The organism is Nocardioides plantarum, assembly GCF_006346395.1.
Lineage (GTDB): Bacteria > Actinomycetota > Actinomycetes > Propionibacteriales > Nocardioidaceae > Nocardioides > Nocardioides plantarum.
Genome location: NZ_VDMS01000003.1, coordinates 1 through 56212, shown reverse-complemented (window position 1 = coordinate 56212; position 56212 = coordinate 1). Strand labels below are relative to the sequence as shown.

General features: G+C 73.0%; 54 protein-coding genes, 1 tRNA gene and 1 rRNA gene (1 of these 56 cut by a window edge). 10 read left to right on the top strand and 46 right to left on the bottom strand.

Translation table 11 applies throughout. The features are described 5' to 3' along the window. The 4 genes from FJQ56_RS15660 to FJQ56_RS15645 form a co-directional block, all read right to left on the bottom strand. Window positions 1-1073, bottom strand: the 5' portion of a protein-coding gene (locus tag FJQ56_RS15660; RefSeq protein ID WP_140010529.1) for an ABC transporter substrate-binding protein. 31 nt of this gene lie to the left of the window's left edge; the window shows 1073 of its 1104 coding nt (coding positions 1-1073); it begins with the start codon at window positions 1071-1073; the stop codon falls past the left edge of the window. 248 nt (window positions 1074-1321) lie between these two features. Beyond that, window positions 1322-1714, bottom strand: coding sequence for a hypothetical protein (locus FJQ56_RS15655; RefSeq protein ID WP_140010528.1), 393 nt, complete (start codon window positions 1712-1714; stop codon window positions 1322-1324). A 124-nt stretch (window positions 1715-1838) separates the two neighbouring features. Further along, window positions 1839-2252: a DUF1801 domain-containing protein gene (locus FJQ56_RS15650; RefSeq protein ID WP_140010527.1), complete on the bottom strand. Its 414-nt coding sequence runs from the start codon at window positions 2250-2252 to the stop codon at window positions 1839-1841. A gap of 148 nt (window positions 2253-2400) precedes the next feature. Beyond that, a complete protein-coding gene (locus FJQ56_RS15645; RefSeq protein WP_140010526.1) occupies window positions 2401-2916 on the bottom strand; it encodes a GNAT family N-acetyltransferase in 516 nt (171 codons plus the stop codon). Between the two features lie 337 nt (window positions 2917-3253). Between FJQ56_RS15645 and FJQ56_RS15640 the strand changes: the two genes are divergently transcribed. Then, the gene (locus FJQ56_RS15640; RefSeq protein WP_170215429.1) at window positions 3254-4540 is read left to right on the top strand and encodes an HNH endonuclease signature motif containing protein; all 1287 of its coding nucleotides are present in this window, start codon (window positions 3254-3256) and stop codon (window positions 4538-4540) included. Between the two features lie 48 nt (window positions 4541-4588). Here the strand turns inward: FJQ56_RS15640 and FJQ56_RS15635 are convergent, their stop codons facing one another. From FJQ56_RS15635 to FJQ56_RS15580, 12 genes are all read right to left on the bottom strand, one after another. After that, a complete protein-coding gene (locus FJQ56_RS15635; protein ID WP_140010524.1) occupies window positions 4589-4975 on the bottom strand; it encodes a hypothetical protein in 387 nt (128 codons plus the stop codon). Between the two features lie 63 nt (window positions 4976-5038). Continuing rightward, window positions 5039-5509 carry a nucleoside deaminase gene (locus FJQ56_RS15630; protein ID WP_140010523.1) on the bottom strand — a complete coding sequence of 157 codons (471 nt, stop codon included), beginning with the start codon at window positions 5507-5509 and terminating at the stop codon, window positions 5039-5041. Continuing rightward, window positions 5499-8201, bottom strand: coding sequence for a molybdopterin-dependent oxidoreductase (locus tag FJQ56_RS15625; RefSeq protein WP_140010522.1), 2703 nt, complete (start codon window positions 8199-8201; stop codon window positions 5499-5501). Before FJQ56_RS15625 ends, FJQ56_RS15630 begins: the two co-directional genes overlap by 11 nt. Next, window positions 8198-9034 (bottom strand): FAD binding domain-containing protein, encoded by an 837-nt coding sequence (locus tag FJQ56_RS15620; protein WP_140010521.1) that lies wholly within the window; start codon window positions 9032-9034, stop codon window positions 8198-8200. The genes FJQ56_RS15625 and FJQ56_RS15620 overlap by 4 nt, the downstream gene beginning before the upstream one ends. Before the next feature lie 2 nt (window positions 9035-9036). Then, window positions 9037-9900 (bottom strand): MurR/RpiR family transcriptional regulator, encoded by an 864-nt coding sequence (locus tag FJQ56_RS15615; protein ID WP_140010520.1) that lies wholly within the window; start codon window positions 9898-9900, stop codon window positions 9037-9039. Further along, the gene (locus tag FJQ56_RS15610; RefSeq protein ID WP_140010519.1) at window positions 9897-11177 is read right to left on the bottom strand and encodes an allantoate amidohydrolase; all 1281 of its coding nucleotides are present in this window, start codon (window positions 11175-11177) and stop codon (window positions 9897-9899) included. Before FJQ56_RS15610 ends, FJQ56_RS15615 begins: the two co-directional genes overlap by 4 nt. After that, window positions 11174-12397, bottom strand: coding sequence for a pyridoxal-phosphate-dependent aminotransferase family protein (locus FJQ56_RS15605; RefSeq protein ID WP_211351097.1), 1224 nt, complete (start codon window positions 12395-12397; stop codon window positions 11174-11176). Before FJQ56_RS15605 ends, FJQ56_RS15610 begins: the two co-directional genes overlap by 4 nt. A 58-nt stretch (window positions 12398-12455) precedes the next feature. After that, window positions 12456-13388 (bottom strand): factor-independent urate hydroxylase, encoded by a 933-nt coding sequence (gene pucL / locus FJQ56_RS15600; protein ID WP_140010518.1) that lies wholly within the window; start codon window positions 13386-13388, stop codon window positions 12456-12458. A gap of 8 nt (window positions 13389-13396) precedes the next feature. Further along, on the bottom strand, window positions 13397-13798 hold the full coding sequence (gene uraH, locus FJQ56_RS15595; RefSeq protein WP_140010517.1) for a hydroxyisourate hydrolase: 402 nt from the start codon (window positions 13796-13798) through the stop codon (window positions 13397-13399). Then, window positions 13795-14292, bottom strand: a complete 498-nt coding sequence (gene uraD, locus FJQ56_RS15590) for a 2-oxo-4-hydroxy-4-carboxy-5-ureidoimidazoline decarboxylase (RefSeq protein WP_140010516.1) — start codon at window positions 14290-14292, stop codon at window positions 13795-13797. Before uraD ends, uraH begins: the two co-directional genes overlap by 4 nt. After that, window positions 14289-15779: an AtzH-like domain-containing protein gene (locus tag FJQ56_RS15585; RefSeq protein WP_246084192.1), complete on the bottom strand. Its 1491-nt coding sequence runs from the start codon at window positions 15777-15779 to the stop codon at window positions 14289-14291. The genes uraD and FJQ56_RS15585 overlap by 4 nt, the downstream gene beginning before the upstream one ends. Continuing rightward, window positions 15776-16837: an acetamidase/formamidase family protein gene (locus tag FJQ56_RS15580; RefSeq protein ID WP_211351095.1), complete on the bottom strand. Its 1062-nt coding sequence runs from the start codon at window positions 16835-16837 to the stop codon at window positions 15776-15778. The genes FJQ56_RS15585 and FJQ56_RS15580 overlap by 4 nt, the downstream gene beginning before the upstream one ends. A 175-nt stretch (window positions 16838-17012) precedes the next feature. Here FJQ56_RS15580 and FJQ56_RS15575 point away from each other — a divergent pair, with 175 nt between their 5' ends. From FJQ56_RS15575 to FJQ56_RS15560, 3 genes are all read left to right on the top strand, one after another. Then, window positions 17013-17525, top strand: coding sequence for a hypothetical protein (locus tag FJQ56_RS15575; protein WP_140010515.1), 513 nt, complete (start codon window positions 17013-17015; stop codon window positions 17523-17525). A gap of 29 nt (window positions 17526-17554) precedes the next feature. After that, a complete protein-coding gene (locus FJQ56_RS15570; protein WP_140010514.1) occupies window positions 17555-18304 on the top strand; it encodes a hypothetical protein in 750 nt (249 codons plus the stop codon). Between the two features lie 125 nt (window positions 18305-18429). Next, complete coding sequence (locus FJQ56_RS15560) at window positions 18430-18930, top strand: pyridoxamine 5'-phosphate oxidase family protein (RefSeq protein ID WP_140010512.1); 501 nt, start codon at window positions 18430-18432, stop codon at window positions 18928-18930. 22 nt (window positions 18931-18952) lie between these two features. On the opposite strand, the gene FJQ56_RS15555 is transcribed toward FJQ56_RS15560, so the two are convergent. Continuing rightward, window positions 18953-21364, bottom strand: coding sequence for a phosphoketolase family protein (locus FJQ56_RS15555; RefSeq protein WP_140010511.1), 2412 nt, complete (start codon window positions 21362-21364; stop codon window positions 18953-18955). Window positions 21365-21518: 154 nt separating this feature from the next. Between FJQ56_RS15555 and FJQ56_RS15550 the strand changes: the two genes are divergently transcribed. Then, window positions 21519-22427: a universal stress protein gene (locus FJQ56_RS15550; protein WP_170215428.1), complete on the top strand. Its 909-nt coding sequence runs from the start codon at window positions 21519-21521 to the stop codon at window positions 22425-22427. Window positions 22428-22467: 40 nt separating this feature from the next. Here FJQ56_RS15550 and FJQ56_RS15545 read toward each other — a convergent pair whose 3' ends face one another. Next, complete coding sequence (locus tag FJQ56_RS15545) at window positions 22468-24099, bottom strand: sensor histidine kinase (protein WP_140010509.1); 1632 nt, start codon at window positions 24097-24099, stop codon at window positions 22468-22470. 209 nt (window positions 24100-24308) lie between these two features. Here FJQ56_RS15545 and FJQ56_RS15540 point away from each other — a divergent pair, with 209 nt between their 5' ends. The 3 genes from FJQ56_RS15540 to FJQ56_RS15530 all read left to right on the top strand — a co-directional run bounded on the left by FJQ56_RS15540 (window position 24309) and on the right by FJQ56_RS15530 (window position 25615). Further along, window positions 24309-24902 carry a hypothetical protein gene (locus FJQ56_RS15540; RefSeq protein WP_140010508.1) on the top strand — a complete coding sequence of 198 codons (594 nt, stop codon included), beginning with the start codon at window positions 24309-24311 and terminating at the stop codon, window positions 24900-24902. A gap of 1 nt (window position 24903) precedes the next feature. Continuing rightward, window positions 24904-25323 carry a DUF1003 domain-containing protein gene (locus FJQ56_RS15535; RefSeq protein WP_140010507.1) on the top strand — a complete coding sequence of 140 codons (420 nt, stop codon included), beginning with the start codon at window positions 24904-24906 and terminating at the stop codon, window positions 25321-25323. 88 nt (window positions 25324-25411) lie between these two features. Continuing rightward, a complete protein-coding gene (locus FJQ56_RS15530; protein ID WP_140010506.1) occupies window positions 25412-25615 on the top strand; it encodes a hypothetical protein in 204 nt (67 codons plus the stop codon). Window positions 25616-25691: 76 nt separating this feature from the next. Here FJQ56_RS15530 and FJQ56_RS15525 read toward each other — a convergent pair. The 15 genes from FJQ56_RS15525 to FJQ56_RS15455 form a co-directional block, all read right to left on the bottom strand. Beyond that, window positions 25692-25765: transfer RNA gene (locus FJQ56_RS15525), tRNA-Pro, on the bottom strand. 92 nt (window positions 25766-25857) lie between these two features. Further along, complete coding sequence (locus tag FJQ56_RS15520; protein ID WP_140010505.1) at window positions 25858-29253, bottom strand: error-prone DNA polymerase; 3396 nt, start codon at window positions 29251-29253, stop codon at window positions 25858-25860. A gap of 190 nt (window positions 29254-29443) precedes the next feature. Continuing rightward, window positions 29444-31003 (bottom strand): Y-family DNA polymerase, encoded by a 1560-nt coding sequence (locus FJQ56_RS15515; protein ID WP_140010619.1) that lies wholly within the window; start codon window positions 31001-31003, stop codon window positions 29444-29446. Between the two features lie 40 nt (window positions 31004-31043). After that, window positions 31044-31709, bottom strand: coding sequence for a hypothetical protein (locus FJQ56_RS15510; protein ID WP_140010504.1), 666 nt, complete (start codon window positions 31707-31709; stop codon window positions 31044-31046). Window positions 31710-31790: 81 nt separating this feature from the next. Continuing rightward, window positions 31791-33170: a ribosome biogenesis GTPase Der gene (gene der, locus FJQ56_RS15505; RefSeq protein WP_140010503.1), complete on the bottom strand. Its 1380-nt coding sequence runs from the start codon at window positions 33168-33170 to the stop codon at window positions 31791-31793. Continuing rightward, window positions 33167-33970 carry a lysophospholipid acyltransferase family protein gene (locus tag FJQ56_RS15500; protein ID WP_140010502.1) on the bottom strand — a complete coding sequence of 268 codons (804 nt, stop codon included), beginning with the start codon at window positions 33968-33970 and terminating at the stop codon, window positions 33167-33169. Before FJQ56_RS15500 ends, der begins: the two co-directional genes overlap by 4 nt. Beyond that, complete coding sequence (gene cmk, locus FJQ56_RS15495) at window positions 33967-34656, bottom strand: (d)CMP kinase (RefSeq protein ID WP_140010618.1); 690 nt, start codon at window positions 34654-34656, stop codon at window positions 33967-33969. Before cmk ends, FJQ56_RS15500 begins: the two co-directional genes overlap by 4 nt. 14 nt (window positions 34657-34670) lie before the next feature. After that, window positions 34671-35054, bottom strand: coding sequence for a chorismate mutase (gene aroH, locus FJQ56_RS15490; RefSeq protein ID WP_140010501.1), 384 nt, complete (start codon window positions 35052-35054; stop codon window positions 34671-34673). Between the two features lie 116 nt (window positions 35055-35170). Continuing rightward, window positions 35171-35560 carry a VOC family protein gene (locus FJQ56_RS15485; protein WP_211351094.1) on the bottom strand — a complete coding sequence of 130 codons (390 nt, stop codon included), beginning with the start codon at window positions 35558-35560 and terminating at the stop codon, window positions 35171-35173. A 4-nt stretch (window positions 35561-35564) separates the two neighbouring features. Beyond that, window positions 35565-36353: a helix-turn-helix domain-containing protein gene (locus tag FJQ56_RS15480; protein WP_140010500.1), complete on the bottom strand. Its 789-nt coding sequence runs from the start codon at window positions 36351-36353 to the stop codon at window positions 35565-35567. Between the two features lie 24 nt (window positions 36354-36377). Continuing rightward, the gene (locus FJQ56_RS15475) at window positions 36378-37127 is read right to left on the bottom strand and encodes a pseudouridine synthase (protein ID WP_140010499.1); all 750 of its coding nucleotides are present in this window, start codon (window positions 37125-37127) and stop codon (window positions 36378-36380) included. Continuing rightward, window positions 37124-37765, bottom strand: a complete 642-nt coding sequence (gene scpB, locus FJQ56_RS15470) for an SMC-Scp complex subunit ScpB (protein WP_140010498.1) — start codon at window positions 37763-37765, stop codon at window positions 37124-37126. The genes FJQ56_RS15475 and scpB overlap by 4 nt, the downstream gene beginning before the upstream one ends. Beyond that, window positions 37762-38637 carry a segregation and condensation protein A gene (locus FJQ56_RS15465; RefSeq protein WP_140010497.1) on the bottom strand — a complete coding sequence of 292 codons (876 nt, stop codon included), beginning with the start codon at window positions 38635-38637 and terminating at the stop codon, window positions 37762-37764. The genes scpB and FJQ56_RS15465 overlap by 4 nt, the downstream gene beginning before the upstream one ends. 7 nt (window positions 38638-38644) lie before the next feature. Next, on the bottom strand, window positions 38645-39064 hold the full coding sequence (locus FJQ56_RS15460; protein ID WP_140010496.1) for a hypothetical protein: 420 nt from the start codon (window positions 39062-39064) through the stop codon (window positions 38645-38647). Continuing rightward, window positions 39049-40056: a ParA family protein gene (locus FJQ56_RS15455; protein ID WP_140010495.1), complete on the bottom strand. Its 1008-nt coding sequence runs from the start codon at window positions 40054-40056 to the stop codon at window positions 39049-39051. Before FJQ56_RS15455 ends, FJQ56_RS15460 begins: the two co-directional genes overlap by 16 nt. A 231-nt stretch (window positions 40057-40287) precedes the next feature. Between FJQ56_RS15455 and FJQ56_RS15450 the strand changes: the two genes are divergently transcribed. After that, the gene (locus FJQ56_RS15450; protein ID WP_140010494.1) at window positions 40288-41550 is read left to right on the top strand and encodes a glycosyl hydrolase; all 1263 of its coding nucleotides are present in this window, start codon (window positions 40288-40290) and stop codon (window positions 41548-41550) included. Between the two features lie 32 nt (window positions 41551-41582). Here FJQ56_RS15450 and FJQ56_RS15445 read toward each other — a convergent pair whose 3' ends face one another. From FJQ56_RS15445 to FJQ56_RS15395, 11 genes are all read right to left on the bottom strand, one after another. Next, complete coding sequence (locus tag FJQ56_RS15445; protein ID WP_170215426.1) at window positions 41583-44216, bottom strand: DEAD/DEAH box helicase; 2634 nt, start codon at window positions 44214-44216, stop codon at window positions 41583-41585. Window positions 44217-44235: 19 nt separating this feature from the next. After that, entirely contained in the window at window positions 44236-44853 is a 618-nt protein-coding gene (locus FJQ56_RS15440) for a hypothetical protein (protein WP_140010493.1), read from the bottom strand. 66 nt (window positions 44854-44919) lie between these two features. Beyond that, entirely contained in the window at window positions 44920-45867 is a 948-nt protein-coding gene (gene xerD, locus FJQ56_RS15435; protein WP_211351092.1) for a site-specific tyrosine recombinase XerD, read from the bottom strand. Between the two features lie 13 nt (window positions 45868-45880). Further along, a complete protein-coding gene (gene ald / locus FJQ56_RS15430; RefSeq protein ID WP_140010491.1) occupies window positions 45881-47008 on the bottom strand; it encodes an alanine dehydrogenase in 1128 nt (375 codons plus the stop codon). Between the two features lie 81 nt (window positions 47009-47089). Further along, the gene (locus tag FJQ56_RS15425) at window positions 47090-47665 is read right to left on the bottom strand and encodes an NUDIX domain-containing protein (RefSeq protein WP_140010490.1); all 576 of its coding nucleotides are present in this window, start codon (window positions 47663-47665) and stop codon (window positions 47090-47092) included. Between the two features lie 67 nt (window positions 47666-47732). After that, window positions 47733-49412, bottom strand: a complete 1680-nt coding sequence (locus tag FJQ56_RS15420; RefSeq protein WP_140010615.1) for a CTP synthase — start codon at window positions 49410-49412, stop codon at window positions 47733-47735. A 39-nt stretch (window positions 49413-49451) separates the two neighbouring features. Beyond that, window positions 49452-51176, bottom strand: coding sequence for a DNA repair protein RecN (gene recN / locus FJQ56_RS15415; protein ID WP_140010489.1), 1725 nt, complete (start codon window positions 51174-51176; stop codon window positions 49452-49454). Further along, on the bottom strand, window positions 51173-52129 hold the full coding sequence (locus tag FJQ56_RS15410) for an NAD kinase (RefSeq protein WP_140010488.1): 957 nt from the start codon (window positions 52127-52129) through the stop codon (window positions 51173-51175). Before FJQ56_RS15410 ends, recN begins: the two co-directional genes overlap by 4 nt. Next, window positions 52126-52965 (bottom strand): TlyA family RNA methyltransferase, encoded by an 840-nt coding sequence (locus FJQ56_RS15405; RefSeq protein WP_140010487.1) that lies wholly within the window; start codon window positions 52963-52965, stop codon window positions 52126-52128. The genes FJQ56_RS15410 and FJQ56_RS15405 overlap by 4 nt, the downstream gene beginning before the upstream one ends. Before the next feature lie 2 nt (window positions 52966-52967). Then, window positions 52968-53150: a hypothetical protein gene (locus FJQ56_RS15400; RefSeq protein ID WP_140010486.1), complete on the bottom strand. Its 183-nt coding sequence runs from the start codon at window positions 53148-53150 to the stop codon at window positions 52968-52970. A gap of 9 nt (window positions 53151-53159) precedes the next feature. Then, on the bottom strand, window positions 53160-54119 hold the full coding sequence (locus tag FJQ56_RS15395) for an HAD-IIA family hydrolase (RefSeq protein ID WP_246084191.1): 960 nt from the start codon (window positions 54117-54119) through the stop codon (window positions 53160-53162). Between the two features lie 111 nt (window positions 54120-54230). Between FJQ56_RS15395 and FJQ56_RS15390 the strand changes: the two genes are divergently transcribed. Beyond that, window positions 54231-55406 carry a DUF1015 family protein gene (locus FJQ56_RS15390; RefSeq protein ID WP_140010484.1) on the top strand — a complete coding sequence of 392 codons (1176 nt, stop codon included), beginning with the start codon at window positions 54231-54233 and terminating at the stop codon, window positions 55404-55406. On the opposite strand, the gene FJQ56_RS15385 is transcribed toward FJQ56_RS15390, so the two are convergent. Both FJQ56_RS15385 and rrf read right to left on the bottom strand, forming a co-directional pair. Then, entirely contained in the window at window positions 55324-55704 is a 381-nt protein-coding gene (locus tag FJQ56_RS15385) for a single-stranded DNA-binding protein (RefSeq protein ID WP_140010483.1), read from the bottom strand. The genes FJQ56_RS15390 and FJQ56_RS15385 overlap by 83 nt on opposite strands. Before the next feature lie 205 nt (window positions 55705-55909). Continuing rightward, window positions 55910-56026: ribosomal RNA gene (gene rrf / locus FJQ56_RS15380) — 5S ribosomal RNA — on the bottom strand. Window positions 56027-56212 lie beyond the last annotated feature (186 nt).

Here is a 56212-nt window from a genome sequence, read left to right as displayed (position 1 = left end):
ACCTCGCCGAGCAGGTCGAGGTCGAAGATGTCGTCGGCCTTCAGGTCGATCTTGGCCGCCTTGAGGGAGGCGAGGTTGTCCTGGACCAGGTCGTCGCTGATGGTGAACAGTCCGTTGGCCGCGGTCTCGTCGGTGTTGACCAGCAGGTCGCACTGCTGCTCGGCCTGGGCGACCTCCTTCTCGAGCTCGAGCGGCGGGTCGATGTCGACGCCGTACTTGTCGACGGCGAGCTTGGCCCCGGCCTCGGGGTCGGCGCACGCGTCGTTCCAGCCCTGGATCTCGGCCTTGAGGAACGCCTTGACCATGTCGGGCTTGTTCTTGATCGTGTCCTCGGTCGCGATCACGCTCTCGGCCACGAAGGGCAGGCCGTTGTCGGCGAAGGGCAGGTCGACGGTGTCGAACCCGTCGCCCTTGACCAGCAGCGACTCGTTGGTCACGTAGGCGACCAGGCCGTCGATCTGGCCGTCCTCGAGCGGGGCGATGTCGAAGCCGTTGGGCACGATCTCGACGTCGTCGGGGTCGATGTCGTTGGCCGCGAGGAGCGCGTTGAACAGGCTCAGGTTGGGGTCCTGGACGCCGATCTTCTTGCCGACCAGGTCCTGCGGGGTCTTGATGTTGCCCTTGTCGGAGATCGACAGGATCGAGAACGGGTTCTTCTGGTACGTCGTGCCGACGATCTTGAGCGGGAAATCGGAGTTGGCGATCGAGGCACCCGTCGAGATCGCGTTGCTCAGCCCGAAGTCGGCCTTGCCCGTGGCGACGAGCTCCTCGGTCGAGACCGGCCCGGGCAGCAGGTTGACCTTGTCGAAGCCGGCGTCCTTGAAGTAGCCCTTGTCGTCGGCCATGAACTCGCCGGCGAACTCGGCGTTCTTGATCCACGACAGCTGCACCGAGACCGTCCCGAACCCGTTGCCGTCGCTGCCGTCACCCGCGCCGCTCGCCTCGCTGTCGCCGCCGTCGTCGCCGCACGCGGCGAGCAGGACGGTGGCTGCGGTGAGCGCGATGGCGGCCTGCCAGCGGCGGGTACGACGAGCCGGGCTGGTGCGGAGCAGCCGGTGGGTGGTCGAGGTCATGCGGTGCCTCCTGGGCGCGGGGTGCAGACGGATCGCCGAGCTCGATCACGCGGTCGCCGCGACGCTAGGAGGCCCGCGTTCCCGGGGCGTGATCCACGCGTTTCAGGAGGGTTACGTTCGTTTCATGGCCTGGTCGCCGTCCCGACGCACCGATGCCCGCGGCCGGGTGACCGCGGGCATCGACGTGTCCAGCGCCGCGGGGCCTCGGCGCCTCAGCGGACGGACGTCAGCAGTCCGTCAGCAGTCCGTCAGCAGTAGAGCGTGATCGCGAAGGTGCTGGCGTCGGCGATCTTCCACCAGCCGGGCGTGTAGGCGATGCTCCCGCCGTAGGTCGGGCTGCCGACGCAGCCGGAGGGGATGTACATGCCGTCGATGTCGTAGCCCGAGCCACGGCCGCCCTTGGTCTGCCCCTTCGCGACGTAGCCGTCGATGGTGGGGTTCGAGCTGGTCCGCCACTGCAGCGTGTAGCCGATGCTGCGCGCGGAGTTGGAGGCGTTGCTCAGGCCGCCGCACCATTCGCCGGTGCACGACCCGGCGCTGGCCGGCGCGGCGCCGCCGGCCACGGCACCGAGGCCGGCGACCACGACAGCGGCGGCGGCGCCCGCGATCCGACGACGGTTGGGAGTGGTGTGAGTGCTCATGGAGAACGTCCTTCCGAGAGGTGTCCGACGCCGCGTGCGCGGCGCCTGCGTCCCCCAGTCAAGGCGCTCACCGAGCTCGGCGTAACCAACGAAATCGCAGTTCTGGCCGGGCTTCGCGGATCGGTCACCCGGTGCCGGTGGCGGCCCGACGGACCAGGTCCGTGATCCGGGCCGCGACGGCGTCGTCGACCTCGGTGACGGCGTACGCCGTGGGCCAGAGCCCGCCGTCGTCGAGCCGGGCCTGGCTCGAGAAGCCGAGCGAGAGGTAGCGCTCCCCGTCGACGTCGGCGCCGCGGAAGAAGCAGACGACCTTGCCCTTCGGACCGCCTGCGGCGTACGCCGGCTGCTTGTACCAGAGCCGGGGACTCAGGTCCGGGGCCGCGGCGGTGATCACCTGGTGCAGCCTCTCGGCGACCGCGCGGTCCCGATCGGTCATCGCGGCGATCGTCTCCAGCACCTCGGCGGTGGGGTCATTCTTCGTGGCCATCGCGGGCCCTTCCTTGTTGGCGGTGGTCTCGCGGTCCTGACGCGGCAGCATCACGAAGTGTGACCGGACCTGGGCGAGGTGGGGTCGTGATGTCTCCGGACGCGGTGTCAGACCTGTCCCACGACATGGGTGCCGGTTGCCCCGGTGAGCGGTGGGTTCTCTCGAGCCAGGGTCGTCTGCGGGCTTCGCCCCTGCCGCGCTATGTCGCGACGGGTAGGCGGAAGATCAGGGTCGGAAGCCCCGAGGGCGTGGTGTCGTCGCGGTCGAAGACGAACCCCAGTCTCTTCGCCAACCCGATTGATGCCTGGTTCTCGGGATGGATGTTGGCGATCAGGTGATCGATATGTGCTTCGGACTTTGCCCAGTCGATCCAGGCCCTCGCTCCTTCCGCCGCCAGACCCTTGCCCTGCGCCGATCCGGCAAGGATGTACCCCAGCTCGATCTCGTTCCAGTCTGGCCAGAAGTGCAGTCCGATTCGACCGACGAAAGCGCCGGTCTGTCGCTCGATCACTGCACTTTGGCCGTAGCCGCGTTCGTCCCATTCGTCAGCGAAAGCAGCCACCTGGAGAGGAATGACCTCCGCTGTCAGCCTGTCGCCGCCGATGTAGCGAGCGACGTCGGGGTCGCTGTGGATCTCCGCCAGCGCAGCCGTGTGTTCACTTGTCAGCGGCGGCAGGTCGCGACGTTCTGTCGTCAGCCCTCTGAAGCCTGTCATGTGTCCATCGTGGTCCCTGGCTCCCCAGCGGACGGCAAGCCGGCCACCGAGCCACTCCAGCTTGTTGCCCGACGAACCGACACGCACTTACCGGTGTCTTGCGTCGTAATACGCGAGATGCGCAGGTTGACAGAGAATCGAATATGTGTTCTAATCAATTAGCACGTTGAGAAACCTCTTTGCCACAGATGCAGGAGACCTCCGGGTGTGCTCCGGGGCTCGTCAACTGATGACGCACTGCATCGAGGTCCTACCAAGTCCTGGCGGGTGAGTCCCCAGGCAACGCTCGTCCCGATCGGCAGTCCCGATGTTGCATCCCTGCACCCCCAGTCCGTCGATGGTCCTCGAGGCCGTCGGCGCGGAGGTCGCTGCGCTCCGGCAGCGACTGTGGGCGACGGTCTCCGACGAGGAGCTGGTCGACGGCGCCGAGGCCCTCGAGAGGGTGATGGGGCAGCTGTCGGCGGTGCGCGTCCAGCTCCTCACCGAGGTCGACCAGCGCGAGATCCCTCGCAGGTCGCTGTCCTGGGGCTCCACCCACGAGTGGTTCGCCCATCTCGCCGGCATCACCGTCGGAGAGGCCCACCGGGCCGTGCGCCACGCCCGCGCCCTCACCAGCGATCGGGCCGTGACCTTCGAGGCCCTCGCAGCCGGCGCGGTCTCGGCGTCTCAGGCGGGCATCGTGTGCGACGCGGTCGACGACCTGCCGCCCGGGCCGATGTTGCGGCGCCAGGGCGAGCGGGTGCTGCTGGACGAAGCAGGTCGGCTCAACGCGACCGAGCTGCGCAAGGCGGCTCGCCGTCTGGTGGAGGTCGTCGACCCCGACCGGTCCGAGCGCAGGGCCGAGGCCGACCTCGATCGCGAGGAACGGGCCGCTCACCTCGAGCGCTTCCTGTCCGTCGTCGAGGACGGTGCCGGCGGTGTGCGCCTGCGTGGCCGCGGGTCGGTCGAGGACGGCGCGATCCTCCGGGCTGCGCTGATCCCGCTCACCAAGCCGTCGCCTGCCGTCGATCCCGACGACCCCGACCGGGTCGCCGAGACGGACCCCCGTGACCACGGAGCCCGACTGTGGGACGCCCTCCTCGACGTCGCCCAGCACTCCCTCGACACCGACCGGCAGCCCGCCAGCCACGGCACGCGGCCGCGGGTCGGCGTACTCATCGACCTCGACGACCTGCGCACCGGGGTCGGTCCCGCGGCGGTCACCGACGACGGTCTGGCCCTCTCGATCGCCGCGGTGCGCCGGCTGGCCTGCGACGCCGACGTGATCCCGATCTGTCTCGGACGGGAGGGGCACGTCCTCGACGTCGGCCGCACGCACCGGCTGGTCACCATGGCGCTCTGGCTCGCGCTCATCGCACGGGACCGACACTGCGCGTTCCCGGGCTGTACCCGACCGCCGGTCATGTGCCACGGCCACCACGTCCGGCACTGGGCCGACGGTGGTGCGACCGCGCTCGACAACCTGGTGATGCTCTGCGGAGCGCACCACCGGGTGATCCACCACAGCCCGTGGGAGGTCCGCCTGTCACCGGTCGACGGACGACCGGAGTTCCGACCACCACCCCGACGGCGCGCCGACCCACCACCCGCCACGTGGATCCGACATCGGCCGCGACGCGAGTAGCCGTGGAGTCCGCGCGACGCTCGCGCACGGTCGAGCGCGCCCTCCTCATCAGCGCACGCGATCACCCGGCGGACTGGTGCCACCTCGAGCGGCGACGTCGTCCCGCCCGACCGCGTGCACCAGCAACCACCCGGTGGCGAACCACACCCCGAACAGGAGTGAGCCGAACACGAGCCCCAGGAGGACGGCACCGACGCCGCTCGGGATGGCCGCCAGCGCCACGAGCACCACCGCGACCGCCCACAGGAGCGTCGCCGTCCTCGCCGTCCGTCCTGCGGTCGACGCGAGCGCTGCACTGCCCAGGAGCACGTACGCCGCCGCGGGCACCACCAGCAGCCACGAGACTCCGACACCCAGCGACGCCCCGACGAGCCACAGCGCCCCGGCCGACTTGAAGGCGACGAACCGGGTTCTCGGCGAGCGGGAGACGATCACGGGCCGAACCTAGTTGAACGCGTTCAACGATGGATCTCGGCCGTCGATCCTCGATGCTCGCGGCTAGTAGTGCGTGCGATCCGCTCGCGAGAGCCACGCGTCGAACGGCGCCGTCGCGGACTCCAGGTCGGCGGTCACCACCGGCATCGGCCAGGTGCTGCGGTCGCGCCCCAGCAGCTCGTAGAAGACGAGGTCGTCGAAGCCGCCGCGGGCCGCGTCGTGACGGTCGGCGGCGTAGACGACACGGTCCAGGCGCGCCCAGAGCGAGGCGGTCAGGCACAGCGGGCAGGGCTCGCACGACGTGTAGAGGGTGCAGCCGTCGAGGGCGAAGGTGTCCAGGGCGCGACACGCGACCCGGATCGCGGTCACCTCGGCGTGGGCGGTCGGGTCCAGGTCGCGGGTCACCCGGTTCTGGCCGGTCGCGACCACGGCGCCGTCGCGCACGACGAGGGCGCCGAAGGGCCCTCCCCCGTCGCCGACGTTGGCCACGGCCAGGTCGACGGCCTGCGTCAGCCAGGTCAGGTCACTGCTCATCGGGGTTCTCCTGATCGTTGCGGGTCTGCAGCAGCCGCCACACGCGGTCGCGGCTCATCGGGATCTCGCAGGGCCGCACGCCGGTGGCGTCGCGCACGGCGTTGGCCAGGGCGGGGGCCACCGGGTTGTACGGCGCCTCGCTCATCGACTTCGCACCGCGCGGGCCGAGGGTGTCGTAGGTGTCGGCGTAGAGCACCTCGGTCGGCGGGACGTCGCCCAGCTGCGGCACGCGGTAGTCGCGCAAGGTCTTGGTCAGCACCTCGCCGTCGCGCAGCACCATCTCCTCCCACAGGGCGCTGCCGATGCCCTGGGCGACGCCGCCCTCGACCTGGCCGCGCAGCTGCTCGGGGTTGATCACGACACCGGCGTCGACCGCCTGCACCGACTTGAGGATCCGGACCTCGCCGGTGGCCGGCGCGACCGCGACCCGGAACCCCTGCACCGAGAAGGCCAGCGAGCGCAGCGCGCCGTCGGAGGAGCCGGTCGCGGTGACCGGCTCGGTCGGCACCGCGCCGCCGGCCCGGAGCCGGTCGAGCTCGGCCCGCACCGACCGCGCGGCCTGCACGACCGCGCTGCCGGCCACCACCGACCCGGTGGACCCGTAGGCGCCGGTGTCGTAGCCGACGAGGTCGGTGTCGGACTGCTCCAGCCGGACCCGGTCGACCCCCACGCCGAGCTCGTCGGCCGCCAGCTGCACGTGGACGGTGCTGGTGCCGTTGCCGAACTCGGTGGTGCCGACGCCGACCACCACCTCGCCGTCGGGGTACGCCGTGACGCGGGCCTCCGCGTGGTGCCCGCGCGGTGGGATCGTGGCGATCATGCCGGCGGCCAGCCCCTCGCCCACGAGCCAGCCCACGGCCCCCGGCCCGGCGGTGTCGGCCGGCACCGGGTCGCCGTCGCCGGCGGCCAGCGCCGCCTCGACCAGGTCGAGGCACTGGTCGAGGCCGTAGGAGCCGAAGACGAGGTCGACGTCGGCGGCGCCGTTGACGACCAGCGCGTCACCGGGGCGTACGGCGTTGCGCCGGCGTACCTCGGCGGGCGTGAGACCCACCTCGCGCGCGAGCTCGTCGAGCGCCGACTCGATCGCGAAGATGACCTGCCCGAGGCCGTAGCCGCGGAACGCCCCCGAGGGCAGGTTGTTGGTGTAGACCGCCTCGGCGTCCAGGCGCTTGTTGGCGCAGCGGTAGAGCGCGATCGACTCGTGGGTGCCGTGGAACATCACGCCCGGGGCGTGGTTGCCGTAGGCGCCGGTGTCGGTCAGCACGTCGACGACCATCGCGGTCAGCACGCCGTGGGCGTCGGCCCCGAGCTCGACCGACACCTGCATCGGGTGGCGGCACGGGACCGCGGTGAACTGCTCCTCACGGGTCAGCTCGAGCTGCACCGCCTGCCCGGGCAGCAGCAGCCCGCGCTCGGTCAGACGCAGCACGGCGAGGCCGACGACGTCCTCGACCAGCAGCTCCTGCTTGCCGCCGAACCCACCGCCGACACGGGCCGTGACCACCCGCACCCGGTCGGCGTCGAGCGAGAGGATCCGGGCCAGCTCGTCGCGCACCAGGAACGGAACCTGGGTGCTGGTCCGCACGACCAGACGGCCGTCGTCGTCGACCCAGCCGCGCGCGCCGTGGGTCTCGAGCGAGGCGTGCGTGACCCGGGCGGTGCGCCAGGTGCCGCGGACGGTCGCGACCGCCTCGGCCAGGCCCCGCGCGGTGTCGCCCACCTCGCCGTGCGACTGGGCGACGACGTTGCGCGTCGGCTCGGCGATCCGGGCGACGGAGGCGACCTTGTCGCCGTGCAGCAGCGGGGCGCCCGGCTGCCGGGCCGCCTCGGGCTCGAACACGGCGGGCAACGGCTCGTAGCCGACCTCGATCAGCAGCGTCGCGGCGCGGGCGATCGCCATCGAGTCGGCGACCACGACGGCCACCCGCTGGCCGACGTGGCGCACCACGTCGTCGAGGAGCCGGGTGTCGTCGGGGTCGTCGTCGCGGCTCTCGTGGCGCGCGGTCGAGTAGCGGAACGTCGGGGCGTCGTGGTGCGTCAGCACGAGCCGTACGCCGGGCAGCGCCTCGGCGCGGGCCGTGTCGACGGCGACGATGCGCGCGTGCGGGTGGGGGCTGCGCAGCAGCGCCACGTGGAGGGTGGGCCGCGCGGCGTCGGGCGCGACGTCCATCGTGTAGGGCTCGCCGCCACTCACGACGCGGGGGCCGGCGGGCGCGCTGACCGAGGCGCCGAACGCCGTACCGGGACCGGCCCCCGGACCGCACGCGCCGCCGCGGCCGAGCAGCGCGTCGCGCACCGACCGGTAGCCGGTGCAGCGGCACAGGTTGCCCTTGAACGACCGGCCGAGGTCGGCCTCCGGCACGTCGCCGAGCGCGGTGGCGGTGACCACGAACCCGGCGGTGCAGAAGCCGCACTGGAACCCGGCGGCGTCGACGAACGACTGCTGCACCGGGGACAGCGCACCGGGCGAGCCCAGGCCCGCGGCGGTGGTGATGTCGGCGTCGGCCGCGCGGACGGCGGGGAAGACGCACGAGTGGGTCGGCTCACCGTCGACGAGGACGGTGCAGGCGCCGCAGTCGCCGGCGTCGCAGCCCTTCTTGGGCGCGAGGTGTCCGAGGTCGCGCAGCCAGGTGCGCAGGCACTGACCGGGAGCCGGCTGGCCGCCGACCGGCTGGCCGTCGACGGTGGTCATCCGACGGCCTCCGCACGCAGCTCGGCGCAGACCTGGGCGGCCAGCGTGGCGGTGACGGCGGCGCGCCAGTCGGGGGCGCCGTGCGGGTCGTCGTACCAGTGGTCGACGGCGCCCAGGAGGGCCGCCGGGTCGTCGTCGGGTCCGACCGAGAGCACGAGCGGCCGTGGCGTCGCGGCGGTGACGACCAGGCGCACGACGTCGCGGTCGAGCCGGCCGACGACGACGGAGGCCGAGCGACCCAGCGCGGCCAGCGACGTACGGCGGAAGGCGAAGCGTGCGGCGCCGTGATCGGGCACGTCGAGCGCACGGACGACCTCACCGGGGGCCAGGGAGGTCCGGCCGGGGCCGCGCACGAAGGACTCCACGGACTCGCGACGCTCGTCGCCGTCGGGGGTCCAGACGACGACCTCGGCCCCGAGAGCGGCGAACAGCGAGATCATCGCGCCGGCCGGCAGGGCCAGGCAGAGGTTGCCACCGACGGTGGCGAGCCGCTGGATCTTGAACGACATCAAGAACGCCTCGGCGCACGAGCGCACGAGGGACGCGACCTCGCTGGACCAGGGTGCGTCCTGGACCTGGGTGACGGTGCAGGTCGCGGCGACCCTCAGGGCCACACCCTCAGGCAGGCCCTCGGGCAGGCCGTCGGGCAGGCCGCTCCCCGGTGTCTCCCAGGCCGGCCAGCCGAGGGTCGTGAGGTCGACCAGCCCGGTCGTCGACGGCTGGGGGGTGGAGAACACCCAGGTGCCCCCGGCGACGACAGCCTCCCCCGGGACCAGCCGCAGGTCGCCACGCTCGCGGGCATGCCGGTAGGAGGTGACGGTGGTGAGGTCCATCGCTACTCCACCTCGCCGAGGCGCTCGTAGGTGGCGCTGATGCTGTTGACACGCTCGCGGGCCGTGCGGCCGCCACGGGACAGCACCCCGTCGGCCAGCACCCCGACGAGGCTCATCGCGGCGGCGTAGCTGTCGAAGGCCAGGCGTCCCTGGATGGAGCACTCGAGCCAGACCGCCGCCAGGTGGGCGTGCGGACGGGCCGTGCGGTCACCGAGGAGGACGACGTCGGCGCCGGTGGCCGCGGTCTCGGCGAGCGCGGCCCCGAACCCCGCCGGTCGCCGCCGGAACCCGACGACGACCACGGTGTCGCCGGGGCCGAGGTCGGCCAGCTCCTCGCCGAGGAGCTGGCCGGGCTGCGGGGCGAGCCGCACGTGCGGGCGGGTCTGGGCGAGCTGCTGGCGCAGGTGGAGCGCGACGGGATAGCTGTTGCGCCAGCCGACGACCGCGACGTGCTGGGCCTCGGCGAGCAGGTCCACGGCGGGTCCGATGCCCTCCTGGGCCAGCGCGCACCGCACCAGCTCGGCCTCGTGCGCGGCGTGCGTCGCGAGGTCGGGTCCGCCGTCGAGGGGCACGGGCTCCCCCGCCACCCGCAGCTCGCGCAGGTGCATGCGGACCTCGTCGAAGTCGGCGAAGCCCAGGCTGCGGAAGAGTCGGCTCATCGTGGCCTTGGAGACGTCGGCCAGCGTGGCCAGCTCGGCGGCCCGGTAGGTCGCGAGGTCGTCGAGGTGCTCGAGCAACGTCTCCGCGGCACGCCGCTCCTGGGGCGAGAGCGAGTCGTGCTGCCGCGCGATGCGCTGGTCGATCCGCTCACCGGAGGTCTCCTCCTGCGTCCCACCGGTCCTCTCCCCGGCCGGCTCCCTCGTCATGACGCGGGCACCGAGGGCCGCGCCTCGACGGCGGTGCGGACCGCGAGGACGGCGTGCTCGAGGGCGTCGAGGCCGCGGGCGACGTCGATCTCGCGGACGGCCTCGTCCGGGTGGTGGCTGATGCCGTCGTGGCAGCGCACGAAGAGCATCGCGATGTCGGCGACCGCGGCCATCGCCATGGCGTCGTGGCCGGCAGGGCTCCACAGACCCATCGGGTCGTGGTCACCGGTGGCGCGGATGCCGTCGACGACGGCCGCCTGCAGCCAGGCGGCGCACGGCGCGGCCGGTGCGGTGTGGGTCTCGACGACCTCGAGCCGCAGGTCGCGGGCGTCGCACGCCGCGACGATCTCGGCGTGGATCGCCTCCCACAGCGCGTCGCGGGACGCGTCGGTCGCCGCGCGTACGTCGAGGCTGAAGTCGGCGCGGCCCGGCACGACGTTGACCGCGCCGGGCGTGACCTCGATCCGGCCCACCGTGGCGACGCCCTGCGAGGCCCGCCCGAGGCGCTCGACGGCCAGGATCGCCTCGCTGGCGCCGGTCAGCGCGTCGTGCCGGCGTGAGTACGGCGTCCCGCCGGCGTGCCTGGCCTCCCCGACCACCGCCAGCCGGAAGCGCCGCGCACCGGCGATGGTCGTGACGTAGCCGAGCGAGGCGTCGGCGGCCTCGAGGTGCGGGCCCTGCTCGATGTGGGCCTCGAGGTAGCCGACGAGGTCCTCGGGCCGACGGGCCGCCTCACCGACGCGGCGCGGGTCGAGGCCGAAGGCGGTGAACGCCTGGTGGAGCGTCGTGCCCGTGCGGTCGCGCAGCTCCCACCAGTCGTCGTCCCAGGTGCCGGCCACGGCCTGGCTGCCGAGCAGGGCCTTGCCGAAGCGCGCACCCTCCTCGTCGCTGAAGGCCACGACCTCGAGCGCGAACGGCAGGTCGCCGACGCGCCCGCGCAACCGCTCGACCACGGCGATCGCCATCACCACGCCGAGCATCCCGTCGAAGCTGCCGGCGTCGGGCACGGTGTCGAGGTGCGAGCCGAGCACCAGGGCGGGCAGCCCCGGCGTACGGCCCTCGACCCGGCCCCACTGGTTGCCCGCGGCGTCCTGCCACGTCTCGAGCCCGGCCCGCTCGAGCCACCGGGCCACCTGGGCGTTGGCCTGCGCGTGCTCGGGCGTGAGGTGGGTGCGCTCGAGGTGGCGCGGGTGGGCCGAGAAGGTGTCGAGCCGGGCGCAGCGCGCCAGGACCTCGGCGGCGCCCGTGCCCGCGCCCGTGCCCGCGTCGGTGCTCATGCGTAGACCTCGAGGGCCGCGCCCACGCCGCCGCCGGCGGTGACCTCGGCGCCGGCTCCCCTCAGCACCTGCTCGAGCGCCGCGAGCGTCGTCAGCACCGGTGCGCGTCGGGCGTTGAAGCCCATCGTCCCGATCCGCCACACCCTGCCGTGCAGGGGCCCGAACGACGTCCCGATCTCGATGTCGTGGTCCTCGAGCAGCCGGGTGCGTACGCCGTCGCCGTCGACCCCTGCGGGGATCTCGACCGCCACGACGTTGGTCATCTTGTGAGCGACGTCGCCGAAGACCCGCAGCCCCAGACCCTGCACGCCCGCGAGCATCGCGCGCCCGTGGAGGTCGTGGCGGGCGACCGCCTCGTCGAGACCCTCCTCGACGAGCAGCCGGGCGCACTCGTGGGCGGCGTAGAGCATCGAGGTGGCCTCGGTGTGGTGGTTGAGCCGGCGCGGGCCCCAGTAGTCCATGATCTGCGCGAGGTCGAGGTAGTTGGAGCGGATCGGCGTGCCGCTGCCCTCGCGCGCCACGTCGACCGAGTCGCGGATGCCGGCCTCGACGTGCCGGCGCGCGTCGATGACGGCGAGCGCGCGCGGCGAGATGGTCGTCGGCGCGCTGCCCGACGGGCCGCCGAGGCACTTCTGCAGCCCGGCGGTGACCAGGTCGATGCCCCAGCCGTCGGTCTCGAACGCGTTGCCGCCCAGGGAGGCCGTCGCGTCGCAGTAGAGCAGCACGTCGTGGCGCCGGCAGATCTCGCCGAGGTCGGCCAGCGGCTGGCACATCGTGGTCGAGGTGTCCCCCTGCACCACCGCGACCAGCGCGGGTCGTACGGCGACGACGGCGGCCTCGACCTGCTCGGGGGTGAACACCTCGCCCCACGGCACCTCGATCGTGTGCACCTCGGCGCCGCAGCGCTCGGCGATCTCGGTGAGCAGGTGCCCGAACCGACCGAACACCGGCACCAGCACCCGGTCGCCCGGCTCCACCAACGAGACGAGGGCCGCCTCGATGCCGGCGCGCGCGGTGCCGTCGACCAGCAGGGTGTGCTCGTTGGTGGTGCGGAAGACGCCGCGGTAGAGCTCCATCACCTGGTTCATGTACGTCGTCATCACCGGGTCGAACTGACCGACCAGCGGCGCCGACATCGCGCGCAGGACGCGCGGGTCGGCGTTGATCGGGCCGGGGCCCATCAGCAGCCGGGGCGGCGGGTCGATCGGCGGGACGGTCATGTCGCCACCCTATGAAACATTCGTTTCGCAGGGGTTTCGTTCGCCGAACGGGGCGGGATCAGGCGAAGCCGGGGATGCTCGCCCAGGCCCGCGGCTCGGCCGGCGTGCCCTCCCGTTGCACCGTGGCCTGGATCAGCCCGTAGGGACGGTCGGCGGCGAAGAAGACCTCGTGGTCGTTGTCCAGCCCGAACGGCGCCAGGTCGACGAGGAAGTGGTGCTTGTTGGGGCACGACAGCTTGATCTCGGCGACCTCCTCGACCTGCTCGAGCACGGCCTTGCCCATCGCGAAGATCGACTGCTGCAGGGCCAGCGAGTGCAGCTGGGCGAACGCCTCGAGCAGGAGGTCGCGGACGTCGGCATACAGCGCGTTGTAGTCGAGACCGGACGCCACCGCCGCGGGCGTGTAGCGCCACGCCGCGCTGACGCTGGTCGCCAGGATCCGGTCGGTCGTATCGCCGAGCGTCGTGTAGCGATCACGTGGGAAGCCGTGGAACTCCGAGCCGGTCGACTTGAGCACGGTGCAGTCCTTGAGCCCGCTGACCACGAAGAGCTCGTCGCCGTCGCGCTGCACCACGCAGGTGCGGGTCTCGCGGCCGGCGCGGACGAACGCGTGGTCGTGCGGGTCGCCGTCGGCGACGATCCGGTCCCAGGTGTACTGCTCGGCCTCCCAGCGGCCCCCGTGCACCCACGGGAACTCCCCCACGAAGTGCTCGCCCAGCGTCGTCAGGAACTGCTCCGGCGAGTGGACGCCGTGCTCCTTCGCGAACGCGTAGACGGTGTTCTTCTGGGTGTCGGTGGCCACGACCTGGCTGTTGTCGCCCTCGGTGTGGCAGGCCTCGAAGTCGCCTCGCAGCTGGGAGGTGACGTTGAGGTCCTCGATGCCGTGACGCGTGGCGTCGCCCGCTGCGTCGGGGTCGCGGGTGATCCGGACCAGCCGGCACTCCGCCTTCCCGTACTGGTTCGGTCCGAGCACGATGTCGCCAGTCGCCATGTGGTGGGTCAGCTCCCGCGGTAGGTGGTGTAGGAGAACGGGCCCAGCAGCAGGGCCACGTGGTAGTGCTCCTCGGTCGCGTCGACGGAGAACGTCAGCACGACCTCGGGGTAGAACGTCGGACGGCCGGCGGCCGCGAACCAGTCGCCGGTCGCGAAGGTGAGGGTGTGGGCGCCGCCCGTGACGGGCGCCTCGAAGCGCACCCGTCCGTCGGCGTCGGTGGCCGCCGGCGTGGTCGTGCCGTCGGGAGCGCCGAGCGTGACGGCGACCCCGGCTGCGGGGGCACCGAGCGCGGAGTCGAGGACGTGCGTGCTGAGCGTCGTGGTCGGCGGGGTGGTCGGCGGGGTGGTCGGCGGGGTGGTCGGCGGGGTGGTCGGCGGGGTGGTCGGCGGGGTGGTCGGCGGGCTCATGACAGGAGATCCTGCACCCGCAGCGCGGTGATCTCGGCGAGCTGGCCGCGGGTCACCTCGATCTCGGTGGCCGGGTCGTGGGTCAGCCGCTCCTCGAGGAGGTCGAGCATCTCCTCGGCGCTGCGCCCGGCGGCGCGCACGAGGTAGATGCGGTCGAAGCGCTCCTCGTAGCGGGCATTGCCGTCACGCAGCCGCTCGAGCACGTCGGCGTCGGACCGGTCGACGCCCGCCTGCTCGCGGCTCGACATCACCGCCTGCGCGCCGGGGGCGGTCGGCCGCTCCCCGATCCGGGGGTGGCCGGCCAGGGCGGTCTCGACCTCGGACGGCGTCCAGGTGGCCGCGTGGGCCTGCGACGCGGCGACGACCGCCGCGACGTCGTCGTACGGGCGGCCGGTGGCGAGGTCCTCGGCCCACCGGCCGATCGCGACGCACGGCGCGAGGCGGGCGACCGCGTCGTCGTGGCTCTCGGCGTTGAAGTCGGTGAGCGTGCTCATCCCCGGCGTCCGATCTCGAGCAGGTCGCGGTCGCGGCCGGCGGCGGCGACCAGGCAGGCCCCGGCCGGCAGCCCGTCGGCCGTGGTGAGGGGGACGTTGAGGCCGGGGAGGCCGGCCAGCCCGGCCAGGCAGGTCAGCCGCAGGGTCGCCTCACGGACCGCGGCGAGGTCGGAGCCGAGCAGCGGGGCGACCGACGACGCCGACGGCAGCACGAGCACCCGGTCGGCGACGAGGTCGCGGATCCTCGCACGGGCGGCGAGGCCGACCGCTCGGGCTCCGTCAGCGACCTCGGCGGAGATGCCCGCGGCCATCCTGAACCGGCCGCGCACGTCAGCGCCGAGGCAGTCGAGCCGTTCGCGCAGCCAGTCGCCGTGGGCCCGCCAGGCCTCCCAGGCCTGCCACTGCGTGAAGGCGATCCGCCAGTCGGCAAGGTCGTCGAGCGGCCAGTCCTCGACGAGCGCGCCGCGGTCGTCGGCGTAGGCCCGCACCGCCTCGCGCACGTCGGGGTCGGCGAGCTCCAGCAGGGCCGGTACGACGACGAGGTCGGACCCCGTGGTCGGGTCGGCCGCAGCCGGCGGCAGGAGCACGTCGCCCACGCGGGCCAGCAGGTCGGGGGTGCGGGCGAACCAGCCCACGGTGTCGAAGCTCGGGGCGAGCGGCAGCAGCCCCGCGCGGGGGACGGCGTCGTGCGTGGTGCGCAGGCCCCACAGGCCCTGGTAGGACGCCGGCACCCGGACCGACCCGCCGGTGTCGGTGCCGAGGCCGATGCTCGCGTGGCCGAGCGCGACCGCGGCGGCCGACCCGGACGACGAGCCGCCCGGGATCCGGCCGGGCGCAGCCGGGTTGGGGGCGGTGCCGTGGTGGGCGTTGGTGCCGGCGAGGGAGTAGGCGAGCTCGTCGGTGCGGCTGATCCCGCGCACCGCGGCGCCGGCGGCCAGCAGCCGCGCGACGGCGTCGGCGTGATCGGTCTCGACGGCGGCCTCGGCCAGCCACGTCGGGTTGCCCGCGCCGACCCGGTGGCCGGCGACGGCGTACAGGTCCTTGACGGCGACGGACTCGCCCGAGAGCGGGCCGGGCCCGCCGGGGAGCAGCGGGTCGCCGACGACCCGCCAGACCCGGCCGTCGAGCGGCGGGGCCGGGATCGCGACGTGCGCGGCGGTCACCTGCCAGCCCGTGGGGCCACGGCGCCAGAGCTGGGTCTGCTGCCCACGGCCGCCCTTGGCGGGTGCGGTGACCGCGACGACCAGCGCGTGGTCGTCGTCGACGGCCTGCACGTGGGTCTCGACGATCGTGCGCGGCGGCGGGGCGACCCGCGTACGACGGAACGCGGCGATCGCGTCGTGCCCGACGACGAGTCCGTCGGCGTCGCCGCGCAGGGTCTGCGAGCCGGGAGCGAAGAGCCGGTCCATCGCCTCGAGGTCGTCGGCCATCAGCGCGCGCTCGTAGTCCCAGAACGCGTCCATCAGGCCGTCGGGCAGCCCGCTCACGAGAAGTCCGCCTTGCGGATCGTGGCGTGCACGCCCTTGACCTGGTCGACGACCTGCGAGATCCGGAAGTCGGTCGCGGCCGAGAGGTAGGCGTAGGCCAGGGCCGGGTCCATGCCGAACCGCGCCTGGAGCAGGGCGATCGCGGCGCGCACGCAGTTCTGCACCGCGACGTCGAGGTCGGCGTCGAGCCCGGTCGGCACCAGGTGGTCGGACGTCTCGGCGAGCGGCCCGGCCAGCTCGCCGAACCGTCGTACGGCGTCTTCGCGCGGCACGACGTCGAGCCGGACGGTCGCGCGCAGGCTGGCCTCCATCGCGGTCAGCGCGACCTCCCCGTCGCCCTGGGCGAAGTGGGGGTCGCCGACGTAGGCGAGCCCGCCGTCGACCTGCACCGGCAGGTAGAGCGTGCTGCCGACGGTGAGCAGGTTGATGTCGATGTTGCCGCCGTGGGGCCCGGGCGGCACCGAGTGCGGGCGCTGGTCGCCGGCGACCGCGACGCCCATGATCCCCAGGAAGGGCGCGAGCGGGAACCGCACCGAGGGCTCGCCCCCGGGGACCAGCGGGATCAGCCCGTGGTCGCCGTCGTCGGACACCGAGGCGAAGGCGCTGAACACCTCGCCGGCCAGCGGGTACTCCCCCGGCAGCGCGCCGCGCCCGTGCCGGTTGGAGATCACGCCGTAGGGCACCCGCGGCAGGGTCTCGAGCACCGTCATCGCGAGCAGGTCGCCGACGCGGGCCCCCTCGACGGCCACCGGCCGCGACACCACGTGCGGGCCGTCGACGCCGAAGGTCCGCTCGAGGTCGGACGCCGCGACCGCGACCGCGTCGTCGAGGACGTCAGGGGCGCCGTACTGCTCGAAGAAGCGGCGGGGGTCGCGGCCCTGGTCCTCGAGGATCCCCTCGTGGCTGATCGTGTCGAAGGTGACCTCGGTGCCGGGAGCCACCGTCAGCACCGGCTCGTCCGCACCGCAGGGCAGCCGACCCCAGAGCACGGTGTCGGGCCCGCTCGGCAGGTAGGTCGCCGACCGGATCGGTCCGGCCCCTGGCTGCAGCGCGATCACGCCGCGACCCTACGGAACAACTGTTTCAGCGATGTTCCACGCAGGCCTGATCGCGTCGAGCGACGGACGACAGCCGCAGGTGAACGCCGCGGGAACGATCTCCGGGTCGACGGGGCACCGACCCCGCGTCGCCCTATGCTCGTCCCCGTTCTGTTGGCGAGAGAAGGATTTTCCCGTGGTCGACCATGCTCAGATCGCTGCCCGTCTGACCTCCCCCGAGGGGTTCCTCGCCTTGTGCGACGAGTCCCAGGTCATGGGGGCCAAGAAGAAGGCCAAGACCGCCTTCGAGCTGTGGAGCCAGGCCGACCACCGGTACGTCGGCACGTATCGCGGGGTCCAGGCTCCCGGTGGCAAGGGAACCGGCTTCGTGATCCGGCTGTTCTGGGATCCGACGGCGACCACGCCCGATCTCGCTGCCGTCGAGGCCGCGGTCCAGGGCGCCGTGCCCGTCGACCTGATCCAGGCCGACGAGAAGGCGACCTACAAGGCACGCGACAAGAAGCAGGGTCCGTTCTTCCACTGGCAGGGCATGAGCTCGCGCCCGCTGTCCCAGTGGTTCCAGGAGCGGTTCGGCGTCGGCGCCTGCGCGACCCAGCTGTTCGACCGTTCCGACCTGACGCAGGACGTCGCGGTCGTCGCGGTCACGGGCGGCGTCGACCACCTCTGGTCGTTCACCGCGCCGCGGTGAGCCCGACGTGAGTCAGCAATGAGGCCGCAATGAGTCTGCGACGTTCCGCACAGGGAGCCGGCGGCTGGCTCCTGACGGCGGCCGGCGTCATCGCGATCGTCGTCGTGACGACCGGTGACCACCGCTTCTCGCAGGTCGGCGGCGTCGTCGTCGCTGTCGCCGCGGGACTGAGCGTCCTCGCACCGTTCGCGGTCGGCGCCGCCTACCTGGCGATCCGCCGACGCAACCGCACCAAGGAGTCGGCGGCGGACGGCGTTCCCGTGTCACCACGGGCCCGAGCCCTGCAGACGTCCCTCGCGTCGATGCTCGACCGTGTCGACGAGACCGACGACGTGCTCGGGCTGCATCGCGTCGTGCGGGGCGACCGGCTCGAGCTGACCGCCACGGCGCTGCGCGAGATCGACGACCCGTGGGAGGCACTGTCGTTCATCTGGTTCGTCCGTCCCTCCCAACCGGCCGACTTCCCGCAGTCGGCTCGGTTCCACGGCCTTCCCGGGTGGGCGCAGGATGCGGTGGTGCTCCTCGACCTGCGCCGCGAGCTGCAGCTTCGGGGCGCTGCCTCGGCGCTCGCGGACGGACCCGGCTTCTACCGCCACGGCTTCACGCGCATCGGCGAGGCCGCGTCGCGCACGGGCAGCCGCGAGCTCGTCGACACCCTGCTGGACGCACGACACGCGTCCGCGAAGGGTGACGATCCAGGCGACCCGGTCCGTCAGCGCCTGCTGGCGCTGCTGGACGACCCCGCCTCGTGGACGCAGCTCCTGGCCTCGTCCGACTAGTGGTGCGGGTCGGCGGGCTCCAGGTCCCGACGGACGCGACCTTCGCCCCTACCGGCCCGCAGCGCCCTGCCGTGCACTGGACGAGACGGCCGGGCGCCGCCCGTCCCCGACGACGAGGAGCCACCATGACACCCAGGTCCGCCAGCCCCGCCCGCCCCGCCCGCTCCGCCCGCTCCGACGGTCTGCTGGGCGAGCTCACCGAGCCGGAGTGCTGGGACCACCTCACGGCCCACTCCCTGGGTCGGATCGCGTACGTCGTCGACGGCGGCCCCACCATCCTGCCGTTCAACTACCTGGCCCTCGACGGGCTGATCTGGCTGCGGACGACGTCCTACAGCGAGCTGGCCATCCACCTGCCCGGCCAGCGCGCGGCGTTCGCGGTCGACCACGCCGACGAGCACGACCACACCGGGTGGAGCGTCCTGGTCCGCGGTCGCGCGGAGCACGCGATCGGCGAGCACCCCGGTGCCCCGGCCGGGCTGCCCGACCCGGCGCCCTGGCCCGACGGGACCCGCTCGATGGTGTTCTGCCTGACCCCGGAGTCCGTCACCGGCCGCACCCTGCGCCACGCCGACCTCGGCGAGGCCGACCGGTCCGGCCCCGGCTCGGTCCAGCGCCACCGGTGAGCCCGGCGGGTCGCCGCGGGGCTCAGGCCCCGCCGACCCGCCACTCCCGGATCTCGGGCAGGTCCTCCATGTGCAGGCGCACGTAGGCGTGGTGCTCGGCCAGCTTGGCCGTGCACCAGTCCTCGAGCTCCTGGGCGCCCTGCGGCGTCGTCCGCGCGTTGTGCAGCGCGTCGATGACGAGGTGGTAGCGCGACAGCCGGTTGAGCACGGTCATGTCGAACGGCGTGGTCGTGGTGCCCTGCTCGACGAAGCCGCGCACGTGGAAGCGCCCCGGGTCGGGCCGGCCGTGCACGAGCTGGTGGATCGCCCCCGGGAAGCCGTGGAAGGCGAAGACGACGTCGGCGTCGTCGGTGAACAGCTCGCGGAAGAACGTGTCCGGCATGCCGTGCGGGTGGTCGCTGGGACGGACCAGGCCCATCAGGTCCACCACGTTGACGACGCGGGTCCGCAGTGCGGGCAGCCGCTCGCGCAGGATCTGCGCGGCGGCGACCGTCTCGAGCGTCGGGGTGTCGCCGGCGCAGGCCAGGACCACGTCGGGCTGCTCGGAGCCGTCGTCGTTGCCGGCCCAGTCCCAGATCCCGGCGCCGGCCGCACAGTGGGCGGCGGCCGCCTCGATGTCGAGGTACTGCAGCTGGGGCTGCTTGTCGATCACGACCAGGTTGACGTAGGAGCGTGAGCGGAGCACGTGGTCGGCGACCGAGAGCAGGCAGTTGGCGTCCGGCGGCAGGTACACGCGGGTCACCTCGGCACGGTGGGTGAGCATCACCTGGATCAGCCCCGGGCCCTGGTGGGAGAAGCCGTTGTGGTCGTTGCGCCACGCGGTCGAGGTCAGCAGGACGTTGAGGCTCGGGACCGGGGCGCGCCACGACAGGGCGAGCGACTCCTCGAGCCACTTGCTGTGCTGGACCGTCTGGGAGGCGCTCACCATCGCGAAGGCCTCGTACGTCGCGAACAGACCGTGCCGGCCGGTGAGCGTGTAGCCCTCGAGCCAGCCGTGGCAGTTGTGCTCGGACAGCACCTCCATCACCCGGCCGTCGCGGGAGACCTGCTCGTCGCCGTCGACCACGGCCTCCATGAAGGCGCGGTCGGACACGTCGAGGACGTCGCCGAGCCGGTTGCTCCTGGTCTCGTCGGGACAGAACAGCCGGAAGCTCGTCGGGTTGTCGACGTAGACGTCGCGCAGCATCCGCCCCAGGCGACGGGTCGACTCCTCCTGTGCCGCGCCGGGGGACGTGACGTCCACGGCGTGGTCGCGGAAGTCCCGCAGCACCAGGTCGGCCGACGGCAGGCCGGTGCCCGCCGCCGGGGTCGCACTCATCCGCAGCGCCCCGACCGGGTCGTTGGCCCCGGTGGTCGGAGCACCATCGGCGTCGAAGAGCTCCTCGGGCCGGTAGGAGCGCAGCCACTGCTCGAGGAGCGCGAGGTGCGCCGGGTTCTCGCGGACCCCCGACAGCGGCACCTGGTGGGACCGGAAGGTCCCCTCGACTCGGACGCCGTCGACCTCGTGGGGCCCCGTCCAGCCCTTGGGGCTGCGCAGCACGATCATCGGCCACCGCGGCCGCGAGCCGTCCCAGCCGCCGGAGCGCGCGTCGTCCTGGATCGACCGGATCCTCGTCCAGCAGTGCTCGAGGGCGGCGGCGAACCGGTGGTGCATCCCCGGCAGGTCGGACCCCGAGACCTCGACGACCTCGTAGCCGTGACCGGTGAGCAGCGCGCGCACCTCGGCCGGGTCCTTGCGCCCCAGCACGGTGGGCCCGCTGATCTTGGCGTCGTTGAGGTGCAGCACCGGCAGCACCGCCCCGTCGCGCTGCGGGTTGAGGAACGAGATGCCTTTCCACGACCCCTCGAGCGGCCCGGTCTCGGCCTCGCCGTCGCCGACCACCGCCAGCGCCAGCAGGTCGGGGTTGTCCATCACGGCCCCGAACGCGTGCACCAGCACGTAGCCCAGCTCGCCGCCCTCGTGGATCGACCCGGGCGTCGTCACCGAGACGTGGCTGGGGATCCCGCCGGGGGTGGAGAACTGCCGCACCAGGCGCTGGGCACCCGCAGCGTCACGCGAGACCCGTGGGTAGATCTCGGAGTAGCTGCCCTCCAGCCACGATGCCGCCACCAGGGCAGGTCCGCCGTGGCCCGGGCCGGCGAGGTAGATCGCCTCCTGGCCCGTACGGCGGATCAGCCGCGACACGTGGGCGTAGACGAACGCGAGCCCCGGGCTGGTCCCCCAGTGCCCCAGGAGCCGCGGCTTGATGTGCTCGACGCGCAGCGGCTCGCGCAGCAGCGCGTTGTCGCCCAGGTAGATCTGCGCGACGGTGAGGTACATCGCCGCGCGCCACCACGCGTCGACGACCGCGACCTCCTCGTCCTCGAGGTGGACGTCGAGGTGGTCGTCGAGGTCGGGCGTGGCGCTCTGGGGCACTGCGGGGGCAGACGTCATACCCCGATCGTCGGGACCCCGGGGCCACCACCGCACCGGGCCAACGCCCCCAGGTCCGGGACCAACGTCCCGGGCCCCGGCGTACACCGTTGGGCCCGGTGCCTCGGGACCCATGGCGGTGGCGCCGACCTGGTCGCGGACGCACGGTGGGTCCATGACCTCCACGACCCCGCCCGCAGGATCCATCGTCGTCGGCATCGACGGCTCGGCCGGTGCCGACCAGGCCCTCGAGTGGGCGGTCGACCAGGCCGCCCTGGAGCACCGACCCCTGACGATCGTCTACTCCGGACGCCTCACGACCGGCGGTGACGCCCTCTGGCTCGGGCAGCCGGGGGTCGACGTCGGCGCCATGATGGAGAGCATCAAGGTCGCCGGGCACGGTCTCCTCGACAACGCCGAGCGCCGCGCCGTACGACGCGCCCCCGGGCTCGAGGTGCACCAGGTCCTGTCGACCGGCGACCCGCGCCTAGCGCTGGTCGAACTCGGCGAGCGGGCCGCCGGCCTCGTGGTCGGGTCCCGCGGTCGCAGGCCGATCGCGACGGCCCTGCTCGGCTCGGTGAGCGTGCACGTCGCCCGGCACGCCACGTGCCCGGTCGTCGTCGTGCGCCATGCCGAGGGGACGGCTCCGCGCGGCGGGGTCGTCGTGGACGTCGACGACACCGAGCAGGCGCGGGCCGCCATCGAGTACGCCTATCGCACGGCCTCCTTCCGCTCGCTCCCCCTCACCGCGCTCCGCGTCGTGTGGGACCCCGAGCACCGGCGCGACGACGAGCACGTCGTGACCGACGCCGACCCCGGTCTCGACGCGGAGCGTCTGCTGCTCAGCGAGGCCACCGCCGGGATGCGCGAGAAGTTCCCCGACGTCCTGGACCGGCTGGTCCTGGTCCGCGGGATGCGCGAGCACCAGCTGACGCGAGCCTCGCGAGACGCCGACCTGCTCGTGCTGGGGTCGCACGAGGCCGGCGTCATCGACCGATTCGTCTTCGGGTCGGTCTCCACCGTCCTCGAGCACGCGGCGTGCGACGTGGCGCTGGTGTCCGGTGGCCTGACTCCCGCCATGTGACGAGCGGGGGGCCCGCCGGGGTACGGACGCGACCCGAGGGTCAGCCGTCCTCCTCGATCGGCGCCTGCCACCGCAGCCGGGTCCCGGGACCCTCGCGGGCGGTCAGCGTGAACGCGCCCCCGCGGGCCTCGGCACGCTGCCGCAGGTTGGCCAGACCGCTGCGCACCGGATCACCGCGGACTCCCTGGCCGTCGTCGAGGACCTCGATGACCAGCTCCTCCGGAGTGGCGCTCACCCGGACCTCCACGCGGCGCGCCGCCGCGTGCCGACCGGCGTTGGTGAGCGCCTCACGCACGACGGCGCAGGCGTCGTCGTACATCGTGGTGGGCACGAGCAGGTCGACCGGTCCGTGGAAGGTCACCTCGGGGGGACCGGGCAGCAGCACCGCCGTCGCCGCGGCGACGCCGAGGACCTGGGACCGCAGCCCCCCTGAAGCACCGGACCCATCGGTGCCGAGGGCGAAGATCGTCGTGCGGATCTGCCGGATGGAGGCGTCGATCTCGTCCACCTGGGCGCCGAGCCGGTCGGCAGCCGCGCCGGCCCCGAGGGTGGCGCAGACGCTCTGGATGGTGAGCCCGGCGGCGAAGAGCCGTTGCACGACGTGGTCGTGGAGGTCTCGCGCGATGCGGTCGCGGTCGCGCAGGGTGCGCAGGTGCAGCCGGGCCTCGCGGGCGTCGGTGCGATCGAGCGCGAGGGCGGCGTGCCCCGCGAGGGACGCGGCCACGTCGAGGTCGAACTCGGTGAACTGCGGATCCCCCTCGTGGCGAAGCACGAACAGGCTTCCCCGCGCGCCGCCGTCGGCCAGCAGCGGGACGGCCATCGCCGGGCCCAGCCCCGCGGCGGGCCGGCCGCCGGGCAGGGACTCCGCCAGCTGCGGCCGGTGCGTCGCCAGCGAGCGGCGGACGAGGTTGTCACCCACCGGCAGTCGGGTGCCGAGCACCTCGGCCGCGCCCGCGCCGGCCGCGCGGTCCACGACGAGCGCCGCGGTCCTCGGCTCGGGGCCGTGGGCCAGCACGACCATGACGACGCTGGCCCCGGCGAGGTCGAGCACCCGGTCGGCCACCAGCTGGAGGGCGTCGACCTCGTCGTTGGTGAGCAGCTCGTGGGTGATCTCGGTGGTGGCGGCCGTCCACTGCTCGCGACGGGTGCTCTCCTCGAAGAGCCGCGCGTGAGCGATCGCGACGCCCGCCGTCGTCGCGAGCGCCTCGACCAGCACCTGGTCGTCGGCCGTGAACGCACCGATGCGGGGGTCCGCCAGGTAGAGGTGGCCGTAGATCTCCTCACGGACCTCGAGCGGGACCCCCAGGAAGCTGTTGATCGGCGGGTGGTGGGCGGGCACCCCGACCGACCGCCCGTCGTCGGAGAGGACCGCCAGCCGCACTGGCCGCGGGTCCTCGATCAACGCCCCCAGCAGGCCCAGCCCGTCCGGGGTCGGGCCGATCGCCGCCACGGTCGCGTCGTCCATGCCGGTGTGGATGAACTGGTCGAGCCTGCCGCTGCGCCCCAGCACCCCGATGGCGCCGTACGCCGAGCCCACCAGCTCGACCGCGGCCTCGACGATCTGGCGCAGCGCGAGGGTGAGGTCGAGGTGCTCGACCGCGAGCCGGTTGGCCTCGAGGAGGCGGCGCAGCTGTGGCTGGGTCGAGGAGCTGGTGGCGCGGATGGTGGGCATGGCCCAGGAGTCCCTGACGTCGTGGCACGTGCGCCCCGAGGCCGTCGAGGTACGGGACTCCCCCAACCTAGTCCGTCGGCCGCGCGATCGGCCGGGGTCGGGCCTGAGGACCCGGGACCGTGGTCCCGGAGCGGGTGACCTCCTGCCCTGACCGGCAGGGGCCGGCCGGCGCGATCCTCGGAACACACCTAGCGAACCGAGGAACCGCCATGACCGTCCTGAACCCGCCTGTCGTCCCTGCCCAGGGCCCCACCGCCCACGCGGCCGCCCACCACGACCTCGCCCACCACCACCTCGCCGACCGTGCGCTCGCCGTCGTCCGGATCGCCTTCGGTCTCACTTTCTTGTGGGCCTTCTTCGACAAGCTCCTCGCCCTGGGCTTCTCCACCGGCCGGGACGAGGCCGGTGTCGTCGACCGGTTCGGCGACGCCGCCTGGATCAACGGGGGCAGCCCCATCGAGGGCTTCCTCAAGTTCGGCGCCGACGGCCCGTTCGACGGCTTCTACCACTCGATCGCCGGTGCCGCCTGGGCCGACGTCCTCTTCATGCTCGGCCTGCTCGGCATCGGCCTGGCCCTCACCACGGGCATCGCGACCCGGCTGGCCTGCGCCGCCGGCGTCCTCCTCTACCTCCTGATGTGGACCGTCGTGCTGCCGCCGGAGACCAACCCGGTGCTCGACGACCACATCCTCGGCGCCCTCACCCTCGTCGTCCTGGGCCTGCTGGCCGCCGGCGACACGTGGGGACTGGGTGCCCGGCTCTCGCGGACCGAGCTGGTGCAGCGCTTCCCGGTCCTGCGCTGAGATGGCCGACCAGGGCACCCCGCCGGCGTCCCACCGGCACCACCCGGCGGTGGCCCGCGAGATCGCGCGCGCCGACGACGTCCAGGTGCGGGTCGCGGACCTGATCACGAGGTTCGCCGGGTCGATGCCCTTCGTCTACGCCCACGTGGCCGCCTTCGCGGTCTGGATGCTTCTCGTGGAGCGCTCGCCATGGCCGACCCTGACCCTCGTGGTGTCGCTGGAGGCGATCTTCCTGTCCACGTTCGTGATGATCGGCCAGAACCGGCAGGCCGCCTTCCAGCGCGCCAAGGCCGACCACGACTTCCTGACCCAGGAGCTCGAGCTGCACGGCAACACCGAGTCGATGCGGGTCATCGAGCGGCACGTGCGCGAGATCCACGAGAGCGTCACCGTCGCCGGCCCGGCCGCCACGGTGTCCTGAGCCAGGCTCCCGGCAGCGTCGTACGACGGGGGTCGCCGCCGCCCGACGGGGTGAGGGGCCGTTCGGCCGCGATCGGTACGGTCCGAGCGTGCCAGATTCTGCCAGCGCCACCTTCACCCGTCGCCAGTTCATGATCTACCAGCTCGTCATGGACGGGACGGCCCACGACGAGGCGGCCCGGCTGGTCGACGAGACCCTCGCGCGAGACGGCGGCGCAGCCCCCGACGAACAGCTGAGCTGGGCGCAGTGGCAGGCCGAGGCTGAGTCCGACACGTCGCCGGCGGACCGCTGACCGGCCGCACCACGCGCCCGCCCGAAGAACGAGAGCCTCTGACCTGGATCTCCAGGTCAGAGGCTCTCGTCGTCGGTCGGGCTGACAGGATTTGAACCTGCGACCCCCTGACCCCCAGTCAGGTGCGCTACCAAGCTGCGCTACAGCCCGAACACCTTGCGAGCAAGGCCTGGGAACCTTATCGCAGTGTCGGGGTCGGACCGGAATCGGTATCCCTCGACCACCCTCGACCCCCTCGTCGATCACCGGAAGTCGCGCGACGAGGCCCGTGCCTGGAGCACCGCCCCGGCGCCCGGGACGACCACGTCGATGCCCTCGACCCGGTCGGCGACCAGGTTGGTGACGCCCTCGTGGCGCTCCAGGGTGCCGCGGATGACGACGGCGACGCGGTTGCGGGCGGCCTGGCGGTGCACCTTCATCACGCCGATCGAGCACACGACGTTGAGCATGCCGGTCTCGTCCTCGAGGTTGAGGAACGTGACGCCCATGGCTGTGCCGGGGCGTTGGCGGTGGGTGATCAGGCCGCCGACGTGGACCCGGCGCCCGGACTCCGTGGTCTCGAGGTCGGCGATGGAGCGGACGCCGGCGCGGCGCAGCTCGTCGCGCAGGTGCTCGACGGGGTGTCGCTCGGGCGAGATCCCGGTCGCCCACAGGTCGGCGAGGGTCAGCTCGGGCTCGCTCATGCCGGGCAGCATCGGCGCGGCCGGGGCGGGCGTGGTGCCGGGCAGGTGGGCGGCGCTCTCGGCGAAGCCCGCCGCCCACAGCGCCTGACGCCGGTCCATGCCCCAGGAGTCGAACGCCCCCGCGGTCGCCAGCGCCTCGAGCTGGGTGGGCGTGAGGTCGGCACGTCGCGACAGGTCGGGGACGCCGGTGAAGGGCGCCTCCTCGCGCGCCGCCACGATGCGCCGGGCGACGTCGAGCCCGATGCCACGCACCGAGTCGAGCCCGAGGCGTACGGCGAGCCGCCCGTCGCGCCGGTGGGCCGGGACCGGGTCGGGTGTGCCCGGCACCCACTCGACCCGCTCGAACGACGGCCGGCAGCACTCGTCGAGCCCGGTGGCGGAGACCTCGTCCGCGCCGACGGCCTCCAGCCCGGCCTGGGCCCCCGACAGCGCCACGTCGGGCCGTCGTACGTCGACGCCGTGCCGGCGGGCGTCGCCGACCAGGGACTGCGGCGAGTAGAAGCCCATCGGCTGGTTGCGCAGCAGCCCGGCCAGGAACGCCGCGGGGTAGTGCAGCTTGAACCACGAGCTGGCGTAGACCAGCAGGGCGAAGGACAGGGCGTGCGACTCGGCGAAGCCGAAGTTGGCGAACGACAGGATCTTGACGTAGATCGAGTCGGCCTTGTCGCCGGTCAGCCCCCGACGAGCCATGCCGTCGTAGAGCTTGGCCTTGATCGACTCGATCCGCTCGATGCCGCGCTTGGAGCCCATCGCCCGGCGCAGCAGGTCGGCGTCGTCGCGCGAGCAGTCGCCCAGGGCGACGGCCATCGCCATCAGCTGCTCCTGGAACAGCGGCACCCCGCGGGTGCGCTCGAGCACCGGCACCAGGTCGGGGTGGTCGTAGGCGACCTCCTCCTGGCCGGTGGCGCGGCGTACGTAGGGGTGCACCGCGCCGCCCTGGATCGGGCCCGGCCGGATCAGCGCGATCTCGATCGCCAGGTCGTAGAACTCGCGCGGCCGCAACCGCGGCAGGGTGCCGATCTGGGCCCGGCTCTCCACCTGGAAGACCCCGAGCGAGTCGGCGCGGCAGAGCATGTCGTAGACCGCGGGCTCCTCCTTGGGCATCGTCGCGAGGGTCCACCGCTCCCCCAGGTGGTCGGCGACCAGCCGCATCATGTGGTCGAGCGCGCCGAGCATCCCCAGCCCCAGCAGGTCGAACTTGACCAGCCCCATCGACTCGCAGGCGTCCTTGTCCCACTGCAGCACGGTGCGCTTGTCCATCCGGCCGCGCTCGATCGGGCACACGTCGCCGATCGGCCGCTCGGTCAGCACCATCCCGCCGGAGTGGATGCCGAGGTGGCGCGGCGCCCCCATCAGCTCCTCGGCGAGGGCGACCACGGCCGGGGGCACGTCGTGGGCGGCCGGGTCGCCGGCGTCGCCGGTGACCACCGACTTCCAGCCGTCGATCTGCTTGGACCACGCGTCCTGCTGGCCCTGCGAGTGGCCGAGCGCCTTGGCCGCGTCGCGCACCGCCATCCGCGGTCGGTAGGCGATGACGTTGGCGACCTGGGCGGCGTTGCGGCGGCCGTAGGTGTCGTAGACCCACTGGATGACCTCCTCGCGGCGGTCGGAGTCGAAGTCGACGTCGATGTCGGGCTCCTCGTCGCGGTGGGCGGAGATGAAGCGCTCGAAGGGCAGCTTGTAGAGGACCGCGTCGACCGCGGTGATGCCGAGGGCGAAGCAGACAGCCGAGCTGGCGGCCGATCCCCGGCCCTGGCAGAGGATCCCCTGCTCCCGGGCGAACGCGACGATGTCGTGCACGATCACGAAGTAGCCGGAGAAGTCCTTCTCGGAGATGACGCGCAGCTCGTGCTCCATCCGCTCGCGCGCCACCTGCTCGTGGGCCAGCCCGGCGTAGCGCTCGGTGAAGCCGCGCTCGGCCAGCACCCGCAGCCAGGAGTCGGCCGTGTGCCCATCGGGGATCTGCCGCTTGGGCAGGGCCGGGGATGCCTTGCGCAGGTCGAAGGCCAGCTCGTCGGCCAGCGCCACGCTCCGCGCCACCGCCTGGGGGTACGCCGAGAGGGCGTGCACCGTCTCGTCGCCCGAGCGCAGGTGGGCCGAGGCCGACAGGTCGAGCCAGCCGTCGAGCTCGGCCAGGCTGCGCCGGGCCCGCACCGCCGCCATGGCCGAGGCGAGCCGATGCCCCCGGGGTGTCGCGTGGTGGACGTTGCCGGAGGCGACGACGTCGAGGCCGTGGGTGCCGGCCAACCGGGCGAGCACCGCGTTGGTCTCGTCGGCCCCCGGGCGCGAGGACAGCTCGACCAGCACGTGCTCGAGCCCGAACAACGAGGTCAGCTGGTCGAGCGCCGCGCCCGCCGCACGCTCGTCGCCGCGGTCGAGGGCCAGGCGCACCGCGCCCTTGCGGCAGCCGGTGAGCACGGTCCAGTGGCCCCGACCCCGCCGGCCCAGCTCGTCGAGGTCGTAGACGGGACGCCCCTTCTCGTCGCCACGCAGGTGGGCCTCGGTGATCGCCCCGGACAGCCGGTGATAGCCCTCGACCCCGCGGGCCAGCACCAGCAGGTGGCTGCCCTCCGGGTCGGGCACGCCGTTCTGGGGTGCGCTCAGCCCCAGGCTCAGCTCGGCGCCATAGACCGTCAGCAGGTCGTAGGCCGCGGCCGCCTCGGCCAGCATCGGGGCGCCGTAGAACCCGTCGTGGTCGGTGATCGCCAGCGCGTGCAGCCCCAGCCGCACGGCCTCCTCGACGAGCTCGGCCGGGGAGCTGGCCCCGTCGAGGAAGCTGAAGTTGCTGTGGCAGTGCAGCTCGGCGTACGGCGTCCCGCCGGTCGGGCGCACGATCGCGCGTGCCTCGGTCGCCGCGTGCTTGCGCCGCGACACCGGCGCGTCGTCCGCCCCGGGCCGCCCGCTGAGCCGCTTCTCGAGCTCCTTCCACTTCATCGTGGGGTTGTTCCAGCCCATCAGCCCCCACCCCGCAATACCCCACGCCGGTCGAGGCGCGAGGCCCCACGTCGGTCGAGGTGCGAGGCCGCCCGCGGCCGAGCCTCGAGACCACCGCAGCAACAGACCGACCCCACCACACGCCGGTCGAGGAGGTCGCCCGCGACCGTCTCGAGACCACCCGACCGCAGCCGGTCGCTCATCCAGCCCATCAGTCGTACCCCGCTTCCACCGACCAGCCACCGGGCGCGCACAACAACAACCACGCACGTCCGTCAGCACCCACGACCTGGAACCGCGCCGACAGCCCCGCCCCGCCCGACCACCACGACTCGTCGACCGGCCACGGGCCGGCCCACGCCGCGACGGGCTGCCACGGAAGGAGTCCTGCCCCCAGCCGGAACCGACACGGCGCCGAGGTCACGACCCCGCGCTCGGTCACCGCCACCGCCCGGCCGCCGTCGTCGACCACCTCGGCCACCGGCGGCGCTGCGAACACCCGCACCGGAGCCGGACCCGGCACACGACCCGGCCAGGGCCGCTCGACGGGCCGCAGGTCGACCGCCTTCTCTCCCCAGGGCACCAGCGCCTGGCGCGCGGCCGGGCTGCGACCGCCCTGCAGCACCGGGCGGCGTACGGCGTCGAAGCCGACCATCCCCTGCACCCGGGCCACCCCGCGCTCGACGAGGTCGTCGGCCGCGCCGCCCCACAGCGCCTCGCCGTGCGCGGCGGCCGGCTCGACGACCTCGGGCACGAACCGCACCCGGTCGATGGGCGCCTGCACCGACCCGGGGTCCTTGCGCGACCTGACCCCCGCACCCGCGACCCCGGACTGCAGCTGCCAGTGCACCCGGTCGACCAGGTCGCGTGCGCCGAAGTGGCGAGGGTGCAGCCAGGTGCGTCGCGAGCACACCGCCCCCTCGGACTCAGCCTCGATGCGCACCCCGGTCGCGACCAGCTGGTGGTGGGCGAGCTGGGTCAGGAACCGCTCGGCGGTCGTGCGCACGCTGAAGGTGATGGCCTCGACCGAGTCGAGCGGGGGCTCGAAGACCACCTCGGCCTCGAGCTCGGGCGGCGGGGTGCGCGCGGCGAACAGCGCCGGGTCCTCGCCCCTCGCCCGGCGCCACACCGACGCGCCGTAGCGGCCGAGACGGTGCTCGACGGCCTCGCCCGGCAGCGCCGCCAGGTCGCCGAGGGTGGTCAGGCCGAGGCGTTGCAGCAGGCTGACCGCCTCGCGCCCCTGCGGTCCGTCGCCCTCGAGCACGTGCACCGGCAGGCTGCGCAGGAACGCCGCGGACTCCCCCTCCGGCACGACCTCCCAGGCCTGCAGGTCGGCGGTGCGTGCGGCCTGCTCGGCGGTGAAGAGGTCGTCGGCCAGGCCGAGGCGCAGGTCCCAGACCCCGGCCTCGACCAGCGCCTGGCAGACCGTCGCCGCAGCGTTGGCCTCGGTGCCGAACCACGAGCCGGGGGCGCGGACGGCGAGCAGCCCCGGCCGCAGCGCCGCCACCCCGGGGCGCAGCTCCTCGACCGTGGCCAGGACGGGCTCGAAGGCCCGCGCGTCGCGGTCGTCGCTGGCCGTCAGCAGCTCGAGCTCGGGACAGCGCGCCTGGGCGTCACGGCGCCGGTGGCCGCGACGCACGCCCTCGACGCGCGCCGGCCCGTTGCAGACCTCGACGACGTTGGCCTTCAGGACGGCGGCCGGGGTGCGCGGCGGCTTCCCCACCTCCGCGAGCCCGGCGACCACCGACCAGTCGGGACACCAGACCACCATGACCCTCACGTCACGGCCTCCACGGCGTCCCCACGGCGCCTCACCCCGACACCTCGCGCAGCCCGGCGAGCAGCGGCCTGGCCACCCGCACACCCGGCCACGACACGTCGGCGCGCTGGGCAGGTCGCGCCCCGCGGCGTACGACGACCCGGGCCCGGCGCTCCACCAGCCGGCCGTCGCCGGCCAGCGGACCCGCCCACTGCGACGACTCGACGCTGACCCGCGCCTCGACGCGCGGCCAGTCGCCCCACACCACCAGGACGGCCGAGCGGGTGCGCAGCCGCGAGTCGAGCACCCCGGCGGTCCGCGCGTCGACGCTGGCCGGCGGACGCAGCACCACCACCCTCAGCACGTCGACCAGGGCGGCGGTGACCTCGAGCCAGTGCTCACCAGGGTCGGGCACGAGCACCGTGCGCGACAGCTCGACGCCCAGCTCGGCGGCGGCCTCGGCCCCGAAGTCGGGGCACCCGGCGAAGCCGACCCACTCCCCGGCCTGGGACGCCCCGGCGGCCAGCGCCAGGGCAAGCGAGGCCGAGTCGACGCCGTAGGTCGCGCCCGCGTGCAGTGGCACGAGGTCGGACAGGCCCGTCAGCGTCGCGACCTCGGCCCGGGCCGGCTGGCGCTCCATCGCGGCGACGCGCTCGCGCAGCTGGTCGACCACGGAACGGCCCGGGTCGAGCGGTGTGAGGGCGGGGCGGGCGGGCACCCCTCATCTTCGAACACATGTTCGAACGCGTCAAGCGGGGGCACCGCTCGACGACCCGGCCCGGTCGGGCCGGGTCCAGGCTCAGCGCTTGCGCTTCTCGCGCACCCGCTGCTGCAGGATGATCGGGGTCCCGACGAAGCCGAACTCCTCGCGCAGCCGCCGCTCGACGTACCGCTCGTAGGACGCCTCGAGCTTGCCGGAGGTGAACAGCACGAACATCGGCGGCGCGGAGCCGGCCTGGGTGCCGAACATGATCTTGGGCTGCTTGCCGCTGCGCACCGGGTGCGGGTGCTCGGCGATGAGCCGGCCGAGGAAGCCGTTGAGCACGCCGGTGCTGATCCGGGTCTCCCAGCCCTCGAGCGCCTTGTCGATGGCCGGGACCAGCCGGTCGATGTGCCAGCCGGTGCGGGCGGTGACGTTGATGCGCGGCGCCCACTGCACCTGCACGAGGTCGCGCTCGATCTCGCGCTCGAGGTAGTAGCGGCGCTCGGCGTCGACGAGGTCCCACTTGTTGAAGGCGATGACCAGGGCGCGTCCCGACTCACGGATGGTCTGGATGATCCGCATGTCCTGCTCGGAGACCGGCTGGCCGCCGTCGATGACCAGGATGGCGACCTCGGCCCGGTCGATGGCGGTCGTGGTGCGCAGGGAGGCGTAGTACTCGTGGCCCGAGGCCTCCTTGACGCGCTTGCGGATGCCGGCGGTGTCGATGAAGCGCCACAGGCGCCCGCCGAGCTCGACGAGCTCGTCGACGGGGTCGACGGTCGTGCCGGCGACGTTGTCGACGACCACGCGGTCGGAGCCGGCGAGCTGGTTGAGCATGGAGGACTTGCCGACGTTGGGCTTGCCGACGATGGCGATGCGACGGGGGCCGCCGGGCTCCTTGTCGCGATCGGGCGGCGGCTCGGGCAGGGCCTCCAGCACGGCGTCGAGCATGTCGCCGGAGCCGCGGCCGTGCAGCGCCGAGACGGGCCACGGCTCGCCGAGCCCGAGGTTCCACAGCGCGAACGCCTCGGCCTCGGTGCGCGCGTCGTCGACCTTGTTGGCGGCCAGGACGACGGGCTTGCCCGACTTGCGGAGGATCTTGACGACCTCCTCGTCGTGGTCGGTGATCCCGACGGTCGCATCGACCACGAAGAGCACGGCGTCGGCCAGCGTCACGGCCACCTCGGCCTGGGCCGCGATGCGCTGCGCGAGACCCTTGGCGTCGGGGTCCCAGCCGCCGGTGTCGACGACGGTGAAGGCGCGGCCGTTCCAGTGCGCGTCGTAGGGGACGCGGTCACGGGTGACGCCGGGCACGTCCTCGACGACGGCCTCGCGGCGGCCGATGATGCGGTTGACGAGGGTCGACTTGCCCACGTTGGGGCGCCCCACGACCGCGAGCACCGGGATGGGCCCGTCGTGCTCGCCGTCGCCGTTGCCGCCGTCGTGGTCGTACGTCTCGATGTCGTGCTCGGTCATGCTGACTTCTCCGTGACACCCCCACCGGGGTCTGGTTCGTGCTGGCCCGCAGGGAGCGGTCCGGGGAGCGAACGCCCGGTCGCACCGATGGATTCCTGCAGGTCGGCGAGCATCCGGGCCCGCAGGAGGCGTGACGCCTCGCCGACATCGTCTCGCGTCCGGGGCCAGGACACCGCATCCACGGCGTACGGCGCGGCGAAGACGAGGTCGATGGTGCCCCCGCGACGCGGCAGCGACGACGACGCGCCACCCGGCTCGCGGGTGCCGAACATCGTCAGGGGGACGATCGGCGCGCCCGTGGTCATGGCCAGGTAGGCCGCGCCGCGGTGGAAGAGCTCGAGCTCGCCGGCCCCCCGGGCGCCCTCGGGGAAGATGCCGACGACGCCGCCCTCGCGGAGCACGTGCACGGCCAGTCGTACGGCGCGCGGGTCGGTCTGCATCCGGTCGAGCGGGATCTGGCCGGCCCAGGTCAGGAACCGTCCCAGGAAGCCGCGGAACATCTCGAGCTTGGTCAGCGCGTGCACCGGGCGCGGCGCGAAGATCGCCATCAGCGGGCCGTCGATGATGCCGGTGTGGTTGGCCGCGATCACCACCGGACCGCTCGCGGGGACGTGCTCGGCCCCGTGCACGACCACGCGGTAGCGCCGCCGGATCAGCCAGCGGGCCACCGGTCGGGCTCCGTGCAGGAGCCACCGCTCGGGGCGGCGTACGCCGTCGGTGCGCGGGCGCTCGGCGTGGCTGCCCGGACCCGTCGCCGGACCCGTCGCCGGACCCGTCGCCGGACCCGTCGCCGGGCTCACGCCGGTGCGTCGAGGGTCTGCTCGACGAGACCGACGAGCAGGGAGACCACCTCGTCGAGGGTGTAGGACGTGGTGTCGAGGTGCACGGCACCATCGGCCTGCACCAGCGGGGCGGTGGCGCGCCCGGAGTCGATGCGGTCGCGCTCGCGCAGCACCCGCTCGGTGGCGCCGACGTCGGAGCCACCCTCCTCCCGGGCGCGGCGGGCAGCGCGGGCGGCGGGGTCGGCGGTGACGTAGACCTTGACCTCGGCCTGCGGCCACACGACGGATCCGATGTCACGCCCCTCGACGACGATCCCGCCGCTGGGCTGCCCGGGCGGGGCGATGATCTGCCGCTGGAGGTCGAGCAGGCGGGCCCGGACCGCCGGCACGGTGCTGACCGGCGACACCGACCGGGTCACCTCGTCGGTGCGGATCTGGACGCTGACGTCCTGGCCGTCGACCTCGATGGTCGGGTCACGAGGGTCGGTGCCCGAGGCCAGCACGAGGTGGTCCACCCGGGCGGACACGGCATCGGCGTCGTGCACGTCGACGTCGTGCTCGAGCATCCACCAGGTCACGGCGCGGAACATCGCGCCCGTGTCGAGGTAGCGCAGCCCGAGCCGCTCGGCCACGCCGCGACAGGTGCTCGACTTGCCCGAGCCCGACGTGCCGTCGACCGCCACCACGATGCGTCCCAGGTCCATCACGGGCACAGACCCTACTGGTCGGGAACCGAGCGGACGCGGGTCAGGTCGCTGCGCAGTGCCGCCGCCCCGTGCAGGTAGCAGTGGGTGATGTCGGCGCGGGGCAGGTCGGTCTCGACGTGCGCCATCATCCGCACGACCCGCGGCATCGACCCGGCGATCTCGAGCTCACGCGCGCAGATCAGCGGCACGTCGCCGAACCCGAGCTGTCGCGCGGCGTAGGCCGGGAACTCGCTGTGCAGGTCGGAGGTCGCGGTGAAGATCACCGAGATGAAGTCGTCGACCTCCAACCCGTTGGACGCCATCACGTCGAGCACCATCTCCGAGACGCGCTCGAGCATCTGCTCGCGCTCGTCGGAGTCGAGCTGGGTCGCTCCCCTCACCGCACGCACCGCCATGCCTCCAGGCTAGAGGCAGGAGGTACCAGCACCACACGCCGGCTGAGGTGCGAGCGCAGCGAGCCTCGAAGCCACCGCAGCGTCACGTCGACCGCGCCCGCCGGGGTCCCGCCGACTCACGCCGGCTGATAGCTCCCGAACGACCAGTGGTTGCCCTCCGGGTCGCGCACACTGCCGCCGCGCCCGCCGTAGTCCTGGTCGACCATCGGGCGCTCGACACTCGCCCCGGCGGCCACCGCGGCGTCGAACAGGGCGTCGGGGTCGTCGGTGACGAGGTACGCCGAGGACGCGCCGGGAGCCGTGACCGGCGCCCCCTCGCGGACGCTTCCGGCCATCAGGCCAGCGCCCCCGTCCCACACCCACTCCCCGTGCACGACCACCGACGGGTCGGCCTCGTCGCGGTGGACGGCGTGCTCGCGGAACCCGATCGCGGCCAGCCAGGCGCCCATCACCTCGACGTCGCGGAAGCTCATGCTCTGCCAGTGCTTGATGTCCTTGGTCTCCATGACCTCAGCCTGGCGGGTCGTCGGGCGCCCTGTCTTGGACGGATGGGAGCTCGCGGCGCCGCCACTCCGTCGGGCTGCAGCCCGCGAACGCGACCCACTCCCGCGTCAAGTGGGACTGGTCGGCGTAGCCGCAGCGCACGGCCACCTCGACCAGGGGAAGCCCGGTGCGCACCTGGGCATGGCTGCGCTCGAACCGCGCCAGCCGTCCCCAGTGCTGCGGGCTCACGCCCGCCTCGGCACGGACCAGGTCGCCCAGGTGGCGGCGGCTGAAGCCCACGTCGTCGGCGACGTCAGCCACCGAGGCGCCACCGGTCAGCCGCGCCAGTGCCCGGCAGACCTCGGCCCGCGGCCCCGGGACGTCATGCCGCGCCAGCGACCCGACCAGCGCGCGGGCGACCAGCCCCTCCCAGGCCGCCTGGTCGGCGTACGAGAGGCGCTCGGGGAGGTCGCGCAGGGCCGGGTCGACCTCGGCGACCTCGGCCATCTGCCCCGCCAGCCCCGCCGCCGGCGTCCCCAGCAGCGCCCGGGCTCCCGCCACGGTGAGCTCCACGAAGACCCCGCGCTGACGCCGGCCGTGGTGGATCGCCGCCGGTGCCGGGTGCAGCCCCGACACGTTGGCCCAGTAGCGCCCGCGTGCGGCCCCGTCGTGCCAGCCGACGTCGACCGGCTCGTCGACCGCCAGCACCAGGGTCAGCCGCGTCGACGGCATCCCGATGTGCACCCCCGGCTCGCCGACGACGTCGTACGCCGCTAGGCGAGCGACGTACGGCGCCAGCACCGGTGGCACGCTCATGCGCGCCACCGTACGCCGCCGTGGCTACAGCTTGACGCTGTCGAGCAGGGCGCCCAGCTCGTCGTTGGTCAGCTCGCGCAGCTCGCCCGACGGCAGGCCACCGAGCCGGACCGGGCCGAACCGGATCCGGCTCAGCTTGCGCACGGGGTGGCCCAGGTGGTCCAGGAGCCGGCGCACGATGCGGTTGCGGCCCTCGTGGATGACCAGCTCGACGATCGACTTGGGCCGGGTCGAGGCGACGACGCGCACCTCCGTGGGGCGCACCGGTCCGTCGTCGAGCTCGACGCCGGCGAGCAGCGCCGCGACGGTGTCCTTGGTGACCTCGCCGTCGACCTCGGCGACGTAGGTCTTGTCCACCTCGTACGACGGGTGCGCCATCTTGTGGGCGAAGTCGCCGTCGTTGGTGAGCAGGATCAGCCCCGAGGTGTCGGTGTCGAGGCGCCCCACGTGGAAGAGCCGCTCGGGCCGGTCGTCGACCAGGTCCTGGAGCGTCGGACGACCCTCGGGGTCCGACATCGTCGACACCACGCCGCGGGGCTTGTGGAGCACCAGGTAGACGTGCTCGGAGACCGGCGGCAGCCGCAGCCCGGAGACCCGGATCACCGCGGTGCGGGGGTCGACCTTGGCGCCCAGACGCGTGACGACCTCGCCGTCGACCTCGACCTCGCCGTCGAGCATCAGCTCCTCGCACTTGCGGCGCGAGGCGACCCCGGACTGCGCGAGCAGCTTCTGCAGCCGGATCAGTCCTTCGTCGTCGGTCGCGACCTCCCTCATGGCGCCGGGTCCGGCTCGATGTCGGGACCCGCGTCGGGAGCCGCCGCGGGCGGGGTGACCATGTCGGCCAGCTCGTCCTCGAGGTCGTCGAGGTCGGGCAGGTACGGCGCCAGCTCGGGCAGCTCGTCGATCGACTGCACGCCGATCCGCTCCAGGAAGTAGGTGGTCGTCCGGTAGAGCGTGGCGCCGTGGTCGCCGTCGCGGCCGGCCTCCTCGACCAGGCCGCGCGCGAGCAGCGTGCGCATGACGCCGTCGACGTTGACGCCGCGGATCGCCGAGACCCGGGCCCGCGACACGGGCTGCTTGTAGGCCACGACCGCCAGCGTCTCCAGGGCCGCCTGGGTCAGCCGCGCCTGCTGGCCCTCGAGCACGAAGCCCTCGACCACGGCGGCGTACTCCTCGCGGGTGTAGAAGCGCCAGCCACCGGCGACGTTGCGCAGCTCGAACCCGCGTCCCTGCTCGGCGTACTCCGCGGCGAGCGCGTCGAGGGCGGCCGTCACCTCCTCGGCCGGATAGCTCACCGCGGTCGCCAGGACGGTGGCGTCCAGCGGCTGGTCGGCGACCATGAGCACCGCCTCGAGCGAGGGTCGCAACGCGGTGAGCGGCACCGCCAGGGTGTCGGTGTCGGACTCGGTCACGGGCTCTCCTCAGGGACGACGGGCAGGGGCGTGCCGTCGAACTCGTCGATGTCGATGGTGTCGGCGACGTCGTCGGACTCGTCGCCGGTCCAGCGCACGGTCAGCTCGCCGAGGGCCTGTGCCTGCTCGAACGCGACCGCACCCTCGCGGAAGAGCTCGAGCAGCGCCAGGAACCGTGCGACCGTGGTCAGGGTGTCGGGCGAGTCGCCGCACAGCGCCCGGAAGGTGAGCGTGCCACCGCGCTTGAGCCGGTCGACCACGAGCCCGGCCTGCTCGCGCACCGACACGGTGGCGGCGTGGATGTGGTGCAGGGCGACCTCGGGCTCGACCTTGGGCTCCAGTGCCTTGGCCGCGAGCCCCGCGAACTGGTCGAGCCCGATCCCGATGAGCACCTCGGGCAGCAGCCCGGCGTACCGCTCCTCCAGGCCGACCGCCCGCGGGTGACGCAGCGCCTCGCCGTCGAGCCGGGTCGCGAACAGGGCCGCGACCTGCTTGAACGCCTTGTACTGCATCAGCCGCGCGAAGAGCAGGTCACGCGCCTCGAGCAGCGCGAGGTCCTCCTCGTCCTCGACGTCGCCCTGCGGCAGGAGCCGCGCGCACTTGAGGTCGAGCAGCGTCGAGGCCACCAGCAGGAACGACGTGGTCTGCTCCAGGTCCCATCCCTCCCCCTCCGGGGACAGGGACTGGCGGGCCTTGATGTGCGCGATGAACTCGTCGGTCACCTGCGACAGCGCGACCTCGGTGATGTCGAGCTTGTGCTTGGAGATCAGGCTGAGCAGCAGGTCGAAGGGGCCTTCGAAGTTGTGCAGGTGCAGCGAGAACTCCGGGGCGGTGGTCCCGGGCTCCGGCCGCTCGAGGTCCGTCGTGGTCATGGAGGGGTCATTCGTCGAGCAGACCGCGTACGAGCATCGAGTCGGCGCCCTGGGCGTGGAAGTCGGCCAGCACCAGGTCGATCGCCTCGCGCACCAGGCGTCCGCGGTCGACGACCAGGCCGTGCACGGCACGCAGCTCCAGCCGGGTCCGCTCCAGGTCGAGCAGCTCGTCGGGCGTGACGTAGACGGTCATCTTCTCGTCGTGCTTGATGCGACCGCTCGCACGCCTGCGGGCGGCCTCGTCGCCGCTGTCGGGTGCCTCGACGGCGTCCGGGACCACACGGACCTTGCTCGATCCCGGGCCCGACTCCTTGGCCGATCCCGTGGCCGATCCCTGGGGCTTCCCCACCCCGGGGTCGGCATCGGCGTCGGGCGCCGTGGGCCGGAACAGGTCGTCGGCCGCCGGCAGGCTCACTCGTCGGGCCATCGGGTGAGCACCTCCCTGGCCAGCTGACGGTAGGAGTCGGCCCCGGCCGAGCTCGAGGCGTACGCCGTGATCGGCTCGCCGGCCACGGTCGCGTCGGAGAACTTCACGGTGCGCCGGATCACGGTGTGGAACACGGTGTCTCCCCACGCCTGCACCAGGCGGTCCATGACCTCACGGCTGTGCAGGGTGCGGCCGTCGAACATGGTGCCGAGGACTCCGTCGATCTCGAGCTTGGGGTTGAGCCGCTCGCGGACCTTGTCGATGGTCGTCTTGAGCAGCGCGACGCCACGCAGCGCGAAGTACTCGCACTCCAGCGGCACGATCACGCCGTCGGAGGCGGTCAGCGCGTTGACCGTGAGCAGGCCGAGCGAGGGCTGGCAGTCGATGAGGATGACGTCGTACTGGTCGAGGGCGGGGGCCAGGACGCGCTGCAGGGTCTGCTCGCGGGCCACCTCGTGCACCAGCTGCACCTCGGCGGCCGACAGGTCGATGTTGGACGGCAGCAGGTCCATGCCCGGCACGCCCGACGGCACGACGACGTCGTCGAGGGTGACGTCGCGCTGCATCAGCAGGTTGTAGATGCTCAAGTCCATCTCGTGCGGGTTGAGGCCCAGGCCGACCGACAGGGAGCCCTGCGGGTCGAAGTCGACCAGCAGCACCCGGCGGCCCTGCTCGGCCAGGGCGGCACCCAGGTTGATCGTGGTCGTGGTCTTGCCGACCCCGCCCTTCTGGTTGCACATCGACACCACCCGGGCCGGGCGGCCCTCGACCACGGGACCGGGCGCCACGAAGACGGGCACCGGCCGGCCGGTGGGCCCGATCTCGGGGGTCGCCGGCGGCGTGGGTACGGCGGGGGCGGTGGTCTCGGGGCGCTCGAACGGCAGCGTCGCGGCGACCGGTTCGCGGGGCGCGAGGTCGTCGGGGCGGCTGGCGCGCGGGACCTCCGTGCGTGGCGGCATCGCGGGGGTGCCGACGAACGATCCGTCAGTCATGGCTGCTCCTCAGGTGGGGGTCGTCGTCCGGGCGCTGGTCCCGATCCAGTCAACAATGTCGACACAGCGACTTGCGGGACGACTCGCCGGGAGCCTAGGCCCGTCTCGGTCCGGGCGGCACCACCGGGTCGCCGACGATCCGGTGGACGCGGGTGGGCCTGTCAGACTGGTGGGGTCGACGCGCCCGACACCCGGATCGGCGCCGACAACGCGAGCAGACGGAGGACCACCATGGCCAGGGCGCTGCTCGCCGCCGTCTTCGGCGTCGTGATGTGCGTGCTCGCCGTGCTGCCCGGCTCGGGCCACGACGGCTCCGCGCCGACCGCCGCCGACCGACGTACGGCCACCGCAGAGACCCCGGACCCGAGCGTGACCGAGCCCTCCTCCCCCGCCAGCTCGGCACCGACCTCGGCGACGACCTCGGCGCCGTCGACCGATCCCGAGCCGACGACCCAGCCCCCGCAGACCACGCCTCCTGACCAGGACTGCACCCCCGACGTGCCGTTGGTCGACGGTGACGCCACGCCCGAAGCCGTCTGCCTGGCCGCGACCCTCGACGACTGGCGGACCAGCGGCCGCTACGGCCTGGGCCAGCAGCTCAACGTCTCCAACGCCGACTACCTCGCCCCGCTCGACGAGCTGCAGCCCGAGCGGCCGGCCGTGGTCGGCTTCGACCTCGACGAGCTCGCCCTCGGCGAGACCTACGACTTCGCGACGCCACCGCTGCAGTCCCTCCTCGAGCTCAACGAGGAGGGCGTCGTGCTCACCGCGTCGTGGCACACCCTCAACCCCGGCACCGGTGGCGACTCCTACGACAAGGGCTGGCAGGACCTCGGCGCGCTGCTGAGCCCGGGCAACGCCGCCTACGACGCCTTCTGGCGCGACGTCGACGCCAAGATCGAGCTGCTCCAGCGACTGCAGACCGGCGATGACGGCCGCTTCGCGCCGGCCGCCGTGGTGTTCCGGCCCCTGCACGAGGCCAACGGCGACTGGTTCTGGTGGGCCCAGGGCACCGACCCCTCCACCTACCGGAAGCTGTACGCCGCCATCCAGCAGCGCGCCGCCGAGGCCGGCGTCCACAACGTCGTGTGGGGCTGGTCGGCCAACGCCGTCAACGACGACCGGATCACCGACCCGCTGACGATCCTGCCCGACCGGGTCGACCTGGTCGGCGTCGACAGCTACGAGGAGATGGCCGACAAGACCTCCCAGGCCGACCGGCTCGACCTGTCCGGACTGGCCCAGCTCGCCGGACGGGTCCCGCGGGCCGCGGTCACCGAGGCCGGGCCCCACGGCAGCAGTAGCGGGGCGTGGGATCCCGCCCGGGTGGCGCCCAGCGCCGCCGCCGACGGCGTGTCCCCCGCCTACGTGATGATGTGGTTCGACGACGGCGACGGCTCCGACGGCTCCACCGGCAAGAAGCAGCTGGGCTCACTGCGCGGTGGGCCCGAGCTGCTGTCGACCTGCCCCGACGGGGTCTGCTCGACCTCGTGAGGCTCACCCGGCCCCGAGCCGGTCACTGACGCTCAGCCGTCGGTGAGGCAGCGGAACGCGACGGTGGCCAGCACCAGCTCGCCGGCCTCGTCGGAGGCGTCGAGGTCGGCGACGGCCTCGATGACCCAGTCGCGGTCGCCGGCCGGGTCGGCCAGGGTCTGGGTGACCCGCCACAGCCGCGTCTCGCCGGGGTCCTCGTCGGGGTCGACACCCGCGGGAGAGCCCGTCTCGGCCGAGACCTGCAGCAGCTCCGGCCCGCGGGCGTCGCCCGCGGTCAGCACCGTGTCGTGCTGGGCGTAGTACGCCTCGATGGCCTCGTCCCAGGCCGACCGACCCATGACCACGTCACGCGGCGGGTCGAGGCGGTCGGCGGCGTCGCGCTCCAGGCGCATCAACCCGTCGAGGTCGTCGCGCGCGACGAGCTCGACGCGCCGCCACATGGCGTTGCGCACCATCACGCGGAACGCCCGGTCCTGCTTGGAGATCGGGCGCGGCGAGGTCGGCGGCTCGTTCTCGAGCACCGAGCGTGCGGCGTGGTCGGGGTCGTTGAGCGCCTCCCACTCGTCGAGCAGCGACGAGTCGGTCTGGCGCACGGTCTCGCCGAGCCACTCCAGCAGGTCCTCGAGCTCGGGGGTGCGGTGCGACTCGGGCACGGTCTGGCGCAGCGCGCGGTAGGCGTCGGTGAGGTAGCGCAGCACCAGCCCCTCGGAGCGCGCCAGCTGGTAGCGCGAGCAGAAGTCGGTGAACGACATCCCCGCCTCGTACATCTCACGCACCACCGACTTCGGGTCGAGCGCGTCCTCGCGCAGCCACGGGTGCCGCGTGCGATAGATCTCGTACGTCGCCTCGAGCAGCTCGGCCAGCGGCTGCGGCCAGGTGATCTTGTCGAGCAGGGTCATCCGCTCGTCGTACTCGAGCCCGTCGGCCTTCATCTCCGCCAGTGCCTCGCCGCGGGCCGCGTGCTGCTGGGCGAAGAGGATCTGTCGCGGTGCCTCGAGGGTCGCCTCGATGACCGAGACGATGTCGACGGTGTGGTCGTCGGACTCCGGGTCGAGCACCTCGAGGGCCTCGATCGCGTAGTGGGACAGCGGCTGGTTGAGTGCGAAGTCGTCGGGCACGTCGTCGGCGAGCACGTAGCGGCGGCCGAGCGCGTCCGGCTCGGCCAGGCGCACCATCGTCCCGGAGTCGAGCAGCGAGCGCGCCAGGCGCAGCGCGCGCCGGGCCAGGCGCAGCTGCTGGCGTCGTGGCTCGTGGTTGTCGGTGAGCAGCCGACGCATCACGGCGAAGCCGTCCTCGTCGCGCGACAGCACGTTGACGAGCATCGCGTTGTCGACCTTCATCCGCGACACGAGCGCCTCGGGCACTCCGGCCACGAGCTTGTCGAAGGTCGCCTCGGTCCACACGACGGTGCCCTCCGGCGGCTTCTTCAGCTGGGCCTTGCTGCCGCGCTTGGCCTGCTTCTCCTCGCTCATCGCGGCGTTCTTCGCGGCCGCCTTGGCCTTGGCGCGCTCGTTGGCGATGGTGTGCTCGGGAGCCTGGACGACGACGTACCCGGCGGTGTCGAAGCCGGCGCGGCCCGCTCGTCCGGCGATCTGGAGGAACTCCCGCACCCGCAGCACCCGCGAGCGGGTGCCGTCGTACTTGGCGAGGGCGGTGAACAGCACCGTGCGGATCGGCACGTTGATGCCGACGCCGAGGGTGTCGGTGCCGCAGATGACCGTCAGCGCCCCTGCCTGCGCGAGCTGCTCGACCAGGCGGCGGTAGCGCGGCAGCATCCCGGCGTGGTGCACGCCGATCCCCCGGCGCAGCAGCTTCGAGAGCGTCTTGCCGAAGCCGGCGCCGAACCGGAAGCCGACGGGCAGCTCGACCACGGTCCCCTTCGGCAGCCACGAGGCGGTCAGCAGCGACGTGGCGTGCTCGACGGCGTCCTTCTGGGTGAAGTGCACGACGTACGCCGGCGCCTGCCGGGTCGTGACGATCTCCTCGAGCGTCTCGGCCAGCGGGGTCAGCGCCCACGTGAAGCTGAGCGGCACCGGACGCTCCGCCTGGTCGACGACCGCGGTCTCGCGCCCGTTGCGGAGGGTGAGGTCGGCGGCCAGGTCGGTGACGTCGCCGAGGGTGGCCGACATCAGCACGAACTGGGTGTCGGTCAGCTCGAGCAGCGGCACCTGCCACGCCCACCCCCGGTCGGGCTCGGCGTAGAAGTGGAACTCGTCCATCACGACGAGGCCGACGTCGGCAGCGGCGCCCTCGCGCAGCGCCAGGTTGGCCAGCACCTCGGCGGTGCAGCAGATGATCGGGGCGTCGGCGTTGACCGTGGCGTCGCCGGTGAGCATGCCGACGTTGTCGGCGCCGAAGACCTGGCACAGGTCGAAGAACTTCTCGCTCACCAGCGCCTTGATCGGCGCGGTGTAGAACGACACCCGGTCGTCGGCGAGCGCGGCGGCGTGCGCGCCGATCGCCACCAACGACTTGCCCGAGCCCGTCGGGGTGGCGATGACGACGTTGCTACCCGCGACGATCTCCATGATCGCCTCGTCCTGGTGCGGGTAGAGCGGGAGCCCGCGCCCCTCGGCCCACTCCGAGACCGCCAGGAAGACGTCGTCGGGGGCGGTGCCGGGTGTGGGGACCCACGACGGCGTCAGGGGTCCAGCTCGCTCGGGCACCCGGCCATCCTTGCGCAGGTCAGGAGAGGTCGAGGTTGCAGGTCTGGTCGACCCAGTCGCTGGCGGCCTCGACCTTGTCGTCGTCGCTGCCCGAGAGCTTCTCGTCGAACGTGGCCAGGTCCTTGCCGGTGGCGTCGTCGGGGATCGCCACCAGCAGTCGCGACATGATGCCGATCCCGTCGCTCTCGTCGTCGGTCAGGCTCGACGGCAGGTCGGCGTCGGCCAGGCCCTCGCCCCACGCGTGCAGCGCGTCGACCAGCTCTGCCGGGAGGGGGGTGGACTGGTCGGTCGAGAGGGTGCCGGTGCCCTTCACGACGGCGTCGTACGCCGTGCTGAAGACGCCGCACACCTCGGCCGCGTCCGCCGGGACCGGCGTGGTGGGGCCGTCGGACGCGCTCGGGTCGTCACTGGGGTCGTCACCGGCGTCGCCATCGGCGTCGCCATCGGGGTCGTCACCGGGGTCGCTGGAGGTGGTCGGGGCGGCCGGGCTGGTGGTCTCGCTCGACGGCGTGTCGGTCGCGGACTGCGACGGGCTGTTCGTCGGGTCCGCCTTCGTGTCGTCGTCACCGTCGTCGCCGCACCCGACCAGCAGGGCGGCACAGACGGCGAGCGGCAGGATCAGGCGGAGGGGTCGCACGGACATGGCTTCTCCAGTCGTCGGGGGTGGGGTGCTGCGGTGGGACGTTGCCCGGGACTGCGTGGTTCAGTCGCGGGCCCGCGGGTGCGCGGTCGCGAACACCTCGCGCAGGTTCTCGACCGTCACCAGTGTGTAGACCTGGGTGGTGGTGACCGACGCGTGTCCGAGCAGCTCCTGGACCACGCGTACGTCGGCACCCCCGTCGAGCAGGTGGGTCGCGAACGAGTGTCGCAGGGTGTGCGGCGAGACGTCACGGGTGACCCCTGCCCGCTCCGCCGCCTTGACCAGCACGGCCCACGCCGACTGCCGCGAGAGCCGACCGCCCCGGGCGTTGAGGAACAGTGCCCCGCCGACCCCGCCGCGGTGCGAGACCGCGCCGGCCGAGACCAGCTCGGCGCGACCGCGCACCAGGTAGGCCTCGACGGCCTCCCGGGCGTAGGACCCCACCGGCACCAGGCGCTCCTTGCCGCCCTTGCCACGCAGCAGCACGGTGCCGTCGGTCAGGTCGAGGTCGTCGACGTCGAGGCCGACCGCCTCGGAGATCCGGGCCCCGGTGCCGTAGAGCACCTCGAGCAGCGCCCGGTCGCGCAGCGCCAGGGTCGTGCCTGCTGCCCCGGACGCCTCGAGGATCGCCTCGACGTCCGAGAGCGGCAGCGCCTTGGGGAGTCGCTTGGCCGCGGCCGGCGGCTTGACCGAGGCGGCCGGGTCGACCTCGGCGAGCCCGTCGGCGACCGCGAACCGGTGGAAGCCGCGGACGGCGACCACCGTCCGCGCGGCCGAGGTCGAGCTCAGCGGCGGGTGGTCGGCGTCGCCCTCGCGCAGCCGCACCAGGAACGCGGTCACCGTCTCCTCGCGCACGCCGGCCAGGTCCTCGATGCCCACCGTGCCGAGGAACTCCAGGTAGCGCCGCAGGTCGCGTCGGTAGGACGTGAGCGTGTTGAGGGCCAGCCCCTTCTCGACCGTCAGGTGGTCGAGGTAGGTACGGACCGCCGCCGCGACGTCCCCGTGCCCCACCCTCAGGACGCCGTCACGAGGTCAGCACGTCCTCGAGCGGGACCGCCGCGATCCCGACGGCCTCGCCGACGGGGCCGTTGGTGAGCTCACCGGCGTGCGTGTTGAGGCCCAGGGCGAGCGAGCGGTCGGCGACGCAGGCGTCGAACCAGCCCTTGTCGGCCAGCGCGACGGCGTACGGCAGGGTCGCGTTGGTCAGCGCGTACGTCGAGGTGTTGGGCACCGCGCCGGGCATGTTGGCCACGCAGTAGAACGTCGAGCCGTGCACCTGGTAGGTCGGGTCGGCGTGGGTGGTGGCGTGGGTGTCCTCGAAGCAGCCGCCCTGGTCGACGGCGATGTCGACGAGCACCGAGCCCGGCTTCATCCGCGAGACGAGTTCGTTGGAGACGAGCTTGGGCGCCGCGGCGCCGGGGATCAGCACGGCACCGATGACCATGTCGGCCTGGGTGACCTGCTGCTCGATGGTCAGCCGGGACGACGCCAGGCCGTGCACCTGGTTGTTGTAGCGCCAGAACGACATCCGCAGCTTGTCCAGGTCGGTGTCGAGCAGGGTGACGTCGGCGCCCATGCCGAGGGCGATGTTGGCGGCGTTCTGCCCCGAGACGCCGGCTCCGATGATGACGACCTTGGCGTTGGCCACACCGCCGACGCCGCCCATCAGCGTGCCGCGGCCGCCCTGGGCCTTGAGCAGCGCGTAGGCCCCGACCTGGGGCGCCAGGCAGCCGGCGACCTCCGACATCGGGTAGAGCAGCGGCAGCCCGCCCGAGGGCAGCTGCACCGTCTCGTAGGCGATCGCGGTGACCCGGCGCCGCAGGAGCTCCTCGGTCAGCGGCTTGTCGGCCGCGAGGTGGAGGTAGGTGAACAGGGTGAGCCCCTCGCGCATCCGCGGGTACTCCTCGGCGACCGGCTCCTTGACCTTCAGCACCAGGTCGACGCCCCCGTCGGTCCCCCACGCCTCCTCGGCGCTCCCCACGATCCTCGCGCCGGCGGCGACGTACTCGGCGTCGGTGATGGAGGAGCCGAGCCCGGCGCCCTCCTGGACCACCACGTCGTGGCCGTGCGCGATCAGCTCGTGCACGCCGATCGGCGTGATGGCGACGCGGTACTCGTGGTTCTTGACTTCCTTCGGGACGCCGATGCGCACGTGGTCTCTCCTGGGATGTGGGAGTGGGGTGGTGGGGCTGACGGCTCGTGGCCGCTCCGCACGCTAGTACGTCGCCGTCGGTCAGACGAGCCCACGCGCCCGCGCCAGCAGGACGGCCTGGATGACCGGACCGTCACCGACGCGCCCGGCCAGCACCGCGTCGTACAGCTCGGCGAACGGCACCCAGGCCGAGGTCATGTCGGCCTCCTCGTGGTGCAGCTCGAAGTCGCCCCGGTCGGCGGGACTCAGTCCGCGCGCCAGGAACAGGTGCTGCACCTCGGCGCTGATGCCCGGCGAGGGGTACGACGTCGCCAGCAGCGTCCACGAGGTCGCCTGCAGCTGGGCCTCCTCGCGCAGCTCGCGTCGGGCGACCTCGACCGGCTCCTCGCCGGGGTCGCCGTCGAGCAGACCCGCCGGGATCTCGACGAACCGACGACCGGCCGGGTGTCGGTACTGCCACAGCACGAAGACCCGGTCGTGGTCGTCCACCGCCAGGATCACGGCGGCCCCGGGGTGCTCGACCACCAGCCGCCGCGCGGTCGCGCCGTCGGGGGTCACCACCTGGTCGGCACGGAGCGCCACGACCCACCCGTCACGGTGCAGGTCCAGGGTCGAGGAAACGGGCCACTGCTGGGGGACGTCGGCGAGGTCGGCCATGGCCCGACGCTAACGTGACGGACGGTCTCCCCGTCGGACGGAGTGGTCGAGGCCGGCCTGCGCGGCCTCAGTCGGCGAGGTCGTCGTGCGGCACCTCGATCGGGAAGCGCAGCTCCTTCTGCCGCTCGATCGCGGCGCCGACCAGGCCCGCGAACAGCGGGTGCGGTCGGGTCGGGCGTGAGCGCAGCTCGGGGTGCGCCTGCGTCGCGACGTAGTAGGGGTGCACCTCACGGGGCAGCTCGACGAACTCGACCAGGTCGAGGTCGTTGTTGAGGCCGGAGAACACCAGGCCCGACTCGGCGATCTGGTCGCGGTAGTCGTTGTTGACCTCGTAGCGGTGGCGGTGCCGCTCCTCGATGCGGTCGGCGCCGTAGGCCTCACGCACGATGCTGCCCGCGAGCAGGTCGGCCGGGTAGAGGCCCAGGCGCATGGTGCCGCCGAGGTCGCCCGCCCCGTCGACGAAGGACTTCTGCTCCTCCATGGTGGCGATCACCGGCTCGGGGCAGGTCGGGTCGAACTCCGTCGAGGCGGCCTTCGACAGCCCCGTCACCTGACGGGCGTACTCGATGACCATGCACTGCAGCCCCAGGCACAGCCCGAGCGTCGGGATGCCGTGGGTGCGGGTGAAGGTCAGGGCGCCGAGCTTGCCCTCGATGCCGCGGATGCCGAACCCACCGGGTACGACGACGGCGTCGACGTCGCCGAGGTGCTTGGCCGCACCGGCGGGCGTCTCGCACTCGTCGGACTGCACCCAGCGCACGTGCACCTTGGCCTCGTGGGCGAAGCCACCGGCGCGCAGCGCCTCGACGACCGACAGGTAGGCGTCGGGCAGGTCGATGTACTTGCCGACCAGGGCGATCGTGACGTCCTCCTTGGGGTGGTGGACGCGGCGCAGCAGGTCGTCCCACACGGTCCAGTCGACGTCGCGGAACGGCAGGTCGAGCCGGCGTACGACGTAGGCGTCGAGCCCCTCGCGGTGCAGCACCTTGGGGATGTCGTAGATCGACGGGGCGTCGGCGCAGGTGACCACGGCCTCCTCGTCGACGTCGCACATCAGCGAGATCTTGCGCTTGATCGAGTCGGGCAGCTCGCGGTCGGCGCGGCAGACCACGGCGTCGGGCTGGATGCCGACCTGACGCAGCGCGGCCACCGAGTGCTGCGTGGGCTTGGTCTTCAGCTCGCCCGAGGGACCGATGAACGGCACCAGCGAGACGTGCAGGAAGAAGCAGTTGTCGCGGCCGATCTCGTGGCGCACCTGGCGTGCCGACTCCAGGAACGGCAGCGACTCGATGTCACCGACGGTGCCGCCGATCTCGGTGATCACCACGTCGATGTCGGGCGACCCCATCGCGAGGATGCGGTCCTTGATCTCGTTGGTGATGTGCGGGATGACCTGCACGGTGTCACCGAGGTAGTCGCCGCGACGCTCCTTGGCGATGACGCTGGAGTAGACCTGCCCCGTCGTGACGTTGGCGATCTGGTTGAGGTCGGTGTCGAGGAACCGCTCGTAGTGACCGATGTCGAGGTCGGTCTCGGCGCCGTCGTTGGTGACGAACACCTCGCCGTGCTGGAACGGGTTCATCGTCCCGGGGTCGACGTTGAGGTAGGGGTCGAGCTTCTGCATCGTCACCCGCAGGCCGCGCGAGCGCAGCAGTCGACCCAGGCTCGAGGCGGTCAGGCCCTTGCCGAGCGAGGAGGCGACGCCTCCGGTGACGAACACGTGCTTGGACTGGTCTACCGGGGCCACCTTCACGGGATTCGATCCTATCCCACGGCGCGGACCGGCTCAGCCATCGGCGCGCGGTCCCGGGGGTGTCGGACGTGAGGACTGCGCCACCTCGAGCAGCTCCTTGGCGTGGGCCAGCCCGGTGTCGGAGTCGGCCTGACCGGCGAGCATCCGCGACAGCTCCCGCTCGCGGGCCGCGTCGTCCAGGACGGTGAGTCCCGAGGTCGTCACCGACCCGTCGCTCGCCTTCTGCACCAGCACGTGCCGATCGGCGTACGCCGCCACCTGCGGCAGGTGGGTGACCACGAGGACCTGGGCGGTCCTGGCCAGCTCGGCCAGTCGGCGTCCGACCTCGACGGCCGCGGCGCCGCCGACGCCTGCGTCGACCTCGTCGAAGACGAAGGTGGGCACGGGGCTGGTGCCGGCGAGCGCCACCTCGAGGGCGAGCATGACCCGGGAGAGCTCACCGCCGGAGGCCCCCTTGCTGAGGGCTCGCGGCTCGGCCCCGACGTTGGCAGCGAGCAGGAGCTGGACGTCGTCGGCGCCGTGGGCGGCCGGCTCGACCGGGGTGACGGTGATCGTCAGGCGGGCGTGGGGCATCGCGAGCAGCGCCAGCTCGGCGGTGACCTGCTTCTCCAGGCGGCGCGCCGCCTTGGTGCGGGCTTTGCTGAGCGCGGTCGCGGCCACGGCCAGCTCACCGGACAGCCGGTCCCGGTCACCGGTGAGGGTGACGATGCGCTCGTCGGTGCCGTCGAGGTCGAGCAGTCTCGTGGCCGCCTGCTGCGACCAGGCGAGCACCTCGTCGATGCTGTCGCCGTACTTGCGGGTCAGTGCGGTCAGCGCCGCGCGCCGTTCGGAGACCGCGGCGAGCCGCGCGGGGTCGGTGTCGAGCCGCGAGGCGTACGACGCCACGTCGGCCGCGACGTCGGACACCAGGTAGGTGACCTCGGCGAGCCGGTCGGCCAGCGACGCCGCCTCGGGGTCGTGGTCGCGGACGCTCTCGAGGAATCCCCGGGCCGCGGAGGTGGTCGCCAGCGCGTCGGGTCCCCCGCTCTCGCTGGACAGGGCCTCGCGGGCCTGCTCGGCGGCGCTGCGCAGGGTGTCGGCGAAACCGAGCCGGGACTCCTCGGCCCCGAGCTCGTCGTCCTCGCCGGGCTCCGGCGACACCTCTTCGATCTCACCGAGCCCGAAGCGCAGCAGGTCGGCCTCACGGGCCCGCTCGCGGGCCGAGGCAGTGACCTCGGCCAGCTCACGGGTGGTCGCCTCGAGGCGCCGGTAGGTGTCGACGTAGGTGGCCAGCAGCCGGGACAGCGCGTCGCCGCCGAACCGGTCGAGCGCGTCGCGCTGGGCCCGTGGCAGCAGCAGACGGTGCTGGTCGGACTGGCCGTGGACCGCGACGAGCGGCTCGGTGACCTCGGTCAACCTGGTCACCGGCACGGTGGCGCCGCCGACGAAGGCCCGTGATCGGCCTTCGGCGGACACGTTGCGGGCCAGCACGACCACGCCGCCGTCGGGGCCGTCCTCGACCTCGCCGCCGACCTCGTCGACCGCAGCGGCGAACGCGTCGAGCCCAGCCACCCGGACGACACCCTCGACCCGCGCCTGACGGGCTCCGGTGCGCACCGCGCCGCTGTCGGCGCGACCGCCCAGGAGCAGGCCGAGCGCGGTGACGACCATCGTCTTGCCGGCGCCGGTCTCACCGGTGATGACGGTGAGTCCGGGACCGAGCTCGAGCACCGAGGAGTCGATGACCCCCAGCGAGCTGATCCGGATCTCCTCGATCACGAGGGGGACCCGCCGTCCTGGGCACCGAGCAGCCGACGCTCGCCCTCACCACGCCACCCCTCGACGTTGAGGCCGAACTTGGCCACGAGCCGGTCGGTGAACGGCGCCTGGTGCAGCCGGGCCAGGCGCACCGGCTGGCTGCCGCGGCGTACCTCCACCCGGGCGCCGGGCGGCAGGTCGACCGTGCGCCGCCCGTCGCACCACAGCACGCCCGCGCCCTGGTTGCGGTCGAGGACCTCGATCGCGACCAGGGAGTCGGGTGCCACGACCAGGGGTCGGGCGAAGAGCGCGTGCGCGCTCAGCGGGACGACGCACAGGGCCTCGACCCGGGGCCAGACGATGGGGCCGCCGGCGCTGAAGTTGTAGGCGGTCGAGCCGGTCGGGGTCGCGCACACCACACCGTCGCAACCCCACCGCGACAGCGGACGGCCGTCGACCTCGAGGACGACCTCCAGCATGCGCTCGCGCGCGGCCTTCTCGACGCTGGCCTCGTTGACCGCGAAGGTCGTGGTCACCACGGCTCCGTCCACCACGACCGCCACGTCGAGGGTCAGCCGGTCCTCCACCGTCCAGGTGCCGTCGACGATGGCCCGGATGGTCGCGTCGATCTCGCCCACCTCGGCCTCGGCGAGGAACCCGACGTGACCGAGGTTGACCCCCAGCACCGGCGTGCCGCTGTCGTAGGTGAACTCGACCGCGCGCAGGATGCTCCCGTCGCCGCCGATGACGAGCGTGAGGTCGCAGTCGCGGCTGGCGTCGGTCTCGGACTCGGTGAGCTCGATGCCCGATCCGGTCGGCGCGACGCCGAGGTCCTTGGCCTCGGCCGCCATCAGCCGGACCACGACGCCCTCGCGGGTGAGGCCCTCGACGAACGCGACGGCCACCGCGCGCGCCTCGGCGCGGCCCGTGTGGGCCAGCAGGAGTACTCGCCTGCTGGTGTGGGAGCTCGTCATGGCTCCAGCCTCTCACCCGGTGCCGACGGTTCGTCGGCGCCGTGCACAGCCAGGTGGACCTCGTCCTCCCCGATCTCGGCCTCACCCCGGCGCAGCCAGAGGAAGAACTCCACGTTGCCCGACGGCCCGGGCAACGGGCTGCGGGTGACCATGCGCGCTCCCCAGCCGCGCCGGGCCGCCTCGGCGGCGACGTGCAGCACCGCCTCGGAGCGCAGCGCGAGGTCGCGGACCACCCCGCCCTTGCCGACCCGGTCCTTGCCGACCTCGAACTGCGGCTTGACCATCAGCGCCAGGTCGCCGTCGGCCGCGGTCACCCCCACCAGCGCGTCGAGCACCAGGGTCAGCGAGATGAACGACAGGTCGCCCACCACGAGGTCGACGGCCCCGCCGATCAGGTCGGGGGTCAGCTCGCGCACGTTCTGCCGGTCGTGCACCGCCACCCGCTCGTCGCTCTGCAGCGACCAGGCCAGCTGGCCGTAGCCGACGTCGACGGCCACCACCTCGCGCGCTCCACGCCGCAGCAGGACGTCGGTGAAGCCGCCGGTCGAGGCGCCCGCGTCCAGGCAGCGGCGTCGCGCCACGACGAGGCCGCCCTGCCCGAAGACGTCGAGGGCTCCCGCCAGCTTGTGGCCCCCGCGCGACACGTAGTCGGGGCGGTCGGGGTCGACCGCCACCACGATGGCGACGTCGGTGGTCACCCCGGTCGCGGGCTTGGTCGCCACCGCGCCGGACACCTTGACCCGACCCGCACCGACCAGCTCCGCGGCGTGCTCGCGCGAGCGCGCGAGACCTCGCCGGACCAGCTCGGCGTCGAGACGCAGCCGCCGTGGCGGCACCGTCAGGCCGGCCGGGGGTCGTCGAGGGTACGCCGCAGCTCGGCGTGCACCTGCTCGAACACCGCCACCTGCTCGGCCAGCGGGCGCTCGCCCAGCGTGGCCACCGCGTCGATGACCGCGTCGACCCGGTCGACGCCGGTGGCGTCGGGCCGCTCCGCGGGCGGTTCGTCGAGGTCGTCAATCATGGGTCGAGGCTAGCGGCCGTCGGTGTCAGGCGGCGTCAGGCCCGCGGTGTCGACGACGTCCCCGGACTCGTCGAGTGCGTTCCAGGCCGCGACGGCGACGACCCGCCACCAGTCGTCGGCCGAGCCCGCGCCCTCGACCCGCAGCGCGCCCTCGTCGACCGACCCGGTCCATCCGCCGAGGACCCAGCCACCGTCGACGTGCTCCGGTGCCGGCTGCGGTTCGGTGAGCGCACGCAGGTCGAGCCCGACGTACGACGGCCGTTCCCCCTCGCGCGCGGCCACCAGCTCGGCCAGGCCGGTGACCCCGGTCAGCACCAACAGCGAGTCGATGCCGACGTTGCGGGCACCCTCGATGTCGGTGTCGAGCCGATCGCCGACCATCAGCGGACGATCGCCGCCCACCCGGCGCACCGTCTCGTCGAGCAGCGGCCGGGCGGGCTTGCCGGCCACCGTCGGCTCGACGCCGGTGAACCGGCGCACCGTGTCGACCAGCACCCCGTGGCCCGGCGCGGCGCCGTACGGCGTCGGGATCGTGCCGTCGGTGTTGCTGGCCACCCACCACAGGCCGTCGCGGATCCGGACCGCGGCGCGCATGATGTCGCCCCACGGCACCTGTGGCCCGTAGCCCGACACCACCGCGTCGGCGTCGTCCTCGACCCCGACCGCGACCAGGCCCCGCTCATAGAGGGCCTCCGCCAGTCCGGTGGTCCCCAGCAGCACGACCCGAGCGCCCTCGCCCAGTCGCTCGAGGAGCACCCCGGCCGCGGCCTGCGCGGACGTCACCACGTCGGCCGCGGTCGCCGGGACCCCCAGCTCGCCGAGGTGCTCGGCCACGGCGCCCGGCGGCCTCGACGCGTTGTTGGTGATGAACGCGACGCCCATGCCCTGGTCCCGGGCCGCCGCAAGGTGCTCAGGTGCTCCCGGCACCGCCTGCGGCCCCACGTAGACGACGCCGTCGAGGTCGAGCATCGCGAGATCGTAGGTGCGGCACAGCGGCGACGAGGACGACGACAACATGACGTCACTCTGGCAGCCGTGTTCCGGTCCGCTCGTCGCGACCCCGCCTCGTAGGCTGCACGGATGGACCAGGCGCCGGTGACCCCACCTCTCGTGGCCGGTCCGCTCCGTCTCGTCCCGTTCCGTGCGCTGCGCCTGGCCGACTCCCGGATCTCCGACCCGGCGTCGGCCAGGACCCTGGCGCGGCCCTATCACGACGTCCAGCAACGCCTGCGCACCTGGGAGCAGCGCGGGTTTCTGGTCCACGACGACACCCCGGCGCTCTACCTCCACGAGTACACGGTCAGCGGGATCACCGTGCGTGGGCTCGTCGGAGCGGTCGACGTCTCGCACCGGGCCCACCGCCTCGACCAACGGGCGATCCTGCCGCACGAGGGCATCTATCCCGCCCAGGCCGACGACCTCGCCGACCGGATGGAGGAGATGTGCATCAACCCGGCTCCCATCCTGCTGGTCCAGCGCTCCCCCGCGCCCCTGCGCGAGCTCCTGGCCACGGTGCGCTCGGGACCGGCCGAGCAGCTGATCGATCGTGCCGGCCAGCTGCACCGTTGGTGGACGCTGCGGGATCCTGAGCTCCTGGCCCGGATCGGCGAGCTCCTGGGGCCGACGACCGCGCTCATCGCCGACGGACACCACCGCTACGCGGCCTACCTCAAGCTCCAGGCGCGTAACCCCGGCGCCCCCACCGACCGTGGCCTCGCCATGATCGTCGACCACGACGACACCCCGCTCTTCCTCGGTGCGATCCACCGTCTCCTGCTCGGCTCCTCTATCCGTGATGTCGCCGACGCCGCTGCCGCCCTCGAGATCACCACCCACGAGACCACCCATGAACAGGCCGTCGCCGCTCTGGGCCCTTCGACCCTCGTGGCCACCGACAACGAGACCTGGATGGTGATCGACCTGGTGCTCGATGACGGACGGGTCGAGGTCGAGGTGCTCCACGACCTCCTGGTGCCGTCCTTGGCGCACGGACCGAGTCGCATCACCTATCACCACGCCGCTCAGGACGCCCTGCGCCAAGCCGGACCCGATCGCGGTACGGCGATGCTGATGCCCGCAACGACCCTGTCGCAGGTACAGCAGGTCGTCGAGGCCGGCCGGCTCTTCCCCGAGAAGGCCACGTCGTTCCAACCGAAGCCGGCCTTCGGCCTGTTCATCCGGTCCTGGCTCGACGAACGACCCGACCCTTCGTCACCTGCACCTCCACCCGTGACGCCGGACCTGACCCGGTCCTGAAGAACCGCCGGCGCAGCTCGCCGTCGACCTCGACGACGTCGCCCATCCGCCACGATCGCACCGACCTCTTCGCACGACTCGTCCATGCCACACACTCGAGGGCATCGACCTTGGTGGTGCGCTTGGGGTCCGGGGGTCGCGGCACCACCACCCGGAACGACACCAGCGTGTCCCCGCTGGGTAGCTCCTTCTCCTCGGGCACCGCGGAGAGCCGCCCCACGAGACGTACCTCGTTGATCGCCTCCTGGGACCCGAGCTCCGCGGGCTCCTGACCACCAGCCTTGCGTTGTGCACCCATTGCACGTCACCTCCTGCGCTGAGCCTCGTCGTTGTGGCCCACAACGGGGACGTCCCAGCCCGCGGACCTGTGGAGGATGCCCCCACGAGCGCAGCTGTGGACGACTCGTGGTCATACCAACCGTGGGTCGCGCAGAGCGGTCTGGCAGGAACGGCAAAAACACAAAGAGGCGACCCGATATCGGGTCGCCTCTTTGCGAATGTTTGTCCGGCGGCGTCCTACTCTCCCACAACCTCGCGATTGCAGTACCATCGGCGCTGGCAGGCTTAACTTCCGGGTTCGGTATGGGACCGGGTGTTTCCCTGTCGCTATGGCCGCCGTAACTCTATGTGCCCATCACCCCACCCCAGGGGATTCTGGTCGACCAACCCCCACAATCGGGGGGACGGTCGCCAGCCACCGTGGGTGGTGGGCAAGTCATGTTGTGTTCTCGTGGACGCGAGGCGTAACTAGGTGCTGTGTGTGTTACGCGTGTGTGGTGTTGGTTGAGGGTTTGTGTGGCAAGCCC

Coding starts and splice junctions, on each gene's coding strand:
- FJQ56_RS15545 (WP_140010509.1), bottom strand. CDS start 24,099: ATGCCCACCATCCGCGCCACCAGCTCCTCGACCCAGCCACAGCTGCGC.
- FJQ56_RS15460 (WP_140010496.1), bottom strand. CDS start 39,064: ATGGCCCGACGAGTGAGCCTGCCGGCGGCCGACGACCTGTTCCGGCCC.
- FJQ56_RS15655 (WP_140010528.1), bottom strand. CDS start 1,714: ATGAGCACTCACACCACTCCCAACCGTCGTCGGATCGCGGGCGCCGCC.
- FJQ56_RS15400 (WP_140010486.1), bottom strand. CDS start 53,150: ATGATTGACGACCTCGACGAACCGCCCGCGGAGCGGCCCGACGCCACC.
- FJQ56_RS15455 (WP_140010495.1), bottom strand. CDS start 40,056: ATGACTGACGGATCGTTCGTCGGCACCCCCGCGATGCCGCCACGCACG.
- FJQ56_RS15465 (WP_140010497.1), bottom strand. CDS start 38,637: ATGACCACGACGGACCTCGAGCGGCCGGAGCCCGGGACCACCGCCCCG.
- FJQ56_RS15520 (WP_140010505.1), bottom strand. CDS start 29,253: ATGGGCTGGAACAACCCCACGATGAAGTGGAAGGAGCTCGAGAAGCGG.
- FJQ56_RS15485 (WP_211351094.1), bottom strand. CDS start 35,560: ATGGAGACCAAGGACATCAAGCACTGGCAGAGCATGAGCTTCCGCGAC.
- FJQ56_RS15625 (WP_140010522.1), bottom strand. CDS start 8,201: ATGACCACCGTCGACGGCCAGCCGGTCGGCGGCCAGCCGGCTCCCGGT.
- FJQ56_RS15640 (WP_170215429.1), top strand. CDS start 3,254: ATGGTCCTCGAGGCCGTCGGCGCGGAGGTCGCTGCGCTCCGGCAGCGA.
- FJQ56_RS15645 (WP_140010526.1), bottom strand. CDS start 2,916: ATGACAGGCTTCAGAGGGCTGACGACAGAACGTCGCGACCTGCCGCCG.
- FJQ56_RS15425 (WP_140010490.1), bottom strand. CDS start 47,665: ATGGCCGACCTCGCCGACGTCCCCCAGCAGTGGCCCGTTTCCTCGACC.
- FJQ56_RS15390 (WP_140010484.1), top strand. CDS start 54,231: ATGGACCAGGCGCCGGTGACCCCACCTCTCGTGGCCGGTCCGCTCCGT.
- FJQ56_RS15515 (WP_140010619.1), bottom strand. CDS start 31,003: ATGGTGGTCTGGTGTCCCGACTGGTCGGTGGTCGCCGGGCTCGCGGAG.
- FJQ56_RS15540 (WP_140010508.1), top strand. CDS start 24,309: ATGACCGTCCTGAACCCGCCTGTCGTCCCTGCCCAGGGCCCCACCGCC.
- FJQ56_RS15560 (WP_140010512.1), top strand. CDS start 18,430: ATGACACCCAGGTCCGCCAGCCCCGCCCGCCCCGCCCGCTCCGCCCGC.
- FJQ56_RS15480 (WP_140010500.1), bottom strand. CDS start 36,353: ATGAGCGTGCCACCGGTGCTGGCGCCGTACGTCGCTCGCCTAGCGGCG.
- FJQ56_RS15535 (WP_140010507.1), top strand. CDS start 24,904: ATGGCCGACCAGGGCACCCCGCCGGCGTCCCACCGGCACCACCCGGCG.
- FJQ56_RS15450 (WP_140010494.1), top strand. CDS start 40,288: ATGGCCAGGGCGCTGCTCGCCGCCGTCTTCGGCGTCGTGATGTGCGTG.
- FJQ56_RS15630 (WP_140010523.1), bottom strand. CDS start 5,509: ATGAGCAGTGACCTGACCTGGCTGACGCAGGCCGTCGACCTGGCCGTG.
- FJQ56_RS15555 (WP_140010511.1), bottom strand. CDS start 21,364: ATGACGTCTGCCCCCGCAGTGCCCCAGAGCGCCACGCCCGACCTCGAC.
- FJQ56_RS15615 (WP_140010520.1), bottom strand. CDS start 9,900: ATGACGAGGGAGCCGGCCGGGGAGAGGACCGGTGGGACGCAGGAGGAG.
- FJQ56_RS15570 (WP_140010514.1), top strand. CDS start 17,555: ATGAGTCTGCGACGTTCCGCACAGGGAGCCGGCGGCTGGCTCCTGACG.
- cmk (WP_140010618.1), bottom strand. CDS start 34,656: ATGGACCTGGGACGCATCGTGGTGGCGGTCGACGGCACGTCGGGCTCG.
- aroH (WP_140010501.1), bottom strand. CDS start 35,054: ATGGCGGTGCGTGCGGTGAGGGGAGCGACCCAGCTCGACTCCGACGAG.
- FJQ56_RS15610 (WP_140010519.1), bottom strand. CDS start 11,177: ATGAGCACCGACGCGGGCACGGGCGCGGGCACGGGCGCCGCCGAGGTC.
- FJQ56_RS15410 (WP_140010488.1), bottom strand. CDS start 52,129: ATGACGAGCTCCCACACCAGCAGGCGAGTACTCCTGCTGGCCCACACG.
- FJQ56_RS15395 (WP_246084191.1), bottom strand. CDS start 54,119: ATGCTCGACCTCGACGGCGTCGTCTACGTGGGGCCGCAGGCGGTGCCG.
- FJQ56_RS15475 (WP_140010499.1), bottom strand. CDS start 37,127: ATGAGGGAGGTCGCGACCGACGACGAAGGACTGATCCGGCTGCAGAAG.
- uraD (WP_140010516.1), bottom strand. CDS start 14,292: ATGAGCACGCTCACCGACTTCAACGCCGAGAGCCACGACGACGCGGTC.
- uraH (WP_140010517.1), bottom strand. CDS start 13,798: ATGAGCCCGCCGACCACCCCGCCGACCACCCCGCCGACCACCCCGCCG.
- der (WP_140010503.1), bottom strand. CDS start 33,170: ATGACCGAGCACGACATCGAGACGTACGACCACGACGGCGGCAACGGC.
- FJQ56_RS15650 (WP_140010527.1), bottom strand. CDS start 2,252: ATGCTGCCGCGTCAGGACCGCGAGACCACCGCCAACAAGGAAGGGCCC.
- FJQ56_RS15605 (WP_211351097.1), bottom strand. CDS start 12,397: ATGACCGTCCCGCCGATCGACCCGCCGCCCCGGCTGCTGATGGGCCCC.
- pucL (WP_140010518.1), bottom strand. CDS start 13,388: ATGGCGACTGGCGACATCGTGCTCGGACCGAACCAGTACGGGAAGGCG.
- FJQ56_RS15385 (WP_140010483.1), bottom strand. CDS start 55,704: ATGGGTGCACAACGCAAGGCTGGTGGTCAGGAGCCCGCGGAGCTCGGG.
- FJQ56_RS15550 (WP_170215428.1), top strand. CDS start 21,519: ATGACCTCCACGACCCCGCCCGCAGGATCCATCGTCGTCGGCATCGAC.
- FJQ56_RS15620 (WP_140010521.1), bottom strand. CDS start 9,034: ATGGACCTCACCACCGTCACCTCCTACCGGCATGCCCGCGAGCGTGGC.